Raw genomic sequence first — 48541 nt, 5'->3', positions numbered from 1 at the left:
CTCCCCCGCCCCCGCCGCCGCCGCCGCCGCCGATGGCCGTGTCCGCGGGCAAGGTGGACACAACCCCCATCGATCCACGCCAGGAAGTGGTGCCTGAGCAGGCGCCCAAGGAGCTTCCGAAGCAGGATCACTCGCTCGGCGGCGTCCCCGGTGGCGTCCCCGGCGGTGTCCCCGGCGGTGTCATCGGTGGCGTGGTCGGCGGTGTGGTCGGTGGCGTCGTCGGCGGCACCGGCAAGGTGGTGGACTTCGACTTCAGCCAGATCAAGGTGAAGTACCAGCCCCCCGCCCCGCCCTATCCCCCCCTCGCCAAGATCGCCAAGATCCAGGGCACGGTGGTCGTGGAGATCGTGGTCGGCCCCGATGGCATCCCCACCTCGGCCGTCGCGAAGGAAGGTCCTCCCCAGCTGCGGCCCACGGCCGAAGCCTACGCCATGCAGTGGAAGTTCGAGCCCGCCCTCCTGAATGGCGCCCCTCAGTACGCGCGCTTCAAGCTCACCATGCCGTTCCGGCTCCGGTAGCCAGCGCCCTTTCCCACGTCCAACCCTCTCTCCTCATTCCATAAGGAAACCTCATGAACCTGCTTGCCACCCCCCTGATGCTCGGTCTTGCCGAAGGCGGCCACGACAGCTTCTCCGCCGCCGAGATCTGGCGCTCGGCGTCCATCGCCAACAAGTTCATCATTTCGGTCCTCTTCATCCTGATGGCCTACCAGATCTACGTGGCCATCGAGCGCTTCGTGACCTACGCGCAGAGCAAGCAGGCCTCCGACAAGTTCCTCAAGCTCTTCATGGACACGCTCCGCCGCGGTGACTTCGAGGCCGCCAAGCGCGCCGCGACCACCCACAACAAGAGCCACATCGCCCTGGTGCTGAAGCACGGCCTGGACATCTTCCAGTACGAGAAGCAGCTCAAGACCATGAACCCCAACCATGACGCCATCCAGCCCGTCGAGCGCGCCATCCAGCGCGGCACCGCCGAGGTGGTCGAGCTCCTCAAGAAGGGCATGAGCGGCCTGGGCACCATCGGCGCGCTGGCCCCCTTCATCGGCCTGCTCGGCACCGTGATCGGCATCATCAAGGTCTTCTCCGACCTGAAGACCAAGGGCGCCGGTGACATCAACGCCCTGGCCGGCTCCATCGGTGAGGCCCTGGCCACCACCGCCCTCGGCCTGTTCGTCGCCATCCCGGCCGTGTGGATCTACAACCTGCTGACCAACAAGCAGGACGTGGTCGTCACCAACATCAACAACGCGGCCTCCCAGATGATCGACGAGTTCATCCGCCGCGAGAGCCAGAACTAAGGAACCGCCACCCAGCCCGGGGGCGCGAGCCCCCGGGCGATTTCTGAGGAGAACACACCATGGATACAGGTGGTTCCAAGGGTGGGATGAAGTCTGACATCAACGTCACGCCGCTGGTCGACATCGTGCTGGTGCTGTTGATCATCTTCATCGTGATCACCCCTGCCGTGAACAACGCCGTGAAGCTGCCGTTGTCCAAGCACGCCCCGAAGGTGGACCAGCAGCAGGACGCGGGCCAGAAGTACCTGACCCTCATGCTGACCTCCAAGCGCAACGACAAGTACGAGGTGACCGGCCCCGGCGCCGTGCTCATCGACGACAAGGACGCCAAGGACGAGCGCTTCTTCATCAACGATGAAGGCCAGCGGCAGAAGCTCGAGGACTACATCAACCGCAACGTCTCCCAGCTGAACGACAAGCGGGTGTTCGTGAAGGCTGATGCCGACCTTCCCTTCAAATACATCAACGAACTGTTCCAGGTCTGCCGGAAGGGTGGCGCCGACGAGGCGTCCATCGTGACCAGCGAGGACAAGGACACCAAGAAGGAAGGGGGTAACTGATGGATGCCGGCGGCGCAAAAGGCAAGGCGAAAACCGATATCAACGTCACCCCGCTGATCGACATCGTGCTGGTGCTCCTCATCGTCTTCATCGTGATGGTGCCCGGCCTCAGCAAGGCCATGAAGGTGGTGGTGCCCCAGGTCGTCCAGACCAGCGCCCCCCCCAAGCCCGATCCGAACAACATCCTGATCCAGGTGGACCAGGACGGCACGATGACCCTCCAGCAGGACAAGACCGATGCTGACGGCCTCAAGGCCAAGCTGCCCGATGCCGTGATGCTGCAGCCCCTCAACTACCGGAAGGTCTTCCTGAAGGTGGATGAGGACGTCAAGTTCCAGGCCATGGTGGACGTCCTCGACGCCATCCGTGTCGCCTCGGAAACGGCCAAGAAGAAGTCCCTCGAACAGCTCGACAAGTTCCAGGGCCAGGATGGCGGCGACGTGAAAGTGGCCGTGTCCCTGAAGAAGCGCATCGTGGCCGCGCCCGTCAGCTAGGCGCACCTGATCCACGAAAAGGGCCCCTCCCCGGGGCCCTTTTTCATGCCCGCCGGCGGTGCCCGAGGATGGTGCCGTAGGCCACCCCCGCCACCGTGATCAGGACCCCGGCCAGGCCGGCCCCCGTCGCGCGCTCGCCCAGCATGGGCACCGCCAGCAGATACTGGACGATCGGCAGCAGCTGGAGCCAGACCGCCGCCTCAGAGACGGACAGTGTGCCGTAGGCTTCGGACATCAGGATCTGACCCCCGAGGGCCAGCAGGCTCATGAGAACCGCCAGGCCCCAGGCCCCGAGGCCCCCGTGGAAGAGGCTGGGCCAGGGCGAGAGGGCGAACGGAACCACCACCGGCAGCCCCGCCAGGCAGAAGAAGAAGAAAATGGTCGCGGCATTCTCCGTGTGACGGGCCGCCCGGATAGCATTGGCGCTCGTGGCCGCGAAGACGGCCGCAGCCAGGGCCGCCAGTTCCCCTCTGCCGAGACCCAGGCCCAGGTGGCCCTGGCCGAGCACCATGACCACGCCCAGGGAAGCCGCCAGGATGGCCAGCCAGAGGTGGATCGTGGGGCGTTCCTTGAAGAGCGCCAGGGACATCACCACGGCGATCACGGGGAACACATTGTAGAGGATGCCCGCCTCCCCCGCCGGGATGTGGGCCAGGGCGTAGAAGTAGAGCACCACCACCGCGCCGCCGGAGAGCCCCCGCGTCACGAGCAGTCGATAATGCCTGGGGCGGTAGAGCCCCGGGATCAGGCCAAAGGCCGCGAGGCTCACCAGGGCCCCCACCACGAAGCGCAGCACGGCCAGATGGCCCGCCGTGAACCCCAGGCCCGGCAGCGTGAGCTTCCGGGCCAGAATGGCCATGAGACCGAAGCAGAACGCCGAACCGGCCAGCTCCACGCGAGCCACCAGGCGGCGGCGGGACTGGAGGGCGATCGAGGCTGGCATGCCTTCCATCCTGCCTGGAAACCCTCGGCCCGTCAGGGGTTGTAGGCCCCCTGCGGCAGGTTCAGGCCCGCGGTGTGGAAGGCGGCCGTCAGAGCCCCGCCCCGGAACGCGCCCCGGTCGGCGGCCTCCAGATGATCCAGCAGGTGGGACAGGTTGGCGCCGCTGGGTACCGCGGGGACGCCCAGATCCGAAGCCAGGCCCGTGAGCGTCAGGTCGTCCAGGAAGGTGCCCTCCTCCCGCACCACCACTCCGCGCAGGGTGTACTGGTCCGTGGGGCCCGTATGCGTGCGCAGGCTGGCTGACGGCACCACTACCGCGTCCACCCAGTCGGGCTTGCCACCCTTGGCGTCCCGGTCCGCGTGCGCCGCGTACTTCAGGTCCTCGCCGCAAAGCAGCCCCGCCACGGTCACGCTGTCCCCGAAGCTGAAGTTCCGGGCCGGCACCACGCGCAACTGGCTCCCCACGGCGCGGTTCAGCTCGGCAGCCACCCGCGACAGCGTGGGCGCGAAGCTCGAGCCCGTCAGCAGGAGGACCCGCCGCCCCGCGAATCCCCGCGCCCGGGGGCTCTTGATGAACCGGCGGCTGTGTTCGAGGAAGCGGCGCACCAGCCCCACGCCATTCTCCAGCTGGGCCCAGGAGCGGGAATAGAAGGCCCGGCCCGGCACTTCGATGCCCGCCCGGGTGAACCACTCGTCCGCCAGCAGCAGCCATGGCTCGCCGTCGTTGGCCTTGGCGTACCGTCGCACCTCGGGGGTCCAGCGGGCCACCCAATCCCGGGCAAAGGCTGCGTCCACATCCTGCACCGAAGGCAGGTTCTCCCGGTGGCTCGTGAGCCCCACAGGCACGCAGGAGAGGCTCAGCACGCTGCCCCGCCCCGCCTTGCGACGGGCCCATAGGTCATCCACGGTCTGCTGCCAGATGGCCCCGTCGTTGAGCCCCGGCGCCACCACGGCCTGCGTGTGGACATCGATGCCGCCCTCCAGCAGCCGGTCGATCTTGCGGAGGATGTGGCCTTCCCGCGGATTGCCCACCACCTTGATGCGGGCCGCGGGATCCGTGGCGTGCACCGAGACGTGGATGGGGCTCAGCCGTTCGCGCACGATGCGGTCCAGTTCCGCCTCGTCGCTGCTGGAAAGCGTCGTGAAGTGGCCGTAGAGGAAGGAGAGGCGCACGTCCTCGTCCTTGAGGTAGAGCGACTTCCGGAAGCCCTTGGGCATCTGGTGGACGAAGCAGAACACGCAGTTCTGCTTGCAGACCTTCACCTCGTCCTGGGCCAGGTCCACCCCGATGCCCTCGCCGCCGTTTTCGACGAAAGCCTTGAAGGTGCTGCCGTCCGGCCTCTGGACGACCAGCTCCGCCTCGTCCTCGCGGGTGATGAGGAACTGGTAGTTGAGCTGATCCAGGACCGCCTCGCCGTGGATCTCCAGCAGCGTGTCGCCCGGGCGGATGCCAGCCTCCTCGGCCAGGCTGTCCGGTTCCACCGCGATGATCTCTACGCCTTTCTGGGCCAAAGGGACGCTCCATCCTCCGGATTCCCTGTGGTAATCCGGAGATAGATTGTCTCATTGCAAAGGGATTATGGCTTTCCCTATTCTCCGGCCCGCCAGGCTGAGGCCGCCGTGGGCTTGACGCAAGAACCAAAGAGCGAGCCCGGCTTGGCCGGGCCCGTTCGGGAAATCGGGGACGTTCGCCCAGCGGAGCGAGAACCCCCGGAAACTACTGCGCAGCCGCCTTAGCCTGCTTGCGGGCTTCCACCACCTTGTCGGCATCCCGGCCGACCAGTTCCTGCAGGTGGTGGAAGGACCAGGTGAAGGAGCCGACGCCCATGGTGAGGCTGCGGAGCTCCACGATGACGTCGCTCATCTCGGCCTGGGGGATGTAGGCGGAGACCACGTCCCAGCCCTTCCAGCCGGGCTTGGCGTCGAAACCGAGGACCTGGCCTCCGCGCCTTCCGGTCACCAGGCGCTGGGCCTTGGGCGTGTACTCGCTGGGGACGCTGATGTGGACCTCGGAGATGGGCTCCAGCAGCACAGGGTGGCAGACGGGGGCGGCCTCGGTCATGCCGATGCGGGCGGCGGTCTTGAAGGCCATGTCGGAGCTGTCCACCGTGTGGTAGCTGCCGTCCACCAGCGCCACGTGGATGTCCACGACGGGGAAGCCCAGCGGGCCGCGCTTCATCCAGTCCACCACGCCGTGCTCGATGGCACCGAAGAAGTTCTTGGGCACCACGCCGCCGACGATGCGCTCCTCGAACTGGAAACCCGTGCCCCGGGGCAATGGCTTGACCTCGAACCAGACGTCGCCGAACTGGCCGTGACCGCCGGTCTGGTGCTTGTGGCGGCCGTGCACTTTGGCGCCCTTCGTGAAGGTCTCCCGGTAGGGGACCATGGGCGGGTGCTGCTGGACATCGAGCCCGAAGCGGCTCTTGAGGCGGTCCAGCGCGCACTTCAGGTGGACCTCGCCCTGGCCCCAGAGGACACGCTCCTGGGTCTCGGCGTTCTGCTCCACCTGGAGCGAGGCGTCCTCCTCGCAGAGCTTCTGGAGGGCCAGCGAGAGCTTCACGTCATCGCCGCTCTTGGTGGTATGCAGGCTGAGGGCCAGCATGGGCTGGAGGGGCTCGGGCCAGTCCAGCGCCACCTTGGCCGCGGGAGTCAGGGCTTCGCTGGTGCGGACTTCGTCCATGCGGCCCAGGGCCACCACCTCGCCGGCCACGGCCTTCTGCTGCTTGATCTGCTGGGAGCCGAAGAGCCGGTTGATGCCGCTCACCCGGTTGCCCGCGAGGATGGCGCCGTCGGCCACTTCGCCCCGCCAGACGCGGGAGATGCTCAGCTTGCCCACGTGCTGGGCATGGACGCTCTTGAACACCTGCACCAGGGTGTCCTTGCCGTCGGGAATGCCCAGGCGCGCGGCCGTGGCATCCACCCGGGGCGCCTCGTCGCAGAGCGCCTGGAAGAGGCGGCGGACACCGGCGTCCTTGTCGGCGGAGCCGAAGAACACGGGCACCAGCAGATCGTCCCGCACGTCCTTGGCCAGATCCTCGGACACCTCCTCCAGCGGGGGCGCCACGTCGCCGAGCAGTTCCTCCATGAGGTGGTCATCGAAGTCCGCAAGCTTCTCCAGCATCAGCTGGCGGGCCTCATGCTCCTCGGGCAGCACGGATTCCGGCAGCTGTTTCAGGTCCGCATCCTTGTCGGCCTCGTACTTGTAGGCGTGCTCGCTGATGAGATCGACGTAGCCGGTGATCTGGTCGCCATCGCGGATGGGGATCTCGACCAGCACCAGGGGCCGCTCAGAGATCATCTGCAGGGCATTGAGCACGTCCTTCAGCTTCCCGGCGCTGCCGGGGGCCTCCATCTTGTTGATGAACATGACGTGTGGAATCTTGTGGTCGTCGAGGAACTTCAGGGCCGGGGCGGCCATCAGCGCGCGGGCCGGATCCGGATCGCACACCACCACCGCGATGTCCGCGGCCATGAGGGCATGGACCGATTCCTGCCGGAATTCGACGGAGCCCGGGCAGTCGATGAGCGTCCAGGTCTCGTTCTGGTAGGTGCAGGTCGCGAGGCTGGCCTCGACGCTCATCTGCCGGGCCTTCGCCTCCATGGAAGCATCGCCGATCGTGTTGCCCTCCTTGACGGAGCCCTTGCGTGGCAGGGCGCCCGCCACGAAGAGAAGGCTCTCCATCAAGGAGGTCTTTCCGGAGAGGTAGGGGCCCACGATGGCCGCTACGCGTGGAGTTGACTGAGAATTGCCGCTCACAGTGCCTCCTGATTGTGGGGTTCGGATATCGACCGCCCCAAGTGTTCCGACCTGCCTATCCGCTGGCAACCCAAAAAAATGCCGCCTCGAAAAAGGCGGCATAAGTCACAAAATGGATGAAGTTCTGTCTAGTTGCGGAGCGGTTTTCCCGTTTTCAGGATGGCGTCCATGCGGGCCTGGGTCTTCTCGTAGCTGCAGAGGCGGGCGAAGGCCTGCCGTTCCAGCTCGAGGATGCGCTCCTCGGAGATCTCCTGGACGAGGCTCACGTCCCCGCCGCACAGAATGTTGGCCAGTTCGCCCATGATGACGGCGTCGTGCTCGCTGGCCAGCCCCTGCAGCTGGAAGTCGCGGACGGCCGCCTTGAGGGCCTCGCTGCCGCCCCGGCCCGGCAGGCGCAGGGTGCGCTCCTTCACGGGCTGGAAGTCCGCGGCCATCTTGAGAACCTCCTGCTTCGCCTCGTTCAGCAGGAAGGCCTTGTTCATGACGCGGCGATCCGTCCGGCGCAGGTAGCCGTTCCGCTGGGCCTCGTCGAAGCTGGTGTTCACGTTCGCGGTGCCGATGGCCTGGAAAGCGGCCTTCACCTTGGGCATGGGGCCCAGCTCGCCCTTGGCGGCCATGGCGTCCTCCATGCGGAGGAGCATCTGGAGGCAGCCGCCACCGGCGGGAATGACGCCCACACCCACTTCCACCAGGCCGATGTACAGCTCGGCGTGGCCCACGGCCCGCTGGCAGGCCATGGTCATCTCGCAGCCGCCGCCCAGGGCCAGGTTGAAGGGCGCCGCCACAGTGGGGAAGGAGGCATAGGTCAGCATGCGACCGGCGTACTGCAGGCGCCGGGCGACCTCTTCGATCTGGTCGAACTGCTTGTCCTTGGCGGCGTTCAGCACCATCACCAGGTTGGCGCCGGCGCTGAAGTGCTGGCCCTGGTTGCCCACCACCAGGCCCTTGAAGCGGCCTGGGACGTGCTTCTGGATGGTGTCCTCCATGAGCATGATGATCCCGTCATCCAGGGCGTTCATCTTGCTGCGGAAGCTGAGGCAGGCCACATCGTCGCCCAGGTCGAAGAGCTGGCAGCTGCCGTTCTCCGCGATCACCTTGCCACGACCTTCCTCGCGCTTGAGGATGATCACGCGCTTGTCTTCGAGGATCGCATCGTAGGCGAGGGTCTTGGGGTTGAGCTGCGCCACGGGGACGCCGTGCTCCCAGCGGTAGAAGCTGGTGATGCCCTTGGCGAGCATCTGCTCCACGAGGGGCGCGATGGGCAGGTCCTCGAACTTCATCCGGGCCACGACCCGCTCGACGCCCAGGGTGTCCCAGGTCTCGAAGGGCCCCAGTTCGAAGGCAAACCCGTTCTTGATGGCGCGATCGACGTTCAACGGACCGTCCGTCACCTCGCCCAGGCGGTTCACGGCGTAGGTGAGGTTGGGAGCGATGCAGCGCCAGGCCAGGCGACCGGCCTCCGTGTCGCTGGTGAGCAGGGTCTTCACCTTCTCCGCTGGATCGTCGATGCCCTTCAGTTCCTTCAGGATCGGCCAGTCCCGCTTCACCTGGGGGATGTACTCGCGGGTGGCGGGATCCAGGGCCAGGAAGGACTTCTTGCCCTTGGCGTCCTTCGGCCCCTTCTTGAAGAAACCCTGCTTCGTCTTGTTGCCCAGCAGCTTGTTGTCCAGCATGTACTGGAGGAACTCGGGGAACTTGAAGACCTCGCGCACTTCGTCGTTGGGGCACAGGTCATAGACGTTCTTCGCCGTGGCGGCGAGGATGTCCACACCGGCGAGGTCCGCCGTCCGGAAAGCCGCGCTCTTGGCCCGGGCGGCCGCATCGCCCAGCACCGAATCCAGCACCTCGAAGGGGATCTTCTCGGCCAGGGCCATCTGCAAGGTGGCCATGATGCTGTGGATGCCGATGCGGTTGCCGATGAAGGTCGGGCTGTCGTAGGCCGGCACGACTTCCTTGCCGAGGCTCTCCTCCAGCCAGGTGCGGAAGGCCTGGGCCTCCTGCTCGTCCACCTCGGGGCCCTTCACGAACTCGAGCAGGCGCAGGTACCGCACGGGGTTGAAGAAATGGGTGATGACGAAGTGCTTCCGGAAGGCATCGCTGCGGCCCTCCACGAGCAGCTTCAGGGGGATGCCCGAGGTGTTCGAGCTGACCCATGCGCCGGCCTTGAGCATGGGCTCCAGGCGCCCGTACAGCTCGCGCTTGATGGCGAGGTCTTCCTTCACCACTTCCACGACCCAGTCGCAGTCCGCCAGGCGGTCGAGGTGGTCCCGCAGGTTGCCCGGCCGGATCTTCTTGAGGTACGAGGCATGCATGGCCAGGGCCGGCTTGGACTTCGCCAGCGCAGCCAGGGCGCCTTCCGCCAGCTTGTCCGGCGCCGCCTCGTCGATGACGATGTCCAGCAGTTCCACCTGGCAGCCCGCCGACGCCACATGCGCCGCAATGCCCGAGCCCATCACGCCCGAACCGAGAATGCCGATCTTCTTGATGTTCATGTCCAACCTCCTGATGTCGATTCGCGTGGTTGGATCAGAGCTTCTCGATGATGGACGCGATGCCCTGGCCGCCGCCGATGCACATGGTGGCAATGCCGTACTTGCCGCCGTCGGTCTCGAGGCGGTTCAGCAGGGTGGTCAGGATGCGCGCGCCGCTGGCGCCGAGGGGGTGGCCCACGGCGATGGCGCCGCCCCAGGCGTTCACCTTCGCCATGTCGTAGCCACCCTCGCGGATGACGGCCAGGCTCTGGGCGGCGAAGGCCTCGTTCAGCTCCATGGCGTCGATCTGATCCAGCTTGAAGCCGAAGCGGTCCAGCGCCTTCTTCACGGCGGGCACGGGGCCGATGCCCATGCGGTCGGGCTCCACGCCGGCCACGGCACCGCCGATGATGCGGGCCCGGGCCTTCAGGCCCAGGGACTTGGCCAACCCCTCTTCCATGACGAGCAGGAAGGCCGCGCCGTCCGTGACGGGAGAGCTGTTGCCGGCGGTGACGCAGCCATCGACCATGAACGCGGCCTTCAGCTCGCCGAGCTTCTCCAGGCTGGTGTCGGCCCGCACGCACTCGTCCTGCTGCAGGGTGACGGGCTTGCCATCCAGGCCCTTGGCCTCGAAGCGCACCACTTCCCGCTCGAACTTTCCGGCCTTCCAGGCCGCCGCCGCCTTCTGGTGGCTCTGGTAGGCGAACTCGTCCTGCTCCTTGCGCGAGATCTTGTATTCCTTGGCCAGGTTCTCGGCCGTGATGCCCATGGAGCAGTAGGCGGCAGGGTAGTGTTCGCTGATGTAGGGGTCCAGGCTGGGGTTGAAGCCCATCATGGGCACCTTGGACATGCTCTCCACGCCGCCGGCGAGGAAGAGGTCGCCCTGGTTGGTCATGATGGCCCGGGCGGCCATGAGCATGGCCTCCTGGCTGCTGCCGCAGAAGCGGTTGATCGTGGCGGCCCCCGCGGTGATGGGCAGGCCTGCGCGGAAGCTGATCAGCCGGGCCATGTTCATGCCCTGCTCGCCTTCGGGCATGGCGCAGCCCACGAGCACGTCCTCGAGGCCCGACCAGTCCTTCAGCAGGGGCTTGAGGGCCTCGATGACCACCGAACCCAGCTGCTCGGGGCGGGTGGCGGCATAGCTGCCCTTGACGCCCCGGCCGATGGGCGTGCGCTTGGCTTCGACGATGACTGCGGATCGCATGGGTCCTCCAAGGGGAAGTGACTGGGATCTGGGTTTTGAGGAGCCTAGCACCGGCCACAGAGCCCGTAAGCACTTACCGTGGGTCATGCTGACCTACCAGGGGTCAATGCGGCATTCCGGTTCGGCCCGGTTCCAGTCAAGATGAGTGGACCTTCAGGACACCCCATGACCGCAACCTCCGCCCACTCCCTGGAACCCCTGCTTGCCGAATGCCGCAAGGTGATCGTGGGCCAGCCCCAGCTGCTCAACCGCCTGCTGGTGGCCCTGCTCTGCCGCGGCCACGTGCTGCTGGAAGGCCTGCCGGGCCTGGCGAAGACGCGCACCATCAAGACGCTGGCCTCGGCCAGCCACACCACCTTCCACCGCATCCAGTTCACGCCGGACCTGCTGCCCAGCGACGTGGTGGGCACCCTCGTCTTCGATCCCAAGCAGCTCACCTTCACGCCCAAGCGCGGCCCCATCTTCACGAACCTGCTGCTGGCGGACGAGATCAACCGCGCGCCGTCCAAAGTGCAGGCGGCCCTCCTCGAAGCCATGGAAGAGCGCCAGGTGACGCTGGGCGAAGAGAGTTTCCGCCTGCCGGATCCCTTCCTCGTCCTGGCCACGCAGAATCCCCTGGAGCAGGAGGGCACCTTCCCCCTGCCCGAAGCGCAGATGGACCGGTTCCTCTTCAAGCTCCGCGTGGACTACCCCAAGCAGGAGGACGAAGTGGAGGTCCTCCGGCGCGCGCACCTGAACGGCGACGAAGTGAACCCCGTGGTGGACGGCCCCTTCCTGCTGGCGGCGGGCCGCGAGGCCCAGAAGGTGCGCCTGGACGACGCCATCCGCACCTACATCGTGCGGCTGGTGCAGGCCACCCGGCCCGGCCACGGCAAGGTCTGGAAGGGCAAGGAACTCCTGCGCTGCGGGGCCAGCCCCCGGGCCTCGCTCTCGCTCCAGGCCTCCACCCGCGCCCTGGCCTACCTCCAGGGACGGGACCACGTGCTGCCCCAGGATGTGGTGGACCTCGCGCCGGACGTGCTGCGCCACCGGCTCCTGCTGACCTTCGAAAGCGAGGCGGACGGCGCCACCACCGACCAGGTCATCGCCCAGCTGCTCCAGGCTGTGCCGCGGCCCTGACCGGGCCCCGGCCGGCCGACGGCTAGGAGGCCTGCCACCTGGGATTGAGGGCCCTGCCCCGCGCCCGGGCCTGGGCCGCGGCGGCCGGGTCGCCGACGGCTTCCCGGAACTGGGCCAGGGCCATCCAGAAGTCCGGGTCCACGGGCTTGAGGCGCCCCAGGGCCTTGGCTATGGCATTCCCCGTCTCCAGGAGGGAGGGCGGCTGGGGGCGACCCAGACGCAGCCTGAGGGCGATATGGCGCAGCCGGATCGTGCCCAGTTCCACCGGATCCTCCGAGCTGCGGTCCTGCTGGATGGGCACCAGGCCCGCCTCGTCCAGGTACGGGCCGGCCTCGCGGCCCTCCGCCAGGGCCCGGGTCGCCGCCGAGGTGAGGACATCCAGGAAGAACGGTGCCACGGTCGAGAGGGGCACGTCGGCCCTCTGGGCCCGCCGGAACGCAGCCCGGGCCTGCTCCACCACCATGGAGAGGTCGCCCCCCTTCCGGACCATGGCCCGGGCCTGGACGGCCCGGGCGATGAGAACGCCCCGGTGAAGCCCGGCATGCTGCGGCTGGAGCCTCAGACCCGCTTCATAGGCCCGGACGGCCTCCTCCGCGTCCGCGGCTGGATCCTGGCCGGAGGCCAACTCGGCCTTCGCCACGGCCTGGGCCACCCCGCCCAGGTTCGCCTGGTAGTAGGCATCTTCAGGATGGGCCTCCGCCTCGGCCCGGGCCGCCTGGAGGTAGGGCAGCACGGCGGCGCGCCGGTAGGTGCCGCCCAGGCGAGCGTGATCGATCCAGGCCAGCAGGGCGGAATTGCGGATGTTCATCAGGACGATGTGCCCGGGATCGAGGCGGAGGCCTTGGTCGGCGGTGGCCATGGCCTCCTGCAGGCGTTGCGAGGGATCCGCGCCCCGGCTCAGCAGGCGGAAACCTTCCGTGCGCAGGACCGAAGCCTGGGCCGCGAAGGCCTCGACTTCACTGGGGTCCCGCCGCAGGGCCTCCTCCGCGTCCTGCCGGGCCTGGGTCAGCCAAACCCCGGGATCGGTTTCCCTGAAGGTCAGGTACCGGGCCAGTTCCCCCCTGGCGCGGGCCCGCCAAGCCAGAGGTTCAGCGTCGGTGGGCTCCAGCGCGGCCCAGCGGTCGGCCACCGCCACCTGGGCCTGGACCGGGACTCTGGGATCCGCCCCCGACTGCCAGCCCAGCGCCACGGCCTCCTGCCAGCGCCGCAGATCCAGGCGGAGGAGGTCCACATCGCAGGGCGCCCGGAGTTCCGCCTGGGCCAGGGCCCGGCCCGCCGCCGCCAGGGCGGGCTGGGCGACCTGCTCTTCCTGGGCGGCCCGCGCCTGGGCCAGCCAAGCCTCCGCCTCCAGCCGCAGGGCCTCATAGAACCAGGGGGCCTGGGTCTGGGCCTCCCGCGCCAGCCGGACCGCCTCCTGGGGCTGTCCCTCCATCAGCATGAGCAGCCCCGTCCGGAAGGCCGGGGGTTCCAGGCTGGCCTGGGCCCCGCGCCGCAGCCAGTCGGCCGCGGGGATCCTCAGCGTCCGCTTCAGCTCCTCCAGCCGCCGCTGCCTCAGGTCCGGGTCGGGCAGCGCATAGGCCTTCCCCTGTTCGACCTGGTAGATCGCAGCCAGGGCCCGGCCCTCGGCATGGGCCGCCTCAGGCGCCCGGAACCCCAGGGCCCAGGCCCGTTCCAGCTGCAGCCGGGCCCCGGAGGGATCGTCCAGGGCGAGACGGGCCCGCCCCAGCGCGTAGGCGCCCGGTGCCTCGGCCAGGGATCCGGCGGCCTGGACCTCCCGGGACAGGGCCTCGACGCGGGCCCTCAGGTCCACCTGATCGCGGGTCAGATCCCGTGCCGGCTGGATCCGCAGGTAGCGGGCCAGGGCCTCGATGCGCTCGGCGGCCTGGGCGAAACGCTGGGCGTGGGCGGCCTGGGCCTGGGCCCGCAGCCGCTCCCGCACGGCGAACCCGCCGAAGACCACCATGGAAAGACAGACGGCGGCCGAAGTCGTCACCAGGGCCCTGCGCCGCCGGGCCCAGTGGACCAGCCGCTCCACCGGCGTCGCCGCCCGGGCCTCGATGGGCTCACCTTCGAGGATGCGCTGGAGGTCCTCCCCCAGGGCCCGGGCGGTGGCATAGCGCCGGCGCGGATCCTTCTGGAGGCAGGTGTGCACCACGGTGTCGAGGTCGGCCGGGATCGTGGGTACCCGCGTCCTGACGGGCACCGGGTCGTCCTTCACGATGCGCGTCATGCAGTCGAGCCCTTCCCCTCCGAAGGGCGGATCCCCGGTCAGCAGCTCGTAGAGGGTGGCGCCCAGGGAATAGACATCCGTGCGGCGGTCCAGCAGGGCCGCCTTCCCGCGCGCCTGCTCGGGGGACATGTAGCTGACCGTGCCCATCACCTGGCCGGTTTCCGTGAATCGGCCGCCCTCGAGGCCCCGGGCCAGCCCGAAATCGAGCACGCAGGCCCGGGTGGACCCATCCTCCAGCCGCTCCACCATGAGGTTGGCCGGGTTCAGGTCCCGGTGGATGAGGCCCACGCGGTGGGCGGCATGGACGCCTTCGCAGACCTCCGTCATGAGCCGCAGCAGCGCCTCCAGCGACAATGCGGGCGCGGCCCTCCGGAGGGTCTCCCCATTGATGAACTGCATCACGATGTAGGGCTGGCCGCGCCACTCGCCCACCTCATGCACCCGGCAGACGTTCGGATGGTCCACCCGGGCCTGGAGCTGGGCCTCCTGGACGAACCGCTGGAGGAGCGCCGGATCGCCCCGCCGGAGGAGCTTCAGCGCCACCACCCGGCGGAGGCGGGAGTCCGTGGCCCGGAAGACCCGGCCCATGCCCCCTTCGCCGATCAGCTCCAGGGACTCGAACCGCCCCCACCGGTCGAGGGTCCGGGCCCGGAAGACCCCGCTCTGCCGGGGCCTGGCCGGAGGCATGGACGCCTCTGGACCGGGTCCCGATGGATCGGTCCGGGGCCCTGCGCCCGTCGCCGGTCCATCGGGCACCCCGGGTCCCTGCGCGGTGATCTCCATGGACCAGTGGTCCGCCTCCGCCGCCTCCAGGTCGGCCAGTTCCTGCTCCAGCAGGCGGCGATCCCCCTCGCCCAGGCGCCCCGAGGCCACCAGGTCCTCCAGCTGGCCGCTGATGTCACCGGGTTCGAGGAAGCCGCGGGCCACGGCCAAGGCCAGCACCCGCTCCTCAGCGGTGGCCATGGCTGCCCTTCCGCACGATTCCGCTCCTCGATGAACCGTTCATGGTGCCCCCTTTGAGTCCGCAGGTGAAGCGCTTCCCGTGTTGACCGGGGCGGGGCCGGGGGTCAGACTGGCCATGGCCCTGGCGCCGGAAAGGAGGTTCGATGGGACGACAATCCGACCTTTCCGAACCTCCGTCGTGTCGCGCCGCCCGCTGAGGCGGCCCTCCCGCGTTTTACCGGCTCCCCTGAATCCGCCCCCTGAACGGGATGGCGGCGCGCCCAGCAGCGCCCCATCCGCTCCTCCGGACCGGCCATGATCCACCGCTTGCTCGACACCGTCTGGGGCCAGGCCACGGCCCTCATGTACCCCATCAAGCGCCGCCGCTGGGTGGACCTCCTGGTCCTCCTGGCAGGCTGCGCCATCCTCTACGGCCTGGTGGTCATGGGACGGCAGTGGACCGGCCAGCACCGTCCCATGGTGGAGATCGACCTCTCCCCCCTCGCCCTGCCCAAGTACACCTTCTTCTCCATGATGCGCGGCCTGGCGGCCTACATCTGCAGCCTCGCCTTCACCCTGGTCTACGCCTTCTGGGCGGCCAAGGACCGCCGCGCCGAGAAGCTGCTGATCCCCCTGCTGGACATCCTCCAGAGCATCCCCGTGCTGGGGTTCATGCCCGGCCTGGTGCTGGCCCTGGTGGCCATGTTCCCCCACAGCAACCTGGGGCTTGAGCTGGCCGCGGTGGTGATGATCTTCACGGGGCAGGCCTGGAACATGACCTTCAGCCTGTACCACTCGCTGAAATCCGTGCCCCAGGACATGCAGGAGTCCGCCACGGTCTACGGCTTCAGCTGGTGGCAGCGCTTCAAGTGGGTGGAGCTGCCCTACGGCACCACGGGGCTGGTCTGGAACAGCATGATGAGCATGGCCGGCGGCTGGTTCTTCCTCATGATCACCGAGGCCTTCAAGCTCGGCGACAAGGACTTCCGCCTGCCGGGCCTCGGCTCCTACATGAGCGTGGCGGTGGAGCAGGGCAACGTGCCCGCGATGGTCTACGCCATCCTCGCCATGGTCATCATGATCGTCTTCCTGGATCAGGTGCTCTGGCGCCCGGTGGTGGTCTGGGCCCAGCGCTTCCGGGTGGAGGAGACCAGCCAGGCCGAGGCACCCCGGAGCTGGCTGCTGAAGCTGATCCGCCGGTCCAGGCTCATCCGCTGGCTGGAGGCCCGCCGCGCCCACCTGGTGCGGGGCGTCTATCCGCCGATGCCCCTGCCCGCGGGCCGGCCTGAACGGCGCATGTCCCCGCGCCTGCGCGGGGGACGGTGGGTCGCCAACGTGGCGCTGGCGGTGCTGGCCGCCCTGTCGGTCCTCTCCGCCTTCAAGCTCTTCGGCTTCCTGCACACGATTCCGGCCATGCGCTGGTGGGATCTGCTGAAGGCCGGGGGCCTCACCCTCTCCCGAGTGCTCATCTCCACACTCATCGGCACCCTCTGGGCCGTTCCCGCCGGCCTGGCCATCGGCCTGTCGCCCCGCCTGTCGAAGATCCTCCAGCCCGTGGTCCAGGTGGCCGCCTCCTTCCCCGCGCCCATGCTCTTCCCCGTGGTCATCGCCGCGCTGGCCACCTTTGGCGTGGGCCTGAACTACGGCTGCATCCTGCTCATGCTCCTGGGCACGCAGTGGTACATCCTCTTCAACGTCATTGCGGGCGCCATGGCCATTCCCGGCGACCTCCGGGAGGCGGCCACCAGCTTCCGCCTCTCGCGCTGGCAGCGCATGAAGGCCCTGTACCTGCCCGCGATCTTCCCCTACCTGGTGACGGGCTGGGTGACCGCGGCGGGGGGCGCCTGGAACGCCAGCATCGTGGCCGAGTACGCCGAGATCAAGGGGCAGGTGCTGAGCACCTGGGGCCTGGGCTCCACCGTCAGCGCCGCGGCCTACCACAAGGACCTGCCCATGCTGGCGGCGGGCGTGATCCTCATGTCCACGCTGGTCGTCGTCTTCAACCGACTGGTCTGGAAGCCCTGCTACAAGCTCGCGTCCACCCGCTACTCTCTGACGAAATAGGTGCGCCATGGCTGATGCTCCGATCTGCGAACTCAAGGCCGTCCAGAAGTCCTTCGACCGCGGCGGCGGCAACACGCTGCGCGTCCTGGAGGACATCAACCTCGACATCCGCCCCAACGAGGTGCTCTGCCTCATCGGGCCCTCGGGCTGCGGGAAGTCCACCATCCTCCGCATCCTCGCGGGCCTCATCGATCCCACCAAGGGCGACGTCCGCTACCACGGCTCGAAGCTGGACGCCCTGAACCCGGGCGTATCCATCGTCTTCCAGGGCTTCGCCCTCTACCCGTGGATGACCGTGGAGGAGAACGTCCGCACCGTGCTCCGCGCCAAGGGCATGCCCGAGGAGGAGGTGCGCTCCCGGGCCGACCGCGCCATCACGCTGGTGGGCCTGGAGGGCTTCGAGGAAGCCTACCCCCGCGAGCTGTCCGGCGGCATGAAGCAGCGCGTGGGCATGGCCCGCGCCCTCAGCGTGGACCCCGAGATCCTCTTCATGGACGAACCCTTCAGCCAGGTCGACGCCCTCACGGCCGAGGGTCTCCGGGCGGAGATCCTGGACATCTGGGAGGACGCCGAGCGCAACCCCTCCTCCATCCTGATGGTCAGCCACGACATCAAGGAAGTCGTCTACATGGCGGACCGCATCGCCGTGCTGTCGGCCAATCCAGGCCGGGTGCGCACCATCGTGGACAACTCCCTGCCCCGCCCCCGGGACATGCGCTCCCCCGAGTTCCTCCGGCTGGTGGATCAGCTGCACGACATCATCACCTCCACGGAGCTGCCGGACATCCAGGTGAGCACCGTGGAGCCTTCGCTGGTGCCCGACATGATCGAGCCCCTGCCGAACTCCCAGAGCACGGACATCCTCGGCCTCATGGAGTACCTCGAGACGCAGGGCGGCAGCTCGGAACTGTTCCAGGTGGTGGCCGCCACCCACGTGCCGTTCGAGAAGGTGCTCGCCTCGGTGAAGGCCGCGGAGATGCTCGATCTCGTGGATACGCCCAAGCGCATGGTGCTGCTGACGCCGCTGGGCACCCGCTTCATCCGGGCCGGCATGGAGGAGCGCAAGGAGATCTGGAAGGAGCGCCTGCTGGACCTCAAGCTCTTCCGCGTCATCCGGGACATGCTGGAGTTCCACGAGGGCAAGCTGGCGCGGGAGGAGGTCCTGGCCGAGATCCATTCCCGCCTGCCCATGGAGAATCCGGAACTGACCTTCGAGACGCTCGTCGCCTGGGGCCGCTTCGGGGAACTCTTCGCCTACCGCGAGGAGCGCGGCGTCCTCACGCCGGAGTAGCCGCGCCAGCCCCCAACCTGAGTCCGATCGGATCGCGCCATGACGAAGCGTCTGCTCCCCTTTGCCTGTCTCTGCCTGCCCGTGGCCCTGGCTGCCCAGGCCCCCGAGGCCCCCGCCCCGGAGCCCTGGTCCCTCCACGCCCAGCTCACCTATCAGCTGCAGGGCCACGGCGGGTTCACCGCTCCCTACGAGGGCGACAACAGCCTCCAGGACCGCCGGGAGGTCCGGGGGTCCTACACGACCACCTTCTTCGTCGGCCGTCGGCTGTGGGAGGGCACGGAGCTCTATACCAACGCCGAGGCCTTCGCGGGCGCCGGGGTCAGCCGGGTGCTGGGCCTCGCCGCCCCTCCGAACGGGGAGACCTACCGCGTGGACAGCACGACGCTCAAGGTGGGCCTGGCCCGGCTCTTCCTGCGCCAGACCTGGAACCTGGGCGAACCCACGGAGGCCGTGGCGGACGGCCCCAACCAGGTGGCCACCCGCCAGAGCCGCCGCCGCGTGGTGCTCACCGCCGGCAAGCTGTCGGGAACGGACATCTTCGATGCGAACACCTACAGCCATGACGCCCGCACCCAGTTCAACAACTGGAGCCTGTGGGCGAACGCGGCCTGGGACTACCCGGCCGATACGCGCGGCTACACCTGGGGCGTAGCCCTGGAGTGGCTCCACGACGACTGGGCCCTGCGGGCCGGGTCCCTCATGGAGCCGCGGGAGGCGAACCAGCTGGAGCTGGACCACGATGTCCGCCATGCGCATGGCGAGGTCATCGAGCTGGAGCACGATTACGAGCTCGGCGGCCAGAAGGGCGCCCTGCGCCTGCTCGCCTTCCAGAACCACGCGCGCATGGGCTCCTACGGGGAGGCCCTCGCGCTGGCGCCCGCGGCCCCGGACGTGACGGCCACTCGCACGCCGGGCCGGGCCAAGCACGGGTTCGGCCTCAATGCCGAGCAGGCCGTCACCCCGGACCTGGGCCTGTTCCTCCGGGCCGGCTGGAACGACGGGAAGACGGAATCCTGGGCCTTCACGGAAGTGGAGCGGACCCTGTCCATGGGCCTGTCCGCCAGCGGCAGGGCCTGGGGCCGCGGGGGCGACCGGGTCGGCCTCGGCTTCGCCGCCAACGGACTCAACCAGGACCACCGCGACTACCTGGCGGCCGGCGGGTACGGCTTCATGGTGGGCGACGGCCGCCTGGCCTATCGGGCCGAGCGCGTGCTGGACGCCTACTACGCCCTGGCCCTCGGCTCCTTCGGCTCCTTCAGCCTCGAGGTCCAGCGCTTCGAGCACCTCGCCTTCAACCGCGACCGTGGCCCGGCCACACTCTGCGGCCTGCGTCTCCACCTGCAGCTCTGACCGGAAGGCACGGCCCCGGCGATCAGGCCTTCCCGGGCGCCGTCACGGGTGGCGCGAAGGCGCAGGCGGCGATGCCTGCGAGCACCAGGAGCGTGCCCAGCCCCTGCATGGGCTTCACGGATTCCCCCAGCAGGAACCAGCCCAGGATGACCGTGGCCACGGGCTGGGTCATGAGGCCCATGGCGCCCAGGTTCGTGGACACGTGGCCCATGCCCCAGGTGATGAGCCACCAGGCCACGACCTGCACGCCCAGCCCCAGGCCCGCCAGGGCCCACCAGGCGCGGGTGGGATAGCCGGTGAAGGCCTCGCCCTGGACCAGGCCCAGCAGGCCGAAGCCCAGCCCGCACCAGAGGACCACCCAGAACAGGGCCTCCGGGGCGCTGAGCTCCTGGCGGGCGCGGCCCAGGGCCAGGGTGAAGGCGCCGTAGGCCAGGGAGGCCAGGGCTCCCAGCAGCTCGCCCAGTCCCGTACCCCAGCGCGCCCCCTTGGCCAGGCCCAGCACCAGGGCGCCGGCCAGGGCGAGGCCCACGCCCAACCAGAAGCGGCGCCGCAGCTTCGCCCCCAGCCAGAGCACGGAGACCACGGCCACCCAGATGGGTGCCAGGGTGACCAGCAGCGTGGCGTTGGCGGCGCTCGTGTGGTGCAGGGAGGAGTGCCACATCCACAGGTCGCCCACGAAGCAGAGCCCCGCCACGCCGGCCCAGAGGCGGGCGCGGCCGAGGCCGGGACGCGCGGAGGCCCGGGCCCGCCAGGCCAGCCAGGCCACAGGCGGCAGGGCGATGGCCATGCGGTAGAAGCCCACCGCCAGGGGCCCTGCGGGGGCGGCCCAGCGCACGAGCATGGCCGCGAACCCCAGGAGCGAAGCCCCGAGGATCAGGGCCGCCAGGCCTCTCGGATCCGGCGTCCCCACCGATGTTCCATCCATGGATCCAGCATCGCCGCCGGGCGGCTGGACGCGCAAGGGCTGAACGGCATCAGTTCGCCCAGCGGGAGATCTGCTCCCAGACATCCTCGTCCCGCGCGGGGCCGTTCAGCAGGATGGCGAACACCCGCACCTTCCCGTCCAGAGTCTGGAGGTAGCCGCAGAGGCTCGTGACCCGGTCGAGGTGGCCCGTCTTCACCCGCACCCGCCGGGTGAGGTTGGGATCCTTCACCTTCAGCCGCCAGGGCTCGCCTCCGATGATCTTCAACGAGGAGACGAACTCGGGGCCCACCTCGAAGTCGTGGTACGCCCCCCGCAGGATGATGGCCAGGGTGCGGGCCGACAGGCGGTTGTCCTTGCTCAGACCGGACCCGTCCGTGATCTGGATGGCCTCCGGCCCCAGGTTGAAGGCGGCCTGGTAGAAGGCCTGCACGCGCTGGACCCCGCGGGGCCAGGAGCCCGCCCCGAAGCGGCGGATGAGCATCTCGATCATGAAGTTGTTGGACCACTTGTTGATGTCCTGCACCAGGGCCCGCAGGGGCGGCGAGGTCCAGGCCGCCAGCTTCCGCGGAACCACCGGCCCGTTGCCACCGCCTTCCACGGTGATGCCCGTCTCCCGGAGGATCCGCAGGATGGTCTCCCGCGCCAGGCGGTCCGGATCGACCACGATGCGTCCGTTCTCGTCCCGGTTGAAGTCCACGGACAGGGCCCGCACGACGGGCAGGGTGTCGGCGGAGGTGTTCTCCCAACCCTGGGGCTCCGGCTGGGCGTCGAAGGCGCTCTGGTCCAGCCGGATGCTGCCGGTGACCCGCCGGACGCCCTCCTTCTTCAGCGACTGGGCCAGCATCCAGATGCGCTCGCTGGTGAAGAGGGGATCGCCGTCGCCCTTGAAGACCAGGTCCCCCTGGACCACGCCATCCCTGAGATCGCCCCACACTTCGGTCTCGATGGTGGCATCGGGTTTCAGCGATTTCAGCAGCGCGTAGGTGCTGACCACTTTCGTGGTGCTGGCGGGCACGAGGGCCACCCCGTCATCGTAGAGCTCCAGCGCCTTGCCAGTCTCGATGTCCCAGATCCCAGCGGACACGGCGATCCCGCGGGCCTCCAGGCCCCGCGCCCAGGTCCGGGCACTCTGGGCCGCCAAGGACAGGCCGGCCATCAGCATCGAGGTAATCAGGAAAAACGACCGCATGGGACCTCAGGGCTTCGGGGGAGTCGGCGTGGTTCCCCGCAGGCTGCGCAGGGTCCGTTCGTTCTCCGTGGTGGCTCCGCCCCCGAGGAGGTTCTCGTCGGCCGAGAACAGCCAGTCCTTCACCAGGGTCTTGCCCTGGTAGACGTGGATGCTGTCCTTGTCCGAGCGGCTGCGCACCCCCACGATGGGAAGCCCCTGCGTATCGCCGGAGGCTCCCGCCTGCACCTGGGTGACGAACTGCCACTCGCCGTTGCCGGTCATGGGATCCAGGTATTTCTGCCGCAGGATCCGCGGCCGGACCTTCATCACCTCGTCCAGGTCCGCAGGATAGTGCTTGGTCTGGGCGAAATAGGTCCGGAGGGCCGAGGCGATGGCCTCACCCCGGAAGATCAGCTCGGCTTCATTCTCCCGCTGGACCTCGGCGCTCAGCCGGGGACCGATCTGCATGAGCATCACGCCCATCACCACGGCCAGGGCCAGGGCCAGGGCCATGGTGAAGCCGCGCTGGGTTCGGGATGGGGGGGTGGACCGCATGGATGCTCCGGGCCTCGATTATCAGGCCCTTTCATCCTTACGTGCCAGGAGCTCGGAAAAAGCTTCCACGACCGCCGGATCGAACTGGGAACCGGCTTCGTTCCGGAGCTCCGCCAGTGCCTGGCGGAAGCCCTGGGGCCGGCGGTAGCCCTTGCCGCTGGTCATCACCTCGTAAGCCTCGATGAGCCCGATGATACGGCTCCCCATGGGGATCGCCGTCTCCCGCAGACCCTCGGGATAGCCCCGGCCGTCCCAGCGCTCGTGGTGGTGGCGGATGATGCGGATCACATCGAAGGGGAACCGCAGGTCCTTGAGGAAGATGGCCGCCAGTTCCGGGTGGTCCCGCACCTTCTTCATGTCCTCTTCGGTCAGGGTGGGCTTCGAGAGCATCTGGGGGTCCAGCAGCAACAGGCCCACATCATGGAGGATGGCGGCGATGCTGACGGCCTCCACATCCTCGGTGGGCAGGTCGAGCATCAGGGCCAGGTCCCGGGCCAGGCGCGCGGTGGCCAAGCTGTGGGGGCGCAGGCTCGGCACCCGCCCTTCGCCGGATTGCAGGATGCGGTGGCTCACGGAGAGGAAGGCGTGGTGGTACCGCTCGTGGAGGCGCGCCTCCTGGAGGTGGAGCGCCAGCACGCGGCTGAGTTGCTGGATCGCCTCGACCTCGGCGAGGGAGAAGGAGTGGTCCTCCAGGCGGAACACCATCACCAGGTCGTGGCCGCTCGGCGTCTCGTTCAGGAGCAGGGGCATGTAGGTGGCAAAGGCGCCCGTCAGGGGTGGGATCTCGGGCATCTCCGTCCGGCTGATGAGGCGCAGGTCCGGCTCCCTCACCGCGGGCAGGTGGAAGGTGGCGTGGGCCAGGATCTGCTGCTGCAGGTCCGGAGACAGGGGCAGGGTGCTGAATGCCAGGATGGGCCGGATCTCCTCGGGGTCTTCGATCCAGAGCGCCACGGCGGTGGCCGGGAGGATCTGGCTGATGAGCCCCGCGATCTCCCAGAAGAAGGCCCGCTGTTCGGGCGGCACCATGCCCTTCTTGCGCTCGGAGTTCGGGGCCGCAGGGGCCACCCAGCCGCTGAGGGAGCGATCGGCCTCCCAAGGCAGGGAAGAGTAGCCGCTCTTGCCCTCGGGGAACCCGTAGAGCCGCTCCTTCTGCGAGGGACCCGCGGACGGGACGCCCGACCTGGCGGCCTGCCCTGGCACAGCCGCGGTGCGGGCCGGAGGCAGGAGGCGCTCGGGCTCCGGGGCGAACTCCCCGATGAGGTCTGCCGCCGTGGGCAATCCCTCCGGGACCTGGCCGGGCCCGATGGGTGGCGCCTGGACCGCGGAACGCGGCCCATCGTTGAAATGGAATTCCCGCAGGGCCGCCACCAGGTCCCCGCAGATCGCCAGGGTCGGCGGCTCATCCCGTTCGGCCTCGAAGGTGCCGCCCTTGATGCGGTCCCGCTGGATGAGCAGGCCCATCCAGTCGCCCTGGAGGTAGACCGGCGTGATGAGGTAGCGGGGCCACTCGCCGCCCTGGCCGAAGGCCGAAAGCTCCGGCGACTCGGAGGCGTCGTTCACCACGTAGGTCCGCCGTGCCCGCTGGGTCCTCACGAGCAGCGGATGCCCCTCCGGGATGGACACCGGCGGGCGGGTACCCCGAGGCCATCCGTAGAAGCTCACGACCTCGAAGCCGCCCTGCCCCGGCACGCGGAGATACAGGGCGCCCTTCGTGCTGCCCACCTCCTCCATGCATCGGTAGAGCACCTGGGAGCACCGGTTGGCCAGCGCTTCACCGAGGATGAGAGGAGAAACCGCCATGGGGCGTCCAGTCCGAAGGATTCGGGTGCCCATCATGGCAGAGCCCCCGGCGGCAGATCTAGTGGCACCCCCGCAGAGGGGACGGTTTTTTACGAACCCGGTAGTTCCTGCAGCGAGGCCACCACCAGGTCCCGCTCCGCCCAGCGAGTCAGCCCCGCCAGCTGCCGGCCATGGCCGCATTCCGCCAGCGGGGCCCCCAGCGCCTTCAGCCGGGCCACCACCGCCAGCCAGTCCACGGGCAGGGCCACCGAAGCGAGGCCTTCGTCCCAGGCCGGCCCACCCGCCTCGAGCAGGCGCCCGTCGAAGTGGGAGATCAGCGGGAAGGCGGGTTTCGCGGGCGTCACCGCCGCCAGCCTGCGGGTGATCGCGGGCAGCAGGGCGGCCATGTGGGGGCCGTGCAGGGGATGCTGGACGGGCAGCAGGCCAGCCTTGAGGGCGGCGGGCCCGAGGTCCCGGACCAGAGCCTCGAGCGCGGGGACGGGGCCGGAGACCGTGAACTGGGCCTGGCCGTTGCGGTTGGACAGCACCAGGTCCGGCTGGCCCCCGAGCGCCCGGCGAAGATCCAGTTCCGGCACGCCGATCAGGAAGGCCATGCCCATGGTCCCCGCACCGAAGGTGGCCTCGCTGAGGTCCTCCACGGCGGTGATGAGGTCCAGGGTCGCCTCCAGCGGGACCACCTCGGCCGCCACCAGGGCCGAGTAGAACCCCATGCTGTGACCCGCCGCGGCCACGGGAAGGGGCATCCCCGCCCCGCGCCAGGTCCGGTAGACGCCCACGGAGTGCGCGAGCACGGCATAGGGCGCCAAGCGCTGCGAGCGCAGCAGGGCCAGCGGCCCCTCGGCCATGGCCCGCCGCAGGGGCTTCCCCGTGCGGGCCTCCGCCGCCGCCAGCGTGTCCACCCAGGCGGGATGGGCGTCCCAGCCCCGGGACATGCCCGCGGCCTCGGTGCCCTGGCCGGGAAACAGGAGGGTCGACGGGGAATCAGGCATGGAACCGAGCATACGGTGCCGGAATCCCCGCCATCCAGTAGGCTGGGGGCCATGCCCCCCCTTCCCGCACCGGCTCCGCTGCCCTGGCAGCAGGTTCCCTGGCACCAACGCCGCTCCTACTGGGAGTTGGGCGAGGCGCAGCGGCAGGATCTGCGCGGGGCCCTGGAAGCCGAGGCGGCGGATCTGGCCCGCCGCTCGGGCCCGGCCCTCGACGACTATGCGGCCCGGTCCGGCACCCTGTCGGGGCAGTTGGTGAACGGGGATGTCCTCGCGACCCTGCTGCCGACCTTGCGCCAGAACCCCACCCAGGGCTACGAAGCGCTGGAGGACCCGGCGGGGCGGGCTGCTGTGCACCTGAACGCCCTGGGGAAGCGTCTGCGGGACCGGGCCCTGGCCCATGCCCAGGGCGGGCCGGTGATCATCCTCATGGGCGGCCAGGCGACGGGGAAGACCACCAACGCACTGGCCCTGGGACCGGCCTTCGGCGCCGTGTTCGACGCCCCCCACACGGATCCCGACGGTGTGGCCTTCCTCCTGGACCGCATCCGGAGCGCGGGCAGCCACGAGGTCCATCTCGCCTACACCGACCGGGATCCCGGCGGCGCCCTCAAGGCCATGCTGGCCCGCTCCGAGCGTGAGGGCCGCTACGTGCCCCTGGACCGCATGGCCCGGGCCCACGCCTGGGCCCCCTTTACCTTCCTCGGCTTCGCGCCCCGTGCGGGCCGCTCCCTGCGGCTCTACCACCTGCGCGTGGACGACGAGGGCCCGGATCTCATGACCACGGGCCACGAAGCCATCGCCAGCGTGCGGGCCCGCCCGAAACCCGTCGATTCCGTGGTTGCCTACCAGCTCCAGACCGCTTACCTTTCTCTCCTGAGGATCCAAACCCATGACCCCCGAACCTGGTACCCGCGAGATGTTCTCGCAGGACTCAATCGAACCCTCGACCCCTGGCGCCGAAGCGAAGCCGACCATCTCCTTCGCCGATGTGTCGAAGCTGTGGCGGAACGAAGTGCCCAAGCTGATCCAGGCCCACGAGGCGGATCGGCTGGAAGTGAGGCGGAGCCTGGGCCTGGCGTAGGCGACTGAATTCGATACGCGAATGCCTATGTGGATCCGCGCGGCGGATTCACTCGTGGTAGCCCATCACCACCAGCAGGCACGGCCCCCTGGCGATGACGCTCATCCCCAGGTCCTCCGCCGTGCGGATGGCCGCGTCACTCTCGGCGCCGGGCTGCATCCAGAGGTGCTTCACGCCCGCCGCCGCAGCCTCGCGCACCACCTGCTCCGTGGCCGCGGGGGGCGTGATGATGGAGATGGCCGGCACCTTCACGGGCAGCGCCGCCAGCGAGGGGTAGGCTTTCAGCCCCTCCACCTCCGGCGCCCTGGGGTTGATGGGATAGACCTCGTGCCCGTGCTGCTGGTAGCAGCGCAGCACCTTGTTCCCGTACTTCGAGCGGTCCGTGCTGGCGCCCACCACCGCGAAGGGACCCGAGGCCAGGAAGGAGTGGATGCGGTCTTCGATGGACATGGCGGCCTCCGGGAAAAACGACTTTAACCGCGAATGGCGCGAATGGACGCGAAGATGGGAAGGCGAGGGCCTCCCCATTCGCGCCATTCGCGGTTCCGCTCTTCAGATCAGCGTCTGGATGGCCCGGACCTTCATCTCGCCGCGCAGGGTCTCGACGGCTTCGCAGGCGGCGAGGGCGGCGCTGAGGTTGGTGAGGCAGGGGATCTTCAGGCGCAGGGCCTCGCGGCGGATGGCGCTCTCGTCGAAGAAGGCGTCGCGGCCCAGGGGCGTGTTGATGACCCACTGCACCTCGCCGTTCTTCAGCAGGTCCACCGCGTTCGGCCGGCCCTCGTTCACCTTGAAGATCTTCCGCACCTTGAGGCCCGCGGTCTCCAGCGTACGGGCCGTGCCTTCCGTGGCGCAGAGGCCGAAGCCCAGGGCCACCAGCTTCTGGGCCAGCTCCGGCAGGCGGGCCTTGTCCCGGTCGTTGACGGTGAGGAACACGGTGCCCGACAGCGGCAGGGGGATGCCCGCCGCCAGCAGGGCCTTGGCGTAGGCTTCGCCGAAGCCCTCGCCGATGCCCATGACCTCGCCCGTGCTCTTCATCTCGGGGCCCAGCACGGGATCCACGCCGGGGAACTTGGCGAAGGGGAACACCACACCCTTCACCGACACGGCCCGCGCCACGCCATCCGTGACGCCCTGCTGCTTCAGGCTCTGCCCCAGGCCGATGCGGGCGGCGACGCCGGCCCAGTCCATGCCCGTGGCCTTGCTCACGAAGGGCACCGTGCGGCTGGCCCGGGGGTTGGCCTCCAGGCAGTAGGCGATGCCATCCTTCACCGCGAACTGGAGGTTCATGAGCCCGCGCACGCCCAAGTCCAGGGCCAGCTTGCGCGCGTAGCCCCTCACGGTCTCCAGGATGTCCTCCGGCACGCCGAGGGCGGGGATCACGGCGTAGCTGTCGCCGCTGTGGATGCCCGCCTCCTCGATGTGGGCCAGCAGGCCGGCGATGACCACCTGCTCGCCATCGCACACCACGTCGATGTCCAGTTCCTGGGCGCCGTCCAGGAAGCGGTCCAGCAGGATGGGCTGGTCGTTGCTTACGGCCACGGCCTCCCGCATGTACTTCTCCAGGCCCGCGTCATCGAAGACCACGGCCATGGCCCGGCCGCCCAGCACGAAGCTGGGGCGCACCATCACCGGGTAGTTGAGCCGCTGGGCGATGTCCTTGGCCTGCTCGTAGCTGGTGGCCATGCCCCAGGCCGGGGCCGGAATGTCCAGGCGCCGGAGGGCCTGGCCGAAGCGCTCGCGGTCCTCGGCGTCGAGGATGGCGTGGAGCGGTGTGCCCAGGAGCTTCACGCCCGCGGCGTGCAGAGGCGAGGCCAGCTTCAGGGGCGTCTGCCCGCCGAACTGGGCGAAGACGCCCAGGAGCTTGCCGCCCGCGGCCTCGCGGTCCACCACGGCCTTCACGTGCTCGTAGGTGAGGGGCTCGAAGTAGAGGCGGTCGCTGGTGTCGAAGTCCGTGCTGACGGTCTCGGGATTGCAGTTGATGAGGATGGCCTCCACGCCGCTGGCGCGGATGGCCTCCACCGCCTGGACGCAGCAGCAGTCGAACTCCACGCCCTGGCCGATGCGGTTGGGGCCGCTCCCCAGCACGATGGCCTTGGGGCGGTCCGTCGGTTCCGCTTCGCTGTGGTCCTCCCAGGTGCCGTAGAGGTAGGGCGTCTCGGCCTGGAACTCGCCGGCGCAGGTGTCCACCCGCTTGTAGGCGGGGCGCAGGCCCAGGGCCTCCCGCCGGGCCGCGACCTCAGCCTCGGTGCCTGAGCAGAACACGGCGATCTGGTCATCCGCGAAGCCGGCGCGCTTGGCCTTCTCCAGCAACTCCTCGGGCAGCCGGTCCACGGGGAAGCTGCGGAGGCGGCCCTCCAGCACCACGATCTCCTCGATCTCGCGCAGGAACCAGGGGGTGATCTTCGTGAGGCGGTGCAGCTCCTCCACGCTGTGGCCGGCCTTCAGCGCGTGGTAGACCCAGAAGATGCGCTGGGGCCCGGGAATGAGCAGGTGCTCCTTGAGGCGGCCCAGGTCCAGCTTGCCCTCCAGGGCGCCGGAGATGCCCTTGTGGCCCTCCTCCAGCGAGCGCACGGCCTTCTGCAGAGCCTCCTGGAAGCTGCGGCCCAGGCTCATGACCTCGCCCACACTCTTCATCTGGGTGCCCAGCACCTTCTCGGCCTGGGGGAACTTCTCGAAGGTGAAGCGGGGGATCTTCACCACCACGTAGTCCAGCACCGGCTCGAAGGCCGCCTTGGTCATGCGGGTGATGGCGTTGGGCAGTTCCCAGAGCCGGTAGCCCAGGGCGAGCTTCGTCGCCACCCAGGCGATGGGGAAGCCCGTGGCCTTCGACGCCAGCGCCGAGCTGCGGCTCACGCGGGGGTTCATCTCGATGACGATGATGCGGCTGGTCTCGGGCTCCAGCGCGAACTGGATGTTCGAGCCGCCGGTCTCCACGCCCACGGCGCGGATGACGGCCAGGGCCGCGTCGCGCATGCGCTGGTACTCAGGATCCGTCAGCGTGAGCGCGGGTGCCACGGTGATGCTGTCGCCCGTGTGGATGCCCATGGGATCGAGGTTCTCGATGGAGCAGATCACCTCGACGTTGTCGTCAAGGTCGCGCACCACCTCCAGCTCGAACTCCTTCCAGCCCAGGATGCTCTCCTCGATGAGCACCTGCTTGGTGGGGCTCAGATCCAGGCCCCGGGCCACGATGGTCTCGAACTCGTCCACGTTGTAGGCGATGCCGCCGCCGCTGCCGCCCAGGGTGAAGCTGGGGCGGATGATGGCGGGGAAGCCCGTCAGTTTGAGCAGGTCGCGGGCCTCGCCCATGTTGTGCGCGAAGCCGCCGCGGCAGGTCTCCAGGCCCAGGTCGTCCATGAGGGCCTTGAAGAGCTGGCGGTCCTCGCCGCGGTTGATGGCCTCGGGCTGGGCGCCGATGAGCATGACGCCCGTGCGCTCCAGCAGGCCGCTCTCATGGGCCTCCATGGCGAGATTGAGGGCCGTCTGGCCGCCCACGGTCGGGAGGATGGCGTCGGGCTGCTCGGCCTCGATGACCTTCTCCAGCACGGCCAGCGTGAGCGGCTCGATGTAGGTGGCGTCCGCGCGGCCGGGGTCCGTCATGATCGAGGCCGGGTTGGAGTTCAGCAGGATGGTGCGGATGCCCTCTTCCCGCAGAGCCTTCAGCGCCTGCGTCCCCGAGTAGTCGAACTCGCAGGCCTGCCCGATCTGGATGGGCCCCGAGCCCAGCACCAGCACGCTCTTCAGATCCGTCCGCTTAGGCATGGTGGACCTCCTGGAGCAGATCAACGAAGCGCTGGAACGCCGGGTGGGCATCGTGGGGGCCCGGTGACGCCTCGGGGTGATGCTGGAGCGAGAAGATCGGCAGCTTCGTATGCCGCAGGCCCTCGACGGTGCCATCGCTGAGGTGCTTGTGGGTGACCTCGATCTCCTTGGGCAGGCTGGCCTCGTCCACGGCGAAGCCGTGGTTCTGGGCCGTGATCTCGATGCGGCCGGTCATGAGGTCATGCACAGGCTGGTTGGCGCCACGGTGGCCGAACTTGAGCTTGAAGGTGCGGCCGCCGAAGGCCTGGCCCAGCAGCTGGTGGCCCAGGCAGATGCCGAAGATGGGCAGCTTGCCGATGCAGGCCTCCACTTCCTTCTGCATGCCGGGCAGCGCCGCGGGATCGCCGGGGCCGTTGCTGAGGAAGAGACCGTGGAAGCGCTTGGCGGCCAGTTCCGTGGCCGGAGCATCCCAGGGGAAGACTTCGAGATGCAGGCCGACGGCCTCCAGCTGCCTCAGGATGCTCAGCTTGATGCCGCCATCCAGCACCGCCACGCGGAAGGCGCCGCCGGGGTTGAGCTCGTAGCGGTCCTTGCAGCTCACCTCGGCGCAGAGGGCCTGGCCGGTCATGTCCGGCAGGGCCCTGGCCTTGGCCACGCCCGCGTCGAGGCTGCCGTCCAGCTCGGTCCAGATGAGCGAGGGCTGGGAGCCCTGGTCGCGCAGGTGCTGCGTGAGCGCGCGCGTATCGAGGTCGGACATCACGGGGATGTGGTGGCGCTTGAGCCAGCCCGCCAGGTCGCCCTCGGAGCGGGCGTGGTCGGGCGCAAAGGTCAGCCGGCGGCAGAGCAGGCCCGTGGCCCAGGGCCGCGTGCCCTCGTTCAGGTCGGCGTGGATGCCGTAGATGCCCTGCTCCGGGAAGGTCATGCAGACCATCTGGCCCGCGAAGCTGGGGTCCGTGAGGACCTCCTGGTACCCGGCCATGGCCGTCGTGAACACCGCCTCGCCGCCCCCGCCGAAGCCCAACGGCGCCCGCCCCCGGAAGATGGTCCCGTCCTTCAGGATCAGGTGCGCGTGCATGTGCCTCCCCCCGCTCGGTGGCCCTGCAAAAACCCCGCGAAGGCCAAGCCGTCGCGGGGCGGTGAGAAATGGCTCGGTCCTGTGGGGACCAGAAGTGAGTGTAGCGAGCCGTAAAAGCGAGGATCAGCCTTTTTGTTCAAGGGCTTTTCGGCCATACTGCTCCCTTGTTCCCGAGGTAGACGGCACGGTTTCGGCCACACTGGATCCATGTGGAGCGGCGACGACATCTACTTCATGAAGCTCGCCCTCGAGGAGGCCGAGAAGGCGGATCGCCTAGACGAGGTGCCGGTGGGCGCCGTGCTGGTGTCTGAAGGCGCCCTGCTGGGACGCGGGCACAACCACCCCGTGAAGCTGAACGACCCCACGGCCCACGCGGAGATCCAGGCCCTGCGCAGCGCCGGGGCCTGGGCCAAGAACTACCGGCTGACGGGCGCCACGCTCTACGTGACGCTGGAACCCTGCCTCATGTGCTTCGGCGCGCTGATCCACGCCCGCGTCGGACGCGTGGTGTTCGGCGCCACGGATCCCAAGGTCGGCGTCAGCCGCTGGCTGGACACGCTCGATGGGGCGGCCCTGAACCACCGCTTCACGCTGGAGGGCGGACTGCTGGAGCCCGAGTGCCGCGAGCAGCTGCAGGCCTTCTTCCGACGGCGGCGCGCCTAGGATCGAGGGGTCAACGCCCCCCTGGCGCCGGCACCTGGAAGAGGCTGGGCATGTCCCCGGCCGGGAGGCCATCTTCCGGAGTGAAGAACGCCGCCGTCAGGGCCCTGACCAAGCTGGGGCGCGCCACGCCATCCCCCTCGGACCAGAGGAAGGCCACCAGGGCCGAGGGCGGAGCCGCGAGGGGCTCGGCGGCCGCCGAAAGACCCAGCGGCCGGGGCAGGACCTCCAGCCGGGCGGGCCCGCGGCTCCGTCCCGCCTTGCTGAAGGCCTGGGCCTCACGGAATCCGGGATGCGCGGTGGGGGCCACGAAGACCCGGGCGATGGCCCAGCCGGGCTCGGGGAAGCGCAGGGGCGCCACCAGGGCGATGTCCTTGCCGAAGGAGACGGTCATTCCAGGGGCCAGCCGGCGGCCCCGGATCCGCAGTTCCCGCTCTTCTCCGGGGCGCACCGCTGAAGGCACGACCTCATCGACCTGCGGAGCCTCCTCGCCACCCAGCTTCACGAAGTAGCGGATCAGCGGCGGCTCGAAGGTCACCTGCGGGGAGAGGATCCGCAGTGTGACCCAGTGTTCTCCGGGGGCCGTGGTGGGAAGGGGGATCATGCTTCGGGAATCCAGCGTGGCCGTTCCGGCGAAGGCCAGCTGCATCGCGAAGGTCCCCAGGGGGATGCCGTCCACCACCCACTGGGCCTGGAGCAGGCCCGTGCCCTCGAACTTGAGGTCGGCGAACGCCACCAGGGGCCTGAATCCCTGCTCCACCGACATGTCCACACGGCCATCCTCCCAGCGCAGGCGCAGCATGGAGAGGGTGAACGGCGCCGTCGGGCCGAGGCGGGTCGCCACGAAGACCGGCACCTGGACGGTGAGCGGCAGTCCCTGCCCCGCAGCGTAGGGATACGACGCCCGCACCATGTAGGAACCCGTGCGGGCATAGACGTGGGAGGCCACGACCCCGCCGCTGAGGGGCTGGGTCTGGTCCCCGAAGTCCCAGGACACGGGCCCGATGGGAGGGTAGGTCGGGGAAAGCACGAAGGTGGCGGGCGCCCCGACGACCGGGACGCCCGGGGTGACGGTGATCGTCCCCTGGGCCCGCAGTGCCATGGCGCAGAAAAGGGTGAGCGTGATGAGGAGGGTTCGCATGGGGCTGCTCCTCAGTACGAGATGTTCAGGAGGATGGAGACCGAATTGTCGTTCCCCGGGATGACCAGCGTCGGTGTCGGAGTGGCGGTTCCTCCCGTGCCCGTCCCGGTCAGGGGCGGGGTCACCAGGTTCGGGGTGTGCGTGTAGCGGCCCTTGAGGCCCAGGCTGGCCCGGCCGCGGCCCTTGAGGAAGGTGTCCAGGAAGAACCGCAGGGTGCCCTCTGCGACGGAGTTCTCCATCACCTCACCCGTGAGGAGCACCGTGCGGGAGATCCCGCCGTTCAGGAGGAAGCCCAGGACGCCGGGGACGAGGGTGACGTCGGCATTGAGGAAGGCGTTCTCCATGGTCGTCTTCTGGTCGCCGGGATCGCTGAGGGTGCGGGACCAGCTCAGGTTCGGCGACAACCGCACCCGCTGGCCCAGCGCCAGGCTTCCCCCCAAGGAGAGCGTGGTGCTGCTGCCGGTGGTGTCGCTGGCCCCTTCAGAGCGGAGCCGGTCGAACTGGGCGTTGAAGGCCAGGCTGGAGGCCGGGGGCAGCACCAGATCGAAGCCCGTGGTCAATCCGGAGCGCTTGCTGTTGCTGAAGGGGATGAGCGGATTGGAGATCAGCTCGGCCTCCTGGTGCGCCTGCCGGAGACCCACCCGCCAGAACAGGGTCTGCGTGAGGCCCACCCGCGCATCCACGCTCTGGGTCTGGTTCCAGGCCTGGTCCAGGCCCGGCTGCCCGGTGGGATTGGTGCGCTCATCGACGGCCGTGGCGCTCAGGCTCCAGGACGCGTAGTTCACGCCGAGGCTGCCGTTCAAGGTGCGGCGGTCCCCCACGAAGAAGGCCACGCCGACCGTGCCGAAGTCCCGACCCACGTCCCGATAGCCCAGCTGGGCACTGAAGGGGCCGTCCACCCAGAAGCCGCTGAGGCGCCAGGCCTGGTCGGTGAGGTGCGTCGCCTCGTTCACCAGGTCCTTGGTGAAGAGGCTCCGCGCGTATTCCCCCGACACGGCCAGCCGGCTCTCGAAGAACCGTCCGTCGAGGACGAAGGAACCCGTGGACCCATCCCGCACCGTGGGCGCATAGGCGGACACCAGGTTCAGGGCGGTGGCGGGATCGTCCTTGCCCGACAGGAAGACCACCTTGGCGCGCAAGTTCCCGTTCAGCCAGCCGTACCCCAGGGACCCGCCATAGACTTCACTCCCCTTCACGGGCCAGGCCAGCCCTTCGGTGCCCGAATGGGCCTGGGTGTTGAGCGCGAAGAGATGCCCCCCCAGCGGCTGCCCGGTGTAGCTGTAGTCGAACCCCCGGCGCCCTGCCCCGGCGAGGGTGAGCTCGGATTCCTGGACCACCATGTCGCCCAACTGGACCTTGTTGCCCCCTGCGGCGTAGGCCGCCTGGAGGTCGCCGAGGCTCCAACGGGTCTGGTTCCCGAAGGGCTGGTTGGTATAGACCACCCGGGCGTTCAGGAGCACCTGCTGGCCGTCCTCCTCCTTCTGGTAGGCGAACCGGATCTGGCCGGAACCCAGGTTCCGCCGTTCGCCTTCGACGGGCGTCTGATGATGGGCTACGCGTTCGAAAGCCCCATCGACATAGATGGGTCCGTGGGCCGGGGGCTGGCCGGCCGCAGCTGCCGCCGGAGGAGCTGGAACGGCGGCCGGGAGCGGCTGTCCAGCCTGGGCCGCAGCCGTTCCACCCGCCGGCGCCGCAGCGGTGCCGGGCATCTGCAGGCTGGCGAAGGAGGCCGGGGCCTCCGCGGGCAGGTACTTGATGCCGGCGGGCGTCCGCAGAGCGGCGTAGTACTCGAGTTTCGCCCCGGCCGGGAAAGCGGCCTCCAGCTGGCCCGCATAGGATGTGCCGTCCGGGCCGGCGTCGAGGTTGAAGCTGGAGAACTCCTCCTCCCCCGCCACGCGGTAGAAGACCACGACCCATTCGGTGCCCGCCGGGGCCGTGGCGGTGCCCTTCAGGGCTCCGCCCGGCGCGGCGGGCGGCTTCAGTTCAAAACCGTCCCCGGCCGCCGCCACGGAGAGTGCGGTGGCGGCGAGGACGAAGGTCCGCAGAGACCGGGTGTTCACGCGTGCCTCCCAGGCAGGGGGAAAACTCCGGGCAGGGCGCTACTGCTCACGCACGGCGGGGCCGTGCGGGCCACCCAGGTGGCCACGGATGACAGGATCGCCGTCGAGCATCGCCTCGACCTTGCGCAGCAGCGCAGGGTCCTTGGCGAACCGCGTGCGGGCTTCGGCCAGCAGGGCCCGCTTCTCGGCCTCCGCCGCCGCCCCGGACTTGCCGGCGAAGCGCTGGGAGATCTCGGCATCGATGCGGGGCTTGGCGGCGGGATCCACCTTCGGGGGCGCGGCCTGGAGACGCTTGAAGTCCTGCCAGGGGCCCTTGAGCTTGGCGGCCATCTGGGTGCCGGCGGTGCGGGCGGTGAGCCGCGAGGCCACCGTCCGGTTGAAGGGCGCCAGGGCCATGGTCTTGTGCTGGTTCAGGTTCAGGGCCAGGATCCCCGGGGCGGGCGCGGCTCCGGCCACGTGCGTCACGAAGGCCCGGACATCCAGGCGCTGACGCGGGATCAGGGAGTTGAGGGCATCGCAGGAGGCCTTCGTCCTCGACCGCTGGACCTTCTGCATGGCGTCGGCGATCTTCTTCGCCACGGCGGCGCGGTCCAGGGCGTCCTGGATGGGCCGCTGGGCCTGATCGAGGGTCGCCTTGGCCTGCTGCATCACCGCATCGTGCACCTGGGTCATGATGGTGATGGTCTGGGTCGTGATCTGGGTGATGGCGTCATCCACGATCCGGCTGGGATCGAAGATGTGCTCGGGGTGGTTGACCAGATCCGTGAGCATGTTCCCCAGCGTCTGAAGCGGCGCCAGCAGGGCGGTCTGCGCGATGTTCCCGGCCGAGGAGGCGGCGGCGACGGCCTGCTGTTCCGCCTGGGTGGCGAACTGCCGCACCTGGTTGATGGGCTGGGTGATGTCCGGGCGGAGGGCGTCGATGGCATCCTTGGCCCGCCGGAGCGCATCCACCACCTCCTGGGGATCCGCCGGCAGCTGGTCGAGCCGGACCGCCGTGCCGGTTCCCCCGGGCCTGGGTGCGGGGGTCGCCGGCGCAGGTCGGGTGCCGGGTGGCTGCGCCAGAGCCCCGGAGGTGCCCGCGCGGGTCGCAGCGGCGCCGGCGGGCGCAATGGCGACTGGAGCCACATGGGGTGCCACCAGCTGCGGCCGGCTGGCCTCGTTGATCACGGACTGGGCCAGCTGGGCCGCGGCATTGAAGTCCCCTTCGGCCTGGCCCGCCAGATTGCGGAGGTCCGCGGCGGCACCGTTCAATTCGGACTTGGCCAGGTTCACCACATCGGCGGCCTGCTGCCCGAGGGTCGAGGCCAGCCGCGAGACGTTCTGGATGAGGGTCCTGATGCTGTTGACGAGGCTTTCCACGGCGCAGGTGAGACCGCCGGACGCGACCGCGCCTACGCAGCTCCAGAAGTCGTCGCAGCAGGCCTGCAACGGCGCAGCGAGCGGGAACACGCTCACGAGCGCCACGGTGGCGATGGAATAGCTTCGGAATCTCACGGAACCCCCCTCGGCAGGGCCCGGGAATCCCGCCGGGGATCGGCGTCGCCGAACCCCGGCAGTTTCCACGCGGGCGTTAACCTTGCATCTCAATGTCAGGCAATGCCTGCCGATGGTGGTGCGAGGGAGTCTGAGAGTCAAGGGCCTGATTGGTATTTTTCAGAAACCCAAGTGGTAGACGACCAAAGAGTTGCCTTTCATACCCTGGATATCTATCTGATAGTGGTGCCTCTGGCTTCGAGCATGCGTACGGCAAAGGTGGCCAGCCAATGTTCCCCCTCGTAGCTCCCGGTCGCCAGGTGCGGAAGTGAGGCCCGGGCGTGGCGGTCGGCGCTTCGCACGAGCCTTTCCCGTCGGGGATCCTTCGGCCCGAAGGTCCGGGCCAGATCGTACAGGGCCCTCGCCCGGCTCAGGTTCAGACCATCCAGGTGGACGATCTTGGGATCCGTGCGATCCGAGACGGTCGCAGGAGCCAGCGTGCCGGGCAGGCCCGGCAGGAAGCCGTCCAGCCACCGCCTGAAGTGGTCCCGGGGCAGGACCCGGGCCATGAGGGCGGCTTCCTCCAGGCAGGGCGAGAGGAAGTCCTCGCCGCCGGGCTCCCAGGCCAGGGGGCCGCTGCGGTCCTTTCCGAACCAGGTGCGGGCCCGATCCAGGACCACGGCCTCCAGGCGGGCGTCCTTCGCCGTCCGGGCATAGTCGAGGGCCAGGTCCAGGCTGAAGGCCGAGTTGGGATGCACCCCGGTGCGGATCGGGTAGGTCTGCTTCGGCAGGAAGTCCAGGAAGGCCGCGGAGACCCGGTCGGCCAGCGGCTGCAGGGCCGCGGACCAGCGCCGGGCCTCGGGGGCCTCCCAGGTCTTCAGCTCCGCGGCCAGCTTGAGCAGCCAGGCCCAGCCGTAGGTGCGCTCGAAACTCCGGCGCCCCGGCTGGCCGAAGTAGGCCACCTCAGCGGCGATGCGGTCGGGCGCCAGGTTCTCGTCCAGCACCGCGCGGATCTCCCCGGCCCTGGCCATGCCCGGGTGCGTGCGCAACAGGCGCACCAGCATCCAGTGCCCGTGGACGGAGGAGTGCCAGTCGAAGCAGCCGTAGAAAGCCGGGTGCAGCGCCTTCGGCGACTTCACCTCCTCGGCGCCATTCATCACATGGTCCAGCTTGTTGGGGTATTCCTGGCGCGCGCACTTCAAGGCCAGGGCTGCGAAGCGGTCCGCCGCCGCATCGGGCAACGACAGGTCGGCCTCCTGAGCCGTCAGGGCGGCTCCCGTCAGCACCAGCCCCAGCATCCAAGCCCCTGCAGCCATCACCGCCTCCCGGATGCTGGATTCTAGCGGGCAGTTTGCTAGAATGGGCGTCCCGGAGAGATGGCCGAGTGGTTGATGGCACCGCACTCGAAATGCGGAGACGGGGAAACCTGTTCGGGGGTTCGAATCCCTCTCTCTCCGCCAGAACACGCCTTAAGCCCCTGATGAACAGGGGCTTATTTTTTCGTCTGTCGCCCCCCCATACTCCGGGCCATGCCGAATCGATCTCTGTCCCGCCGGGCCGGATCCGGACGCGGCGCCCTTCTCAGGGGTAGTAGACCTCGATGGTGTTGGCCATCCAGTAGCCGCTGCCATATCCACCGATCACGATGACGCGTCCGTTGGGCATCACCGTGGCGCTGTGCAGGCACCGCGGCAGCGCAAACCTGGGACCCGCGGAGAACGTGGTCGTGGCGGGGTTGAAGATGGCCGTCTCGCTTCTCGCCCCGTACTCGTTCGTGCCACCCCCCGTGACGAGGAAGGTTCCGTCAGCCAGGGGCGTGAACACGGCATACGGGCCCCGGCCGTAATCGAGATTGGGGCCTGCGGCGAAGCTCTGGATTCTTCCAGAGGCATCGGGAGTCCCGATCTCCGTGGCGGTGGTTTCAACCTGGAAATCGGTGCCGAGATAGCCTCCGCTGATGAGGACCCGCCCATCCGGAAGCAGGGTGGCCTGGCCGACTTCTCGTCCAGCCGTTAAGACTGGCCCGGGGCTGATCGTCCAATTCGAAGCAGAAAAGATCAGGGTCTCCGACAGGATCGGGAAATGTCCGTCATAGCCGCCCGCAAGGAGCACGTCTCCGTTCTTGAGCTTCGTCACGGCCATGCTCGCCCGCGCGCTGGGCATCATCGGTCCGTAGAAGAACTTCCCCTGGGCCGGGTCGAAGTACTCGAGCCACTCCGTCCGGTAGCCATCCACAATCAGGACCAGTCCACTGTCGAGGAGCAGCGCTTCGTGCCCCGACCTCGGGAAGTGCATGTTCCCGGCGGTGGGCGTGCATAGACCCGTGACCGGATCGAAGATCTCGGCGGTGGCCCCCGTCGCAAAGTCCCCGCCTCCGCAGATGAGGACGCGGCCATCCTTCAGACGGACCGAGGCCGCCCTGTAGCGGGTCTGGGTCATGGTGGGGCCTGGCGTGATGGAACCGAACCCACCATTGGCCGCGGGGTCATAGAAGAGAGTGCTGTTGAAATACGACGCATAACCAGGCACTGAGCCACCGGCGATCAGGATCCGGCCATCTTGAAGCAGCGTGGCCGTATGTCCGGCACGGTTGGCCGGAAGGGTCACCTTGCTGGGGCCGATCAGGCTGCCGCTCGCCATCACCGTCACGGTGCCATGGTCCGTGAGACTGGGAACCGCGGAGCTGGTAGCCGTGATGTGGTAGGTACCGGGCACCCAGGGCGCCAGGTACTGGCCGGTATAGGAATCGAAGGTGCCTCCGGGCAGCCCTTCATCCACGGTCAGGCGATAGCTTGAATTCGCGTCCGGGGCATTCTGGACGATGGCCGCGAAGGAGAAGCCAGCCCCAGGGGCGACCCGACCCGATTTTGGAGTCAAGGTGATGGTGGTCGCCGGTCCGGAGGGCGGAGGGTCGTTGACGGCCTTGGTGTAGGTGACGGAGGCCGAACAGGCGTTCAGCAACGCGATCGCGCCCACAACCACCCAGAGGAGCGGCGTCTTTTGGTCTTTCATGGATTTGGCCTCTCGACATCAGACAGATTACCCAGTTATAGCCTATTCAGAACACGCCGCTGGCCTTGAGTTCCAGGTAGCGGTTCACCAGCGCCGTGGGCAGCTTGGCGGGATTGACGTCCAGTACGCTGGCGCCCCCGTGGAGGACCTGCTGGAAGAGGGCTCCGCGCCGGGCCAGGTAGTCGTGGGCGGTCGCGTGCTCGAGGGCGGTTTCGAAATCGAGGGCGGGCCGGGCCAGGAGGCCGTCGATGATCCCTTCCCGCAGGTTGGCGAGCAGTACCAGGTGGCGGCCACGGAGGAGCCGCAGGGCCGGCAGGAGGGTGGCGTCCTCCTCGTCGCGGAGGTTGGTGAGGACGACGACGAGGCTCCGCTTCCGGAATTGCCTCAGGAACAGCTCGGCAGCGGCGAGATAGTCCGGAGCGTGGGTCGTGGGCTGCACGTCGAAGAGTTCCTGGAACAGGCGCTCGAGCGTCGCCAGGCTCTTGTGGGGCGCCACCGTGCGCGGCCGGTCCTCCGCGAAGGTGGCCACGCCCACCGCATCGCCCTGCTTGAGAGCCACATAACTCAGCAGGAACAGAGCATTGAGCGCCTGGTCGAAGTGCCCCAGCTCGGCGCCCTCCAGGTCGTCCACGGGCTTCATGCGGCGCCCGCAATCCAGAAGGAACACGACCTGCTGGTCCCGCTCATCCTGGTACTCGCGGCTGATGAGCTTCCGGCTGCGGGCACTGGCCTTCCAGTCCACCTGCCGCAGGGTGTCGCCCTGCCGGTATTCCCGCAGCTGATGGAAGTCCAGGCCTTCACCGCGCCGGGGGCGCTTGAGGATCCCGAGCATGGAGAGCCGCTGATCGGTGGCGAGGAGGGCATAGCGGGCCACGGCGGCGAAATTCGGGAACACCTTCACGGGGAACGGGGCGGGCAGCCGGAGCGAGCGGGCCCAGAGGCCCAGCCGGGTGGTCAGGCGCACCTGGATGGCGCCGAAGGACCGATGGCCGCGGGCCGTGGGCCGGACCTGGTAGGGCTGCTCGAGGAACCCCCGGGCCGGCAGCACGTGGCGGGAAGGCAGGCCCCGGCTGTCAAAATCCGGCGGGTGGTGATCGAAGAGCTCGACCCGCAGCGGGAAGGCCGAGGGATTGTGCAGCCGCACACGCACCTCCCGCCATTCGCCAAGGGCCAGACTGCCGGGGACCTCCCGTTCCCCCATCAGGCCCTTGGGCCAGAGGGCCAGCACGAGGTCGACGGCCAGCGCGAGGAGCAGGCTCCAACCGGAGGCCTGCCACCAGGGCAGGAGCCGCGCCCAGATCGAGGCGGCCAGACCGAGGAGGGTCCAGGCGCCCAGCAGGCGGAGCAGGCGGAGGGTCGGGATCATGCGCGGGGAGCCGGCACCTTGGCCAGGATGGCCTGGAGGAGATCGTCGGAGCCGAGGCCTTCGATCTCCGTTTCGGGGCTGCGCTGCAGGCGGTGGCGGAGGGCGGGCAGAGCCAGGGACTTCACGTCGTCCGGCGTGGCGAAGTCACGCCCCTCGAGCAGGGCGTGGGCCCGGACCACCCGGACGAGGGCGATGGCGCCCCTGGGCCCGGCCCCGATGGCGATGCCGGGCCACTGGCGGGTGGCACGGACGACCCGCACGGCGTAGTCGAGGACCGCATCGTCCACCCGGACGGAAGCGGCCAGACGCTGGAGCTCCAGCACCTCGGGAGCCGCCATGAGGGGACGCACGCCCTCCACCCGCAGGGCATCGCCGATCGTGTCGGTGGTGACCTGGCGGACCATGGCCGCCTCCTCGGAAGCGTCCGGATACCCCATCTGCACCTTGAGGAGGAACCGATCCAGCTGGGCCTCGGGCAGCGGGTAGGTCCCCTCCTGTTCAATCGGATTCTGGGTGGCGAGCACCATGAAAGGGGCTTCCACCGGCAGCGTGCGGCCCTCCAGGCTCACCTGCTGCTCCTGCATCACCTCCAGCAGGGCGGCCTGGGTCTTGGCGGGAGCGCGGTTCACCTCATCGGCCAGGAGGAGGTTGGTGAACACGGGCCCCTTGCGGAGGTGGAACTGTTCGCTCTTCATGTCCCACACCGCATGCCCCATGACATCACTGGGCATGAGGTCGGGGGTGAACTGGATGCGTGCGAAAGCGCCCTGGAAGGTGGTGGCCAGGGCGCGCACCAGGAGGGTCTTCCCCAGACCGGGCACCCCTTCGAGGAGCACGTGTCCGCCGGCCAGGAAGGCGGCGAGCACCTGGCCGACCACGGCTTCCTGGCCGACCAGGGCACGGTGGATCTCCGTCCGGAGGGCCTCGGCCTGTTCAGCGGCCCACTGGATGCGGGAGGGATCGGAGGGGGTGGGCAGGTTCGTCATGGGGGTTCCTGGGGGTTGAAACGGGAGGGGGTCAGCTCAAGCGCTGGCGGAGGCGCTCGAGGGTGATCAGATCCTGGGCGAGCTGCTGGGAACTGCGGCCCGGGCGGTCATCCAGGGCGGCATGGATGGCGTCGGCGGTGCCACCCGTGGCCTGGGCCAGCCATTCGGCCTTCGCTCCGGGAGCCAGTGATCCGAAGGCGGGATTCAGGCGTTGGGCCCGCCGCTCGAGGGCGGTCCGGGTCCTGGCGACCAGGTGGACCTCCGCCCCGCCCCACCACATCAGGCGGGCGCTGGCGGTCAGGTGCTCGAGCAGGGAACGCCGCCGAGCCAGCGGCTCCGGCAGCATGGGTCCGAAGCGGGGCCAGCCCTTCCAGACCCAGGCGCCCAGGAGGGCCAGCAACGCCAGCCCTGGCGCCTTGGCGTGATTCCACAGCCAGAGGAACAAAGAGAGTTCCGTGGGTCGGGACCAGACCACCACCGGCCCCTCCCCGGCCTGGAGCGAGAGGAGGCGGTGCAGATAGGCCGCATGGTCGAGCTCGGCGAGGGTGCGGCGGTAGACGAAGCTCAGATCGGGGGTGAGCGTGATCCGGCCCTTCCCCTCTTCCCGCGTGAGCAGCACCTCCAGGCCCTTGTAGCCCATGGAGAAGCCCCACGATCCGGCATGCTCTGGCACAAGACGCCAGCGGGAGGACCGCCGGATGCGGTAGGGCACCTCACCCTCCTCGAAGGTGTCCGTGCCCTCGCGTTGTTTCGGAGTCAGGAACTCGATCTCCTCCGGGCGGATGTTCTTGAGCGTGACGCCCAGAGCCTTGTGCAGCGCCGCCAGGCCACGGTCGTCGTTGAACGGCGCCGGCGTCCCATCCGTCAGCAGGTGCCCGCCGCGGCGGACCCAGGCCAGCAGTGTCTCGACTTCGGCAGGGGTCAGGGGCCGGCTGAGGCGCAGGAGGATGACCACCCCTCCCTCGGGCAACTCCCCGGCCAGCAGCTCCCCGCCCTTCCGGGTCACCTTCCGTCCTTCGGCCTCCAGCCACTTCTGCAGCAGGAGGGAGTCGTTCTCGACCGCCTCTCCCTTGAGCCCCACCTCGATGCTCCTGGGCACTCGGCGGAACGAGTGGCGGCTCATCCAGGCCAGGAACGCCCCCGCCACCACGACCGCGGCCAGCAGTCCGATCAGGAAGCGGCGGGCCGGATTCATGACCGGCCTCCGAACGCCGCGGGCCAGGCCTCGCACAGGCCCTCGAAGGCCTCCCTCGTCGGAAGGTCATCCTTGTAGGCGAGGCGCTGCCAGGTGAGGGTCAGGGTCTTGAAGATGGCCGCGGGCCCCGGGTCCAGGTGGTCCCCGGCGGCCCGCAGGCAATCGCCCTCGGTGGCGCTGGCCGGGATCTCCATCCCCTTGCGGTGGACGAGCTCGGCCAGGGCGGCCCGGTAGAGCAGGGCCAGGGCCGCGCGGGGTTCCCCACGCACGAACAGGTGCCGGGCGGCCGCCGGCACATCGGGCGGCAGGCTCTCGGGACGGATGTCCAGGCCCGCCACGGCTGCGGGGGCCTCCCAGTCCGGCTCTCGGGCGACGGGCAGGCCGAGACGGTGCCGGAAGCGGTAGATCAGCCACAGCACGAAGGCGAGGAGGCCTCCCACCAGCATGACCTTGCCCACCAGGGCGATGAGGTCCCAGAGTCCCTTCAGGAAGTCCAGGTTCCGGGATCCGGAGGGTTTGGCCGGTTCCTTCTTCGCGAAGAAGAAGTCCAGGAAGCTGCGCAGCCAGTGGGGCTCCCGGCCGGTGGGCTCGTAGCTCAGGACCCGGATCTCCTCGGTGTGCCGGAAGGCGGGGTCCTCCTTCAGGATCCGCTGGGCCCGTTGATGCGCTTCCTCCTGGGGTCGGAGGGGGCCTTCGGCCGGGTGCTTGGGGGTCGGCGGCGCCCCTTCGGCCTGCACGACCGGCTCACCGTCCGGGGCGGGCGGGGGCTCCTGGGCACCGAGCGAGCGGGCACCCAGCAGGAGCAGGACCACCAGGGAGAGCCGGGCCGCCAGCCGACGGAAGGCCAGCTCCAGGTCCCAGCCCTCCAGGTGGGTGCGGCGATTGAGGTAGAGGCCGAACCCACCCGCCACGAAGAGGGGCTCTGTGAGCGTGAGCGCCAGGATCCCCACGGCCGTGAGGAACCACTGGAAGCCCAGGGTCATGGTGTCGAAGCCGCTCCACAGCTCCACGCGGCTGCCCGGCGGCATCATGCCCTGGAGCAGGGCGAGGAAGCCCACGAGCGTCATGAGGGTGAACAGCCAGCCCGAACAGGTGAGGAGGAACCCAGCCCCGGCGCTCTGCCGCGTGAGCACCCGTGCGCGCTGGCGGTAGCCGGCGCCGTGGAGTCCCTCGAGCTGGAAGATGGGCAGGACATAGCTCCGCAGGGGGGACAGGCGCCTCCAGAGCAGGCCCGCCGCGAGGCCCCGCCGATGCACGGCCCTCCATTCCCGCAGGAAGTCCCACACGGAGGCTGATTGCCCGAAGACGGCGCGGCTGAGCACGAACAGCACGCCCCGGTCCAGCCAGGGCTTCAGCCACCAGTAGCCCAGCAGACACCACAGGGGGGTCCGGAAAAGGAAGGGCAGGAACAGGCCCAGGAGGAAGAGCACCTGGAGACCCCATACCCCGGCGACCGGCCGCCAGTGGGCCTGCAGGAGGCCCAGGCCCAGGTCCACGGCCTCCATCGCGGTCCGGGCCCGGGGGACGAAGCCCATGGTCCCGGGCTTCATCGGCCCCTCCGCCCGGCCAGGAGCAGCCACAGGGCCAGAAGCGTCCAGAAGGCGAGCCCCACCGCGACTTTCGCCTTCCAGGGCACGAGGGCGTTCCCGGACCAGAAGCCTTCAAAGCAGGCGGCGACGAAGGTGAGCACGACCGCCCCGAAGAGCAGCCGGGCCCCTTTCCGGGCGCCTTCCCGCAGGGCCGCGACCCGGGAGCGCCGTCCGGGATGCATCAGGGAAAGGCCCATCCGCAGGCCCCCGGCCCCGCTGAGCACGCCGCCGATCAGCTCGAAGGAGCTGTGGCCGCTGATGAAACCGTAGAACGTCGCGGTCAGGCCCTGGTTGGTGAGGTGGGCCATCACCGCGCCCCCGTGCAGGCCATTGAAGGGCAGGAAGAAGAGCGGCCCGATCCCCGCCAGCAGGCCGGACGCGAAGATCTGGAAGTCGATGCCGACGTTGTTGAGGATGTACCAGCCGAACATCATGACGTCCCGGGTCGCTCCCATGGCACCGGCCACCGGGGTTTTCGGGTCATACATCTGGACGTATCGGGCGGCCTCCTCCGGACTCAACATCAGGTGCACGAGGTTCGGGTCCGCCCGCACGAGCAGGAAGGCCCCGATCCAGGTCCCGAAGAACAGGAGACCCGACACGGCCACCAGCCGCCATTCCCCCCGCACCTGCCGGGGAAGGTCCTGCCACAGGAAGCGGAGCGCGCCGAGCAGCCCCTCGCCCCGCTCCCCGTAGATCCTCTGGTGAAGGCGGAGGGCGAGCTGCTGGAGGCGCTCGACGAGGGCCGGGCTGTAGTGCCGCTCCCGCGCCACGGCCAGGTGGTGGCACAGCTGCCGGTAGGCGGGCGGCACGTCCTCGGGGTTCAGGGTGGGCCGTTCCTCCAGCCACCCCTGGAGGTCTTCCCAGGCCTGCCGGTGCTGCTGCTCGAACAGCTGCTGCCTCATCGGCCACCCCACAGGTAGCGGGCCATCCCCAGCACGACCTTGAGCCCGCCGGCCCCCCGGGCCCCACTGAGGGGGCTCAGCACATCCGCGAGCTCCTCGCTCCGGGCGGCCGTGAACCGCGGACTCCGCTCCGCAAACGCGAGGATCGCGGACTGCTCCTCGAGCGTCAACGCAAGGGTGGGCGCCACGGGCTCGGCCAGGGGCAGCACCGGGGCCTGGACCCCGGCCTCTTCATGCACCACGAGGGTGCCGGCCACGATGTCCCCGATGCGCTGGAAGTCCCGCGTCAGGAGAGTGCTCACCAGGCCGACCGTGTAGGCCCCGGGCAGGCCGTCCACGACGCGGAGCAGGTTCCGGATGAGGCTCGGGCTCCAGCCGACGGGCCGGCCGTCCGTCATGAGCACCCGCAGGTTGAGCCAGCGCTTCCCCAGGGTCCGGCCGCCCCCCAGCACCTCGAAAAAGACGGGATAGAGCCACTGGGCGAGGAAGAACAGGATGAACCACAGGCCCAGCCCCAGCGGTCCCAGGTAGGCGAGGCCGATGCCGAAGAGGATCAACCCCATCCAGACCACGACCTGGTCGACGAAAAAGGCCCAGAGGCGGACCACGGGGCCCGCGGGGCGAAGGTGCAGTTCGACGCCTTCAGGTGTCTCGATGGTCCGGACCGTGTCGATGGGCTGCAAGGCTAGGGTCTGTTTTCAAAGTGGATGCGAGCCGCGACGGGTCCAGCCGCGTGATCCGGGAAGGAAGCGTGCGCAGGGCGATGCGGGCCATCGTTCAAGCGCGGTGACGCACCTGGGCGCGCGGCTGGACCCGTCCCCCTCTCCCTATCGCAGGCCCCGCTTGGGGCCTGCTCCTGCCCGGCGAAACGCCGGGCAGAGGGCGGAACCGGCAAGGGGCGGCGCCCGGCGCGATCCTGCGTCAAGCTCCTCGTCGATCGTGCCGCTATCGTCATCGTCGCTTTCCTTGTCTCACTTGGGCGGCGCCCCTTGCGCGGCCACACCCCACTTTGAAAACAGGCCCTAGGCATTCACCTTGACCACGATGGTGTCGGCCATCAGGTCGTGGATGCACCGCCGGTCATCCCTGAAGATGAAGCAGGCGTTGACCAGCGAGAACAGGGGCCCCAGGAGGGGGATCGACTCGAGCACCCACATGAGGAGGATCCGCAGACCCACGAGCCGGCCCATGCCCACGGGCTCGCCATTGCTCCGGACGATCCGGATCTTGAGTAGGCGCTTGGCGATGGTCTGGCCGTAGCGGTGAAGCCAGACGAGGTTCCAGATCATCAAGGCGAGGAGCAGACCTCCCCCCACCAGCCCGAAGACCACGAAGAACACCGTGGGAAACGCCCCCCCTTTCCGCTGCGAGAGCAGGGTGGGGATGAAGATCGCGGCCAGGACCCCGATGATTGCGAGCCCTCCGCCGACCATCAGGCCGTCCAGAAGCTTGGCGCCGAGCCGCACGCCCCGGTCGGCCAACTCCACCGCTTCCGGGTCGACCAGATCTGCGACAACGGCAGAGGGAGCCTCGTACGGATTGTATTCAGACATGGGGGTCTCACTGGGTAGGAATGCCCCAGTCTAGCTAGAAACCCGCGAGGCCATCCCCCGCAGAATTCCGGGGACGCCAGATTTCTCCCCTGTCTCCGGGTGAGTTCCAGCAGCGAGCCCCGGATGTCACGGGCGGATGATTCCTGGCTCCCGGGAGAGGTCAGGAGGGGTCAAGGGCCTTCAAAGCGCAAGAACTGGACCGCACTCGGCTCTGAGCGCGTGGCCAGGGCAGCCACGTACTGCTCCGCAAACTCGAACGTCCTGAGGAAAAGCCGTTGCCCTTCCCACAGGAGGCTGAAGGGCTCGGCAACCCAGCAGCCCGGCCCGGCGTCAAGGGCCCCGGGATGGACCCCGAGGCCGACCCCTTCCAGTTTCAGGATGGCCTCCTTGCAGACCCATGAGCGCTGGAAAGCCCGTTCGCGCTGGCTCACGGGCAGGGAGGCCAGGGCCCCCCGTTCCCGGGGGGTGAGCACCGAGGCCGCGAGTTCCTGGAAATCCGGCAGCGGTCCTATGCGTTCGACGTCGATCCCGACGGGTATCGAGCGGCCCATGGCGCAGACCGCCGCCCCGCTGGTGCGGGACAGGCTGAACGCCAGCTCGGCCCCAGCATGGCCCGCCTCGGCGAGATGAGGCTTCCCGAATGGGCCGACTGACCAGGAAACGGCGGACCCAGGGGCGCCGAGCTGCCCCCCGAGGATGGTCCTCAGGAAGCCGTGCGACAGGATGAAATCCAGGCGGTCCTTCTCCTGGGAGAAGCGAGCCGCGCGGAGACGCTCGGAAGGGGAGAGGCATTCGGAGAGCGACGCAAGGTGCGGATGGAGGTCGGGCAGCAGCGTGTACCAGATCTGCACTTCCCCGCGCTGCAAGGACCGCCGGTCAGCGCTCCCGGGTGATGGTGGCACCTTCAGGACCAGGTCAGAAAGGGGAGCAGCTCCTCGCTCGAGTGAGGCATCAGCTCGGCAGGAGGGGTGATGTAGACGCTGCCGGCCTTTGCGTTCTGGTCCAAGGACGCGCCCATGCCGATCAGGCAGTCCTTCTCGAGGGTGACACCCTGGACGATCGTCGCATTCGCCCCGATGAGACAGTGGCTCCCGATGGTCACCACGCCCAGGACGACCGCCCCTGGCGAGATGAAGGCGTGATCCTGGATGATCGTGTGGTGGCCGATGACCGCGGAGGAGCAGATGGTCACGTCATGACCGATCTTGGCGAACGGCTGGACCACGCTGTTTTCCAGGACGAGACAGTTTTCACCCAGGGCCAGGTCCGGCACGACATGGGCTGCCGAGCTGACGTAGGAAATGAGCTCATATCCCAGGCTCTTGGCGCGGTTGAATTTGGCCTCCCTGAGCTTGTTCAGCTTCTGGTAGCTCAAGGCCACGAGCATCTGGTACTCCGGGGGAGGGAAGACCGTCCCGACCTCCTCGAACGCCACCACCGGAAGCCCGAGCAGCGTCTTCTCCTTGAGGTATTCGGCATCGACCGTGAAGCCGACGACCTCATGCCCGGAATCATGCGT

The 48541-nt window shown here is 69.0% G+C and carries 38 protein-coding genes and 1 tRNA gene (1 of these 39 running past the window's edge); 11 read left to right on the top strand and 28 right to left on the bottom strand.

The features are described 5' to 3' along the window. The 4 genes from MLE43_RS14685 to MLE43_RS14670 form a co-directional block, all read left to right on the top strand. Window positions 1-518 (top strand): energy transducer TonB (locus MLE43_RS14685; RefSeq protein WP_243305370.1); only part of this gene is annotated, 518 nt, incomplete at its 5' end. A gap of 53 nt (window positions 519-571) precedes the next feature. Further along, entirely contained in the window at window positions 572-1300 is a 729-nt protein-coding gene (locus MLE43_RS14680) for a MotA/TolQ/ExbB proton channel family protein (RefSeq protein WP_243305368.1), read from the top strand. Between the two features lie 86 nt (window positions 1301-1386). Next, complete coding sequence (locus MLE43_RS14675) at window positions 1387-1860, top strand: ExbD/TolR family protein (RefSeq protein WP_243305366.1); 474 nt, start codon at window positions 1387-1389, stop codon at window positions 1858-1860. After that, window positions 1860-2354 (top strand): ExbD/TolR family protein, encoded by a 495-nt coding sequence (locus tag MLE43_RS14670; RefSeq protein WP_243305364.1) that lies wholly within the window; start codon window positions 1860-1862, stop codon window positions 2352-2354. The genes MLE43_RS14675 and MLE43_RS14670 overlap by 1 nt, the downstream gene beginning before the upstream one ends. Window positions 2355-2397: 43 nt before the next feature. Here the strand turns inward: MLE43_RS14670 and MLE43_RS14665 are convergent, their stop codons facing one another. From MLE43_RS14665 to MLE43_RS14645, 5 genes are all read right to left on the bottom strand, one after another. After that, window positions 2398-3297, bottom strand: a complete 900-nt coding sequence (locus tag MLE43_RS14665; protein ID WP_243305362.1) for a DMT family transporter — start codon at window positions 3295-3297, stop codon at window positions 2398-2400. A gap of 32 nt (window positions 3298-3329) precedes the next feature. Next, the gene (locus MLE43_RS14660; protein ID WP_243305360.1) at window positions 3330-4808 is read right to left on the bottom strand and encodes a DUF512 domain-containing protein; all 1479 of its coding nucleotides are present in this window, start codon (window positions 4806-4808) and stop codon (window positions 3330-3332) included. A 205-nt stretch (window positions 4809-5013) separates the two neighbouring features. Next, complete coding sequence (locus MLE43_RS14655; protein ID WP_338029087.1) at window positions 5014-7056, bottom strand: elongation factor G; 2043 nt, start codon at window positions 7054-7056, stop codon at window positions 5014-5016. 128 nt (window positions 7057-7184) lie between these two features. Continuing rightward, the gene (locus MLE43_RS14650; RefSeq protein WP_243305358.1) at window positions 7185-9548 is read right to left on the bottom strand and encodes a 3-hydroxyacyl-CoA dehydrogenase/enoyl-CoA hydratase family protein; all 2364 of its coding nucleotides are present in this window, start codon (window positions 9546-9548) and stop codon (window positions 7185-7187) included. Window positions 9549-9582: 34 nt separating this feature from the next. Further along, a complete protein-coding gene (locus MLE43_RS14645; protein WP_243305356.1) occupies window positions 9583-10731 on the bottom strand; it encodes a thiolase family protein in 1149 nt (382 codons plus the stop codon). A gap of 165 nt (window positions 10732-10896) precedes the next feature. On the opposite strand from MLE43_RS14645, the gene MLE43_RS14640 reads away from it, so the two are divergent. Further along, window positions 10897-11850 carry an AAA family ATPase gene (locus MLE43_RS14640; RefSeq protein WP_243305354.1) on the top strand — a complete coding sequence of 318 codons (954 nt, stop codon included), beginning with the start codon at window positions 10897-10899 and terminating at the stop codon, window positions 11848-11850. Between the two features lie 22 nt (window positions 11851-11872). On the opposite strand, the gene MLE43_RS14960 is transcribed toward MLE43_RS14640, so the two are convergent. Continuing rightward, window positions 11873-15043: a serine/threonine-protein kinase gene (locus tag MLE43_RS14960; protein ID WP_275976256.1), complete on the bottom strand. Its 3171-nt coding sequence runs from the start codon at window positions 15041-15043 to the stop codon at window positions 11873-11875. A 294-nt stretch (window positions 15044-15337) separates the two neighbouring features. Between MLE43_RS14960 and MLE43_RS14630 the strand changes: the two genes are divergently transcribed. Genes MLE43_RS14630 through MLE43_RS14620 form a run of 3 tightly spaced genes read left to right on the top strand, consistent with a single transcriptional unit; the run spans window position 15338 to window position 19727 of the window. After that, the gene (locus MLE43_RS14630) at window positions 15338-17086 is read left to right on the top strand and encodes an ABC transporter permease (protein ID WP_243305352.1); all 1749 of its coding nucleotides are present in this window, start codon (window positions 15338-15340) and stop codon (window positions 17084-17086) included. Between the two features lie 7 nt (window positions 17087-17093). After that, a complete protein-coding gene (locus tag MLE43_RS14625; RefSeq protein WP_243305350.1) occupies window positions 17094-18377 on the top strand; it encodes an ABC transporter ATP-binding protein in 1284 nt (427 codons plus the stop codon). A gap of 39 nt (window positions 18378-18416) precedes the next feature. After that, the gene (locus MLE43_RS14620) at window positions 18417-19727 is read left to right on the top strand and encodes a carbohydrate porin (RefSeq protein ID WP_243305348.1); all 1311 of its coding nucleotides are present in this window, start codon (window positions 18417-18419) and stop codon (window positions 19725-19727) included. Between the two features lie 22 nt (window positions 19728-19749). Here the strand turns inward: MLE43_RS14620 and MLE43_RS14615 are convergent, their stop codons facing one another. The 5 genes from MLE43_RS14615 to MLE43_RS14595 all read right to left on the bottom strand — a co-directional run bounded on the left by MLE43_RS14615 (window position 19750) and on the right by MLE43_RS14595 (window position 25164). Continuing rightward, entirely contained in the window at window positions 19750-20652 is a 903-nt protein-coding gene (locus MLE43_RS14615) for a DMT family transporter (RefSeq protein ID WP_243305346.1), read from the bottom strand. A gap of 49 nt (window positions 20653-20701) precedes the next feature. Next, window positions 20702-21841 carry a D-alanyl-D-alanine carboxypeptidase/D-alanyl-D-alanine-endopeptidase gene (locus tag MLE43_RS14610; RefSeq protein ID WP_243305344.1) on the bottom strand — a complete coding sequence of 380 codons (1140 nt, stop codon included), beginning with the start codon at window positions 21839-21841 and terminating at the stop codon, window positions 20702-20704. 6 nt (window positions 21842-21847) lie between these two features. Beyond that, on the bottom strand, window positions 21848-22375 hold the full coding sequence (locus MLE43_RS14605) for a type II secretion system protein (RefSeq protein ID WP_243305342.1): 528 nt from the start codon (window positions 22373-22375) through the stop codon (window positions 21848-21850). A 21-nt stretch (window positions 22376-22396) separates the two neighbouring features. After that, window positions 22397-24175: an HD-GYP domain-containing protein gene (locus tag MLE43_RS14600; RefSeq protein ID WP_243305340.1), complete on the bottom strand. Its 1779-nt coding sequence runs from the start codon at window positions 24173-24175 to the stop codon at window positions 22397-22399. Between the two features lie 89 nt (window positions 24176-24264). Further along, window positions 24265-25164, bottom strand: coding sequence for an ACP S-malonyltransferase (locus tag MLE43_RS14595; protein ID WP_243305338.1), 900 nt, complete (start codon window positions 25162-25164; stop codon window positions 24265-24267). A gap of 51 nt (window positions 25165-25215) precedes the next feature. On the opposite strand from MLE43_RS14595, the gene MLE43_RS14590 reads away from it, so the two are divergent. Next, window positions 25216-26253, top strand: a complete 1038-nt coding sequence (locus MLE43_RS14590; RefSeq protein WP_243305336.1) for a hypothetical protein — start codon at window positions 25216-25218, stop codon at window positions 26251-26253. Between the two features lie 40 nt (window positions 26254-26293). Here MLE43_RS14590 and MLE43_RS14585 read toward each other — a convergent pair whose 3' ends face one another. From MLE43_RS14585 to carA, 3 genes are all read right to left on the bottom strand, one after another. Continuing rightward, window positions 26294-26695 (bottom strand): CoA-binding protein, encoded by a 402-nt coding sequence (locus MLE43_RS14585; protein ID WP_243305335.1) that lies wholly within the window; start codon window positions 26693-26695, stop codon window positions 26294-26296. 102 nt (window positions 26696-26797) lie between these two features. Next, window positions 26798-30007, bottom strand: coding sequence for a carbamoyl-phosphate synthase large subunit (carB, locus tag MLE43_RS14580; protein WP_243305333.1), 3210 nt, complete (start codon window positions 30005-30007; stop codon window positions 26798-26800). After that, the gene (gene carA / locus MLE43_RS14575; RefSeq protein WP_243305331.1) at window positions 30000-31082 is read right to left on the bottom strand and encodes a glutamine-hydrolyzing carbamoyl-phosphate synthase small subunit; all 1083 of its coding nucleotides are present in this window, start codon (window positions 31080-31082) and stop codon (window positions 30000-30002) included. Before carA ends, carB begins: the two co-directional genes overlap by 8 nt. A gap of 207 nt (window positions 31083-31289) precedes the next feature. Here carA and tadA point away from each other — a divergent pair, with 207 nt between their 5' ends. Then, window positions 31290-31745 (top strand): tRNA adenosine(34) deaminase TadA, encoded by a 456-nt coding sequence (gene tadA / locus MLE43_RS14570; RefSeq protein ID WP_243305329.1) that lies wholly within the window; start codon window positions 31290-31292, stop codon window positions 31743-31745. Between the two features lie 10 nt (window positions 31746-31755). Here tadA and MLE43_RS14565 read toward each other — a convergent pair whose 3' ends face one another. The 4 genes from MLE43_RS14565 to MLE43_RS14550 all read right to left on the bottom strand — a co-directional run bounded on the left by MLE43_RS14565 (window position 31756) and on the right by MLE43_RS14550 (window position 37732). Next, entirely contained in the window at window positions 31756-32883 is a 1128-nt protein-coding gene (locus MLE43_RS14565; RefSeq protein ID WP_243305327.1) for a PKD domain-containing protein, read from the bottom strand. Between the two features lie 11 nt (window positions 32884-32894). Next, a complete protein-coding gene (locus MLE43_RS14560) occupies window positions 32895-34943 on the bottom strand; it encodes a hypothetical protein (RefSeq protein ID WP_243305326.1) in 2049 nt (682 codons plus the stop codon). 39 nt (window positions 34944-34982) lie between these two features. Further along, a complete protein-coding gene (locus tag MLE43_RS14555; RefSeq protein ID WP_243305324.1) occupies window positions 34983-36437 on the bottom strand; it encodes a hypothetical protein in 1455 nt (484 codons plus the stop codon). 212 nt (window positions 36438-36649) lie between these two features. Next, window positions 36650-37732 (bottom strand): DUF2891 domain-containing protein, encoded by a 1083-nt coding sequence (locus MLE43_RS14550; RefSeq protein WP_243305322.1) that lies wholly within the window; start codon window positions 37730-37732, stop codon window positions 36650-36652. Between the two features lie 54 nt (window positions 37733-37786). Here MLE43_RS14550 and MLE43_RS14545 point away from each other — a divergent pair. Beyond that, window positions 37787-37876 (top strand) — tRNA-Ser (locus MLE43_RS14545). A 121-nt stretch (window positions 37877-37997) separates the two neighbouring features. Here the strand turns inward: MLE43_RS14545 and MLE43_RS14540 are convergent. The 10 genes from MLE43_RS14540 to MLE43_RS14495 form a co-directional block, all read right to left on the bottom strand. Further along, window positions 37998-39428: a Kelch repeat-containing protein gene (locus MLE43_RS14540; RefSeq protein ID WP_243305320.1), complete on the bottom strand. Its 1431-nt coding sequence runs from the start codon at window positions 39426-39428 to the stop codon at window positions 37998-38000. A gap of 46 nt (window positions 39429-39474) precedes the next feature. Next, window positions 39475-40794: a DUF58 domain-containing protein gene (locus tag MLE43_RS14535; protein WP_243305319.1), complete on the bottom strand. Its 1320-nt coding sequence runs from the start codon at window positions 40792-40794 to the stop codon at window positions 39475-39477. Then, window positions 40791-41780, bottom strand: coding sequence for an AAA family ATPase (locus MLE43_RS14530; protein ID WP_243305317.1), 990 nt, complete (start codon window positions 41778-41780; stop codon window positions 40791-40793). Before MLE43_RS14530 ends, MLE43_RS14535 begins: the two co-directional genes overlap by 4 nt. Before the next feature lie 31 nt (window positions 41781-41811). Further along, complete coding sequence (locus tag MLE43_RS14525; RefSeq protein ID WP_243305314.1) at window positions 41812-42975, bottom strand: DUF4350 domain-containing protein; 1164 nt, start codon at window positions 42973-42975, stop codon at window positions 41812-41814. Continuing rightward, window positions 42972-44525, bottom strand: coding sequence for a DUF4129 domain-containing protein (locus MLE43_RS14520; protein ID WP_243305312.1), 1554 nt, complete (start codon window positions 44523-44525; stop codon window positions 42972-42974). The genes MLE43_RS14525 and MLE43_RS14520 overlap by 4 nt, the downstream gene beginning before the upstream one ends. After that, window positions 44522-45469, bottom strand: coding sequence for a stage II sporulation protein M (locus tag MLE43_RS14515; protein WP_243305311.1), 948 nt, complete (start codon window positions 45467-45469; stop codon window positions 44522-44524). Before MLE43_RS14515 ends, MLE43_RS14520 begins: the two co-directional genes overlap by 4 nt. Continuing rightward, complete coding sequence (locus MLE43_RS14510) at window positions 45466-46152, bottom strand: RDD family protein (protein ID WP_243305309.1); 687 nt, start codon at window positions 46150-46152, stop codon at window positions 45466-45468. The genes MLE43_RS14515 and MLE43_RS14510 overlap by 4 nt, the downstream gene beginning before the upstream one ends. A gap of 339 nt (window positions 46153-46491) precedes the next feature. After that, a complete protein-coding gene (locus MLE43_RS14505; protein WP_243305306.1) occupies window positions 46492-47022 on the bottom strand; it encodes an RDD family protein in 531 nt (176 codons plus the stop codon). Between the two features lie 170 nt (window positions 47023-47192). Beyond that, window positions 47193-47888, bottom strand: a complete 696-nt coding sequence (locus MLE43_RS14500) for a 4'-phosphopantetheinyl transferase family protein (protein WP_243305302.1) — start codon at window positions 47886-47888, stop codon at window positions 47193-47195. Between the two features lie 38 nt (window positions 47889-47926). Next, window positions 47927-48541, bottom strand: the 3' portion of a protein-coding gene (locus tag MLE43_RS14495) for an acetyltransferase (RefSeq protein ID WP_243305299.1). It continues 60 nt past the right edge of the window; the window shows 615 of its 675 coding nt (coding positions 61-675); its start codon lies beyond the right edge, outside the window; it ends in the stop codon at window positions 47927-47929.

This window comes from Geothrix oryzisoli (assembly GCF_022808865.1).
In the GTDB taxonomy this organism is placed as follows: domain Bacteria; phylum Acidobacteriota; class Holophagae; order Holophagales; family Holophagaceae; genus Geothrix; species Geothrix oryzisoli.
The sequence above is the reverse complement of the archived record's forward strand: the minus strand, read 5'-3'. Positions and strand labels throughout refer to the sequence as shown.

Bases quoted from the DNA above. Each gene is read 5' to 3' on its own strand.
- carA (WP_243305331.1), bottom strand. From the start codon at position 31,082: ATGCACGCGCACCTGATCCTGAAGGACGGGACCATCTTCCGGGGGCGG.
- MLE43_RS14550 (WP_243305322.1), bottom strand. From the start codon at position 37,732: ATGGCTGCAGGGGCTTGGATGCTGGGGCTGGTGCTGACGGGAGCCGCC.
- MLE43_RS14640 (WP_243305354.1), top strand. From the start codon at position 10,897: ATGACCGCAACCTCCGCCCACTCCCTGGAACCCCTGCTTGCCGAATGC.
- MLE43_RS14645 (WP_243305356.1), bottom strand. From the start codon at position 10,731: ATGCGATCCGCAGTCATCGTCGAAGCCAAGCGCACGCCCATCGGCCGG.
- MLE43_RS14530 (WP_243305317.1), bottom strand. From the start codon at position 41,780: ATGACGAACCTGCCCACCCCCTCCGATCCCTCCCGCATCCAGTGGGCC.
- MLE43_RS14535 (WP_243305319.1), bottom strand. From the start codon at position 40,794: ATGATCCCGACCCTCCGCCTGCTCCGCCTGCTGGGCGCCTGGACCCTC.
- MLE43_RS14615 (WP_243305346.1), bottom strand. From the start codon at position 20,652: ATGGATGGAACATCGGTGGGGACGCCGGATCCGAGAGGCCTGGCGGCC.
- MLE43_RS14625 (WP_243305350.1), top strand. From the start codon at position 17,094: ATGGCTGATGCTCCGATCTGCGAACTCAAGGCCGTCCAGAAGTCCTTC.
- MLE43_RS14600 (WP_243305340.1), bottom strand. From the start codon at position 24,175: ATGGCGGTTTCTCCTCTCATCCTCGGTGAAGCGCTGGCCAACCGGTGC.
- MLE43_RS14675 (WP_243305366.1), top strand. From the start codon at position 1,387: ATGAAGTCTGACATCAACGTCACGCCGCTGGTCGACATCGTGCTGGTG.
- MLE43_RS14630 (WP_243305352.1), top strand. From the start codon at position 15,338: ATGATCCACCGCTTGCTCGACACCGTCTGGGGCCAGGCCACGGCCCTC.
- MLE43_RS14960 (WP_275976256.1), bottom strand. From the start codon at position 15,043: ATGGCCACCGCTGAGGAGCGGGTGCTGGCCTTGGCCGTGGCCCGCGGC.
- MLE43_RS14520 (WP_243305312.1), bottom strand. From the start codon at position 44,525: ATGAAGCCCGGGACCATGGGCTTCGTCCCCCGGGCCCGGACCGCGATG.
- MLE43_RS14515 (WP_243305311.1), bottom strand. From the start codon at position 45,469: ATGAGGCAGCAGCTGTTCGAGCAGCAGCACCGGCAGGCCTGGGAAGAC.
- MLE43_RS14540 (WP_243305320.1), bottom strand. From the start codon at position 39,428: ATGAAAGACCAAAAGACGCCGCTCCTCTGGGTGGTTGTGGGCGCGATC.
- tadA (WP_243305329.1), top strand. From the start codon at position 31,290: ATGTGGAGCGGCGACGACATCTACTTCATGAAGCTCGCCCTCGAGGAG.
- MLE43_RS14590 (WP_243305336.1), top strand. From the start codon at position 25,216: ATGCCCCCCCTTCCCGCACCGGCTCCGCTGCCCTGGCAGCAGGTTCCC.
- MLE43_RS14665 (WP_243305362.1), bottom strand. From the start codon at position 3,297: ATGCCAGCCTCGATCGCCCTCCAGTCCCGCCGCCGCCTGGTGGCTCGC.
- MLE43_RS14650 (WP_243305358.1), bottom strand. From the start codon at position 9,548: ATGAACATCAAGAAGATCGGCATTCTCGGTTCGGGCGTGATGGGCTCG.
- MLE43_RS14680 (WP_243305368.1), top strand. From the start codon at position 572: ATGAACCTGCTTGCCACCCCCCTGATGCTCGGTCTTGCCGAAGGCGGC.
- carB (WP_243305333.1), bottom strand. From the start codon at position 30,007: ATGCCTAAGCGGACGGATCTGAAGAGCGTGCTGGTGCTGGGCTCGGGG.
- MLE43_RS14620 (WP_243305348.1), top strand. From the start codon at position 18,417: ATGACGAAGCGTCTGCTCCCCTTTGCCTGTCTCTGCCTGCCCGTGGCC.
- MLE43_RS14505 (WP_243305306.1), bottom strand. From the start codon at position 47,022: ATGTCTGAATACAATCCGTACGAGGCTCCCTCTGCCGTTGTCGCAGAT.
- MLE43_RS14605 (WP_243305342.1), bottom strand. From the start codon at position 22,375: ATGCGGTCCACCCCCCCATCCCGAACCCAGCGCGGCTTCACCATGGCC.
- MLE43_RS14595 (WP_243305338.1), bottom strand. From the start codon at position 25,164: ATGCCTGATTCCCCGTCGACCCTCCTGTTTCCCGGCCAGGGCACCGAG.
- MLE43_RS14670 (WP_243305364.1), top strand. From the start codon at position 1,860: ATGGATGCCGGCGGCGCAAAAGGCAAGGCGAAAACCGATATCAACGTC.
- MLE43_RS14610 (WP_243305344.1), bottom strand. From the start codon at position 21,841: ATGCGGTCGTTTTTCCTGATTACCTCGATGCTGATGGCCGGCCTGTCC.
- MLE43_RS14585 (WP_243305335.1), bottom strand. From the start codon at position 26,695: ATGTCCATCGAAGACCGCATCCACTCCTTCCTGGCCTCGGGTCCCTTC.
- MLE43_RS14565 (WP_243305327.1), bottom strand. From the start codon at position 32,883: ATGCGAACCCTCCTCATCACGCTCACCCTTTTCTGCGCCATGGCACTG.
- MLE43_RS14525 (WP_243305314.1), bottom strand. From the start codon at position 42,975: ATGAATCCGGCCCGCCGCTTCCTGATCGGACTGCTGGCCGCGGTCGTG.